The sequence below is a fragment of the Kaistia adipata DSM 17808 genome (assembly GCF_000423225.1).
Lineage (GTDB): Bacteria > Pseudomonadota > Alphaproteobacteria > Rhizobiales > Kaistiaceae > Kaistia > Kaistia adipata.
The window spans coordinates 134,217-190,152 of sequence record NZ_KE383991.1; the positions used below are offsets into that span (position 1 = coordinate 134,217).

At 68.4% G+C, this 55,936-nt stretch carries 54 protein-coding genes and 2 tRNA genes (1 of these 56 running past the window's edge); 37 read left to right on the top strand and 19 right to left on the bottom strand.

The genetic code is table 11. The features are described 5' to 3' along the window. Nucleotides 1–2,890, bottom strand: a 2,890-nt coding sequence (locus G539_RS27320) for a beta strand repeat-containing protein (RefSeq protein ID WP_169516649.1), incomplete at its 3' end; no start/stop codon positions are given. Nucleotides 2,891–3,392: 502 nt separating this feature from the next. Between G539_RS27320 and G539_RS0113510 the strand changes: the two genes are divergently transcribed. Together G539_RS0113510 and G539_RS0113515 are read left to right on the top strand one after the other, a co-directional pair. Further along, a complete protein-coding gene (locus G539_RS0113510; RefSeq protein ID WP_029075670.1) occupies nt 3,393–3,647 on the top strand; it encodes a hypothetical protein in 255 nt (84 codons plus the stop codon). Nucleotides 3,648–4,047: 400 nt separating this feature from the next. After that, nucleotides 4,048–5,400 carry an MFS transporter gene (locus tag G539_RS0113515; protein ID WP_029075671.1) on the top strand — a complete coding sequence of 451 codons (1,353 nt, stop codon included), beginning with the start codon at nt 4,048–4,050 and terminating at the stop codon, nt 5,398–5,400. A gap of 83 nt (nt 5,401–5,483) precedes the next feature. Here G539_RS0113515 and G539_RS0113520 read toward each other — a convergent pair whose 3' ends face one another. After that, nucleotides 5,484–6,416 carry a ring-cleaving dioxygenase gene (locus G539_RS0113520; RefSeq protein ID WP_029075672.1) on the bottom strand — a complete coding sequence of 311 codons (933 nt, stop codon included), beginning with the start codon at nt 6,414–6,416 and terminating at the stop codon, nt 5,484–5,486. Between the two features lie 162 nt (nt 6,417–6,578). Between G539_RS0113520 and G539_RS0113525 the strand changes: the two genes are divergently transcribed. Then, nucleotides 6,579–6,911: an excalibur calcium-binding domain-containing protein gene (locus tag G539_RS0113525; protein ID WP_029075673.1), complete on the top strand. Its 333-nt coding sequence runs from the start codon at nt 6,579–6,581 to the stop codon at nt 6,909–6,911. A gap of 39 nt (nt 6,912–6,950) precedes the next feature. Here the strand turns inward: G539_RS0113525 and guaD are convergent, their stop codons facing one another. Together guaD and G539_RS0113535 are read right to left on the bottom strand one after the other, a co-directional pair. Next, the gene (gene guaD / locus G539_RS0113530) at nt 6,951–8,300 is read right to left on the bottom strand and encodes a guanine deaminase (protein WP_029075674.1); all 1,350 of its coding nucleotides are present in this window, start codon (nt 8,298–8,300) and stop codon (nt 6,951–6,953) included. A gap of 293 nt (nt 8,301–8,593) precedes the next feature. Beyond that, nucleotides 8,594–8,668, bottom strand: a tRNA-Gln gene (locus G539_RS0113535). A gap of 184 nt (nt 8,669–8,852) precedes the next feature. On the opposite strand from G539_RS0113535, the gene G539_RS0113540 reads away from it, so the two are divergent. The 3 genes from G539_RS0113540 to mgtA all read left to right on the top strand — a co-directional run bounded on the left by G539_RS0113540 (nt 8,853) and on the right by mgtA (nt 12,104). After that, nucleotides 8,853–8,929 (top strand) — tRNA-Pro (locus G539_RS0113540). Nucleotides 8,930–9,294: 365 nt separating this feature from the next. Then, nucleotides 9,295–9,507 (top strand): ChaB family protein, encoded by a 213-nt coding sequence (locus G539_RS0113545; protein WP_029075675.1) that lies wholly within the window; start codon nt 9,295–9,297, stop codon nt 9,505–9,507. Then, nucleotides 9,492–12,104: a magnesium-translocating P-type ATPase gene (gene mgtA / locus G539_RS24780; RefSeq protein WP_084639991.1), complete on the top strand. Its 2,613-nt coding sequence runs from the start codon at nt 9,492–9,494 to the stop codon at nt 12,102–12,104. The genes G539_RS0113545 and mgtA overlap by 16 nt, the downstream gene beginning before the upstream one ends. A 30-nt stretch (nt 12,105–12,134) precedes the next feature. On the opposite strand, the gene G539_RS0113555 is transcribed toward mgtA, so the two are convergent. Continuing rightward, nucleotides 12,135–13,130 (bottom strand): sensor domain-containing diguanylate cyclase, encoded by a 996-nt coding sequence (locus tag G539_RS0113555; RefSeq protein ID WP_029075676.1) that lies wholly within the window; start codon nt 13,128–13,130, stop codon nt 12,135–12,137. Nucleotides 13,131–13,470: 340 nt separating this feature from the next. After that, nucleotides 13,471–15,141, bottom strand: coding sequence for an arylsulfatase (locus G539_RS0113560; RefSeq protein WP_084639993.1), 1,671 nt, complete (start codon nt 15,139–15,141; stop codon nt 13,471–13,473). A 476-nt stretch (nt 15,142–15,617) separates the two neighbouring features. Between G539_RS0113560 and G539_RS0113570 the strand changes: the two genes are divergently transcribed. After that, on the top strand, nt 15,618–16,058 hold the full coding sequence (locus G539_RS0113570; RefSeq protein WP_029075678.1) for a YqaA family protein: 441 nt from the start codon (nt 15,618–15,620) through the stop codon (nt 16,056–16,058). 227 nt (nt 16,059–16,285) lie between these two features. After that, on the top strand, nt 16,286–16,546 hold the full coding sequence (locus G539_RS0113575) for a hypothetical protein (RefSeq protein WP_156911973.1): 261 nt from the start codon (nt 16,286–16,288) through the stop codon (nt 16,544–16,546). Between the two features lie 136 nt (nt 16,547–16,682). On the opposite strand, the gene G539_RS0113580 is transcribed toward G539_RS0113575, so the two are convergent. Continuing rightward, entirely contained in the window at nt 16,683–17,834 is a 1,152-nt protein-coding gene (locus G539_RS0113580; protein WP_029075680.1) for an MFS transporter, read from the bottom strand. A gap of 288 nt (nt 17,835–18,122) precedes the next feature. On the opposite strand from G539_RS0113580, the gene G539_RS24785 reads away from it, so the two are divergent. From G539_RS24785 to G539_RS24790, 4 genes are all read left to right on the top strand, one after another. Beyond that, the gene (locus tag G539_RS24785; protein WP_035831367.1) at nt 18,123–18,506 is read left to right on the top strand and encodes a hypothetical protein; all 384 of its coding nucleotides are present in this window, start codon (nt 18,123–18,125) and stop codon (nt 18,504–18,506) included. 114 nt (nt 18,507–18,620) lie between these two features. After that, complete coding sequence (locus G539_RS0113590; protein WP_029075681.1) at nt 18,621–19,181, top strand: sigma-70 family RNA polymerase sigma factor; 561 nt, start codon at nt 18,621–18,623, stop codon at nt 19,179–19,181. Beyond that, entirely contained in the window at nt 19,178–19,855 is a 678-nt protein-coding gene (locus tag G539_RS0113595; protein WP_029075682.1) for a zf-HC2 domain-containing protein, read from the top strand. Before G539_RS0113590 ends, G539_RS0113595 begins: the two co-directional genes overlap by 4 nt. A gap of 52 nt (nt 19,856–19,907) precedes the next feature. After that, entirely contained in the window at nt 19,908–21,437 is a 1,530-nt protein-coding gene (locus G539_RS24790) for a S8 family serine peptidase (protein WP_051231378.1), read from the top strand. A 195-nt stretch (nt 21,438–21,632) separates the two neighbouring features. On the opposite strand, the gene G539_RS0113605 is transcribed toward G539_RS24790, so the two are convergent. After that, nucleotides 21,633–23,921: a heavy metal translocating P-type ATPase gene (locus G539_RS0113605; protein ID WP_029075683.1), complete on the bottom strand. Its 2,289-nt coding sequence runs from the start codon at nt 23,919–23,921 to the stop codon at nt 21,633–21,635. 97 nt (nt 23,922–24,018) lie between these two features. Between G539_RS0113605 and G539_RS0113610 the strand changes: the two genes are divergently transcribed. Continuing rightward, on the top strand, nt 24,019–24,444 hold the full coding sequence (locus G539_RS0113610; RefSeq protein WP_029075684.1) for a MerR family transcriptional regulator: 426 nt from the start codon (nt 24,019–24,021) through the stop codon (nt 24,442–24,444). Nucleotides 24,445–24,558: 114 nt separating this feature from the next. Here the strand turns inward: G539_RS0113610 and G539_RS0113615 are convergent, their stop codons facing one another. Next, complete coding sequence (locus tag G539_RS0113615) at nt 24,559–25,485, bottom strand: SMP-30/gluconolactonase/LRE family protein (protein WP_029075685.1); 927 nt, start codon at nt 25,483–25,485, stop codon at nt 24,559–24,561. Between the two features lie 190 nt (nt 25,486–25,675). On the opposite strand from G539_RS0113615, the gene wrbA reads away from it, so the two are divergent. Continuing rightward, nucleotides 25,676–26,293 carry an NAD(P)H:quinone oxidoreductase type IV gene (gene wrbA / locus G539_RS0113620; protein ID WP_029075686.1) on the top strand — a complete coding sequence of 206 codons (618 nt, stop codon included), beginning with the start codon at nt 25,676–25,678 and terminating at the stop codon, nt 26,291–26,293. Between the two features lie 133 nt (nt 26,294–26,426). After that, nucleotides 26,427–27,338, top strand: a complete 912-nt coding sequence (locus G539_RS0113625; protein ID WP_029075687.1) for an MBL fold metallo-hydrolase — start codon at nt 26,427–26,429, stop codon at nt 27,336–27,338. A gap of 13 nt (nt 27,339–27,351) precedes the next feature. Here G539_RS0113625 and G539_RS24795 read toward each other — a convergent pair whose 3' ends face one another. Next, on the bottom strand, nt 27,352–28,176 hold the full coding sequence (locus tag G539_RS24795; RefSeq protein WP_051231379.1) for a DUF1499 domain-containing protein: 825 nt from the start codon (nt 28,174–28,176) through the stop codon (nt 27,352–27,354). A 244-nt stretch (nt 28,177–28,420) separates the two neighbouring features. Between G539_RS24795 and G539_RS0113635 the strand changes: the two genes are divergently transcribed. Next, nucleotides 28,421–28,606, top strand: a complete 186-nt coding sequence (locus G539_RS0113635; protein ID WP_029075688.1) for a hypothetical protein — start codon at nt 28,421–28,423, stop codon at nt 28,604–28,606. Nucleotides 28,607–28,751: 145 nt separating this feature from the next. On the opposite strand, the gene G539_RS0113640 is transcribed toward G539_RS0113635, so the two are convergent. After that, the gene (locus G539_RS0113640) at nt 28,752–29,372 is read right to left on the bottom strand and encodes a LysE/ArgO family amino acid transporter (protein ID WP_029075689.1); all 621 of its coding nucleotides are present in this window, start codon (nt 29,370–29,372) and stop codon (nt 28,752–28,754) included. 162 nt (nt 29,373–29,534) lie between these two features. Beyond that, nucleotides 29,535–30,281, bottom strand: coding sequence for an SOS response-associated peptidase (locus tag G539_RS0113645; RefSeq protein ID WP_029075690.1), 747 nt, complete (start codon nt 30,279–30,281; stop codon nt 29,535–29,537). A 141-nt stretch (nt 30,282–30,422) separates the two neighbouring features. Between G539_RS0113645 and G539_RS0113650 the strand changes: the two genes are divergently transcribed. The 6 genes from G539_RS0113650 to G539_RS0113675 all read left to right on the top strand — a co-directional run bounded on the left by G539_RS0113650 (nt 30,423) and on the right by G539_RS0113675 (nt 33,434). Beyond that, complete coding sequence (locus G539_RS0113650; RefSeq protein WP_029075691.1) at nt 30,423–30,812, top strand: hypothetical protein; 390 nt, start codon at nt 30,423–30,425, stop codon at nt 30,810–30,812. Continuing rightward, nucleotides 30,787–31,224: an NUDIX hydrolase gene (locus G539_RS0113655; RefSeq protein WP_029075692.1), complete on the top strand. Its 438-nt coding sequence runs from the start codon at nt 30,787–30,789 to the stop codon at nt 31,222–31,224. Before G539_RS0113650 ends, G539_RS0113655 begins: the two co-directional genes overlap by 26 nt. A 75-nt stretch (nt 31,225–31,299) precedes the next feature. Further along, entirely contained in the window at nt 31,300–31,734 is a 435-nt protein-coding gene (locus G539_RS0113660) for a TIGR02301 family protein (RefSeq protein WP_051231380.1), read from the top strand. 155 nt (nt 31,735–31,889) lie between these two features. Next, a complete protein-coding gene (locus G539_RS0113665) occupies nt 31,890–32,138 on the top strand; it encodes a hypothetical protein (protein WP_029075694.1) in 249 nt (82 codons plus the stop codon). Nucleotides 32,139–32,271: 133 nt separating this feature from the next. Further along, nucleotides 32,272–32,952 carry a hypothetical protein gene (locus G539_RS0113670; RefSeq protein WP_029075695.1) on the top strand — a complete coding sequence of 227 codons (681 nt, stop codon included), beginning with the start codon at nt 32,272–32,274 and terminating at the stop codon, nt 32,950–32,952. A 68-nt stretch (nt 32,953–33,020) separates the two neighbouring features. Beyond that, entirely contained in the window at nt 33,021–33,434 is a 414-nt protein-coding gene (locus tag G539_RS0113675; protein ID WP_029075696.1) for a VOC family protein, read from the top strand. Nucleotides 33,435–33,449: 15 nt separating this feature from the next. Here the strand turns inward: G539_RS0113675 and G539_RS0113680 are convergent, their stop codons facing one another. Then, the gene (locus tag G539_RS0113680) at nt 33,450–34,784 is read right to left on the bottom strand and encodes a dihydroorotase (protein ID WP_029075697.1); all 1,335 of its coding nucleotides are present in this window, start codon (nt 34,782–34,784) and stop codon (nt 33,450–33,452) included. 116 nt (nt 34,785–34,900) lie between these two features. Here G539_RS0113680 and ygfZ point away from each other — a divergent pair, with 116 nt between their 5' ends. The 6 genes from ygfZ (at nt 34,901) to G539_RS27595 (ending at nt 41,997) form a co-directional block, all read left to right on the top strand. Then, nucleotides 34,901–35,791: a CAF17-like 4Fe-4S cluster assembly/insertion protein YgfZ gene (gene ygfZ, locus G539_RS0113685; protein WP_029075698.1), complete on the top strand. Its 891-nt coding sequence runs from the start codon at nt 34,901–34,903 to the stop codon at nt 35,789–35,791. After that, entirely contained in the window at nt 35,788–36,411 is a 624-nt protein-coding gene (locus G539_RS0113690; protein WP_029075699.1) for an HD domain-containing protein, read from the top strand. The genes ygfZ and G539_RS0113690 overlap by 4 nt, the downstream gene beginning before the upstream one ends. Nucleotides 36,412–36,494: 83 nt before the next feature. Further along, nucleotides 36,495–37,016: a tyrosine phosphatase family protein gene (locus tag G539_RS0113695; RefSeq protein ID WP_029075700.1), complete on the top strand. Its 522-nt coding sequence runs from the start codon at nt 36,495–36,497 to the stop codon at nt 37,014–37,016. Nucleotides 37,017–37,153: 137 nt separating this feature from the next. After that, a complete protein-coding gene (locus G539_RS0113700) occupies nt 37,154–37,720 on the top strand; it encodes a GNAT family N-acetyltransferase (RefSeq protein ID WP_029075701.1) in 567 nt (188 codons plus the stop codon). Between the two features lie 137 nt (nt 37,721–37,857). Beyond that, nucleotides 37,858–40,524: a pyruvate, phosphate dikinase gene (gene ppdK / locus G539_RS0113705; RefSeq protein ID WP_029075702.1), complete on the top strand. Its 2,667-nt coding sequence runs from the start codon at nt 37,858–37,860 to the stop codon at nt 40,522–40,524. Nucleotides 40,525–40,698: 174 nt separating this feature from the next. Beyond that, nucleotides 40,699–41,997 (top strand): cell wall hydrolase, encoded by a 1,299-nt coding sequence (locus G539_RS27595; RefSeq protein ID WP_051231382.1) that lies wholly within the window; start codon nt 40,699–40,701, stop codon nt 41,995–41,997. A gap of 505 nt (nt 41,998–42,502) precedes the next feature. Here G539_RS27595 and acuI read toward each other — a convergent pair. Next, complete coding sequence (gene acuI, locus G539_RS0113720) at nt 42,503–43,492, bottom strand: acrylyl-CoA reductase (NADPH) (protein WP_029075703.1); 990 nt, start codon at nt 43,490–43,492, stop codon at nt 42,503–42,505. Between the two features lie 279 nt (nt 43,493–43,771). Here acuI and G539_RS0113725 point away from each other — a divergent pair, with 279 nt between their 5' ends. The 5 genes from G539_RS0113725 (at nt 43,772) to G539_RS0113745 (ending at nt 48,716) form a co-directional block, all read left to right on the top strand. Continuing rightward, nucleotides 43,772–44,656 (top strand): glycine--tRNA ligase subunit alpha, encoded by an 885-nt coding sequence (locus G539_RS0113725; protein WP_035831368.1) that lies wholly within the window; start codon nt 43,772–43,774, stop codon nt 44,654–44,656. Between the two features lie 107 nt (nt 44,657–44,763). Continuing rightward, a complete protein-coding gene (locus G539_RS0113730) occupies nt 44,764–45,156 on the top strand; it encodes an endonuclease domain-containing protein (RefSeq protein WP_051231752.1) in 393 nt (130 codons plus the stop codon). Nucleotides 45,157–45,171: 15 nt separating this feature from the next. Continuing rightward, a complete protein-coding gene (gene glyS, locus G539_RS0113735; protein ID WP_029075706.1) occupies nt 45,172–47,382 on the top strand; it encodes a glycine--tRNA ligase subunit beta in 2,211 nt (736 codons plus the stop codon). 228 nt (nt 47,383–47,610) lie between these two features. Further along, complete coding sequence (locus tag G539_RS27090; protein WP_156911974.1) at nt 47,611–48,090, top strand: hypothetical protein; 480 nt, start codon at nt 47,611–47,613, stop codon at nt 48,088–48,090. A 206-nt stretch (nt 48,091–48,296) separates the two neighbouring features. Beyond that, nucleotides 48,297–48,716 carry a hypothetical protein gene (locus tag G539_RS0113745; protein WP_029075708.1) on the top strand — a complete coding sequence of 140 codons (420 nt, stop codon included), beginning with the start codon at nt 48,297–48,299 and terminating at the stop codon, nt 48,714–48,716. A 45-nt stretch (nt 48,717–48,761) separates the two neighbouring features. Here the strand turns inward: G539_RS0113745 and G539_RS0113750 are convergent, their stop codons facing one another. The 4 genes from G539_RS0113750 to G539_RS0113765 all read right to left on the bottom strand — a co-directional run bounded on the left by G539_RS0113750 (nt 48,762) and on the right by G539_RS0113765 (nt 50,967). Continuing rightward, on the bottom strand, nt 48,762–48,950 hold the full coding sequence (locus G539_RS0113750; protein WP_029075709.1) for a hypothetical protein: 189 nt from the start codon (nt 48,948–48,950) through the stop codon (nt 48,762–48,764). 65 nt (nt 48,951–49,015) lie between these two features. Next, the gene (locus tag G539_RS0113755; protein WP_035831705.1) at nt 49,016–49,888 is read right to left on the bottom strand and encodes a S49 family peptidase; all 873 of its coding nucleotides are present in this window, start codon (nt 49,886–49,888) and stop codon (nt 49,016–49,018) included. Between the two features lie 14 nt (nt 49,889–49,902). After that, a complete protein-coding gene (locus tag G539_RS0113760; RefSeq protein WP_029075711.1) occupies nt 49,903–50,733 on the bottom strand; it encodes a tRNA1(Val) (adenine(37)-N6)-methyltransferase in 831 nt (276 codons plus the stop codon). Nucleotides 50,734–50,736: 3 nt separating this feature from the next. Next, nucleotides 50,737–50,967: a putative signal transducing protein gene (locus G539_RS0113765; RefSeq protein WP_029075712.1), complete on the bottom strand. Its 231-nt coding sequence runs from the start codon at nt 50,965–50,967 to the stop codon at nt 50,737–50,739. Between the two features lie 228 nt (nt 50,968–51,195). Here G539_RS0113765 and G539_RS0113770 point away from each other — a divergent pair, with 228 nt between their 5' ends. The 4 genes from G539_RS0113770 (at nt 51,196) to moaB (ending at nt 55,853) form a co-directional block, all read left to right on the top strand. Further along, on the top strand, nt 51,196–52,215 hold the full coding sequence (locus G539_RS0113770; RefSeq protein WP_029075713.1) for a polyprenyl synthetase family protein: 1,020 nt from the start codon (nt 51,196–51,198) through the stop codon (nt 52,213–52,215). Nucleotides 52,216–52,341: 126 nt separating this feature from the next. Further along, on the top strand, nt 52,342–54,312 hold the full coding sequence (locus G539_RS24805; RefSeq protein ID WP_051231383.1) for a tetratricopeptide repeat protein: 1,971 nt from the start codon (nt 52,342–52,344) through the stop codon (nt 54,310–54,312). Beyond that, nucleotides 54,309–55,229, top strand: a complete 921-nt coding sequence (locus tag G539_RS0113780) for a 4-(cytidine 5'-diphospho)-2-C-methyl-D-erythritol kinase (protein ID WP_029075714.1) — start codon at nt 54,309–54,311, stop codon at nt 55,227–55,229. The genes G539_RS24805 and G539_RS0113780 overlap by 4 nt, the downstream gene beginning before the upstream one ends. Nucleotides 55,230–55,298: 69 nt before the next feature. After that, nucleotides 55,299–55,853: a molybdenum cofactor biosynthesis protein B gene (gene moaB, locus G539_RS0113785; protein ID WP_029075715.1), complete on the top strand. Its 555-nt coding sequence runs from the start codon at nt 55,299–55,301 to the stop codon at nt 55,851–55,853. On the opposite strand, the gene G539_RS0113790 is transcribed toward moaB, so the two are convergent. Then, nucleotides 55,854–55,936: the end of a glycosyltransferase gene (locus tag G539_RS0113790; RefSeq protein WP_029075716.1), read on the bottom strand. It continues 508 nt past the right edge of the window; the window shows 83 of its 591 coding nt (coding positions 509–591); its start codon lies beyond the right edge, outside the window; the stop codon is at nt 55,854–55,856.

The window sequence follows — 55,936 nt, forward strand, 5'->3', positions numbered from 1 at the left end:
CCGTCGCGCCCGTCCCGGTGAAGGTGTTGCTGTTGTCGACGATGTTGTGCCCCCTGCCGCTCGCCAGCGTGAACACCGAGGCGTCGCCGACCTGGAACAGTCCGGTGTTGTCAATGAGGTTGTTGCCGGCCTTGGTGCCGAGCGTGACGACGGCCACGTCGTCAATCGTGACGGCGCCGCTGTTCCAAACCGTGTTGTCGCCAGCTTCGGTACCGAGCGTGAGCACGGCGGTGCCGGTGGCCTGGATCGTATCGCTATTGCCGACGATATTGCTGCCTTCGCCGTTCGCCAGCGTGAAGGCGAGATTTTCGCCATGGATCTTGCCGGCATTGAAGAGGCCGTTCGCCCCCTTGCCGGTTCCGAGCGTGAAGGTCGTCAGGCCCGTGGCGTTGATGACACCGGAGCTCCCGTTCGTGACGGCGTTGATGCCTTCATCCGTCCACTGGGCGAAATTGGTGGAGCCGCCGAGGGTCATCAGCCCCTGGTTCGAGATCTGATTGCCGCCGATGTCGGCAATCTGCGAGATCAGCGTGATGCCCGAAGTCTGGATCGTCGCGCCGGTCGCGTTGTTGATGATGTTGGCGCCTTCGCCCTCGGTAGCGAGAACGCTGACGCCGGACGTGGTCCAGGTGCCGCCCGTCTGGTTGGTAAGGGTGTTGGGCCCATTATCGCCGGTGGTGTAGGCGATCACCGACCCGATGACGTCGCCGGTGTTGTTAAGCGTCAGATGGCCGCCCGCCGAGGCGATCGCGATGGTAGCGGGGTTGGAACCATCGCCACGGATGGTGCCGCCATTCGTGATGGTGTTGCCACTGTCGGAATAGGCAACGATGACCGGCGCGATGCCGCCACCGATGATATCGCTGCCAAGATTGTTGATGTTGACCTTGGACCCGGCATCGGTGGCCACGGCAGCAATCGCCGTCATGCTGCCTCGAACTTCCGACCCGGTGCCAAGCGTGATCTGCGTGGGAGCGGCTCCTGCAACGTCAAGCGTCGCGATGCCGACCAACGGGACGGTGCCGCCGGGGGCCGCCACGCCGATCTGGCTATTGTCGCCGACATTGACGACGACCGCGCCCGATCCCAGGCTGACGCCCATCAAACCGACCAGATCGGCTTCGACGGTGCTGTTGTTGCCAACCGAGACGACAGCATTGCCGGAGCCCAGGGCGAGGGAGAACTCGCCGATCAAGGGCGGGTCGATCTTGGCATTGTCCTTCAGGCTGACGGTCGCATCGCCAGCGCCAGTGGAGATGGCGGCGCCACCGAACAGCCCGTCGGCAACACTGACGTCGCCATGCAGGTTGACCGTGGCGGGGCCGCCAAGGGCGATGCCGACGACGCCACCGCCGATATCGACGCCGCTGAGATCGACGCCGGTCGCGGTTCCGAGAATCGCCCCGATGTCGACGCCCGGGATGAGGCCGGAAAGGCTGATCCCGGCCCCGCCGGCGTCAATGGCGCCGGCATCGATGGTCACGCTGCCGCCGGCCGCCGCGAAGACACCCGTACCGGCCGTCGCGTCCACGTCGCCATAGGTGAACGTACCATCGCCATTGTCCACGCCGCCGAGGACGACGTTGCCGGCCAGCGCAAGAGCTATTACGCCGTTCTGACCGCCGCCGATGCCGCCGCCATTCTCGATGTTGACGTCCTTGAGCAGTGACAGGACGTTGATGGCGTCTGTACCGCCGCCGATCGAGCCGTCGACCGCGTTGGCGATATCGATCTGGCCGCTCGCCGAGCCCACGATGCCGCTGCCCGTGGTTCCCAGAATCGAGCTGTCGGCACCATTCTGGATCGTGACATTCCCAACCACAGGAATGGGCAAGCCGGAACTGGTCGTCCCCAGTTTGATCCCGTTGACACCACCGACGATCTTGCCAGTGAGCGGGCCGGCAGCATCGTTCTCGACCTTCAGGTCCCCGGTAAGGAACGCGGAGATGCCGTTCTGGCCGCCATTGATGATGCCGCCCGTGTTGCTCACCGTGGCATTGCCGACCAGGGGCACCGGCGTGGTCGTGCCAGAGATCTGGACCTCTCTTCCGATCCGGATACCATCGCCCGCCGTACCGGAGATGATGCCATTGGTGACAACGGAAGCGGTATTCTCGACCTTCAGGTCGCCCGTGACGAACGCGGAAATACCGTTTTGGCCACCGCTGATGATGCCGTTCGCGTTGGTCACCGTGGCATTGCCGACCGAAGGCAGCGGCGTGGTCGTACCGGAGATGACGAACTCGCGTCCGATCTGGACGCCGTCGCCATTCGTGCCCTCGACGAGGCCACCCTTGTTGTCGATCTTCAGTTCGCCGGTGGCGAAGACTGAAATGCCGTTCTGACTGCCCTTGATGTGCCCCTGTCCATTGGGACCCACGGTATTGGTTACCGTGACATTGCCAATGGACGGCAGTGGAGTGGTAGCACCAGCAATGACGGCCTGAGTTCCGATGCGAATACCGTCGCCCGCTGTACCCGTGATCTTGCCGCTATTGCTTATCGCTATATTGCCGGTGACAGTCGATACGACACCGTTGCTTCCGCCGTTGACAGTCGATCCCTGTGCGACAGTGAGATTAAGTCCCCTTAAGATATCCGCCGTAACACCGTTGCCGGATGCATTGACGGTAGCCGTATTGGAGACGGTGCCGATCTTCAATTCATAAGGGCCTGAACCTATGGCCAAGGGGTTGACGGTCACGGCACCTCTCGTGCCCGTTACTGTCCCGTCGTCACCGATACAATTCACCGGGCTCGACCCCAGCCACAGGCACGCCGCCATCGCCTGCTGCGGCGTCATCACGGCCATTCCGGCGAGCAGCACCGCGCCCGACGCCGAGCTCAGCAGCGTGGCCTTGCGGCCAGCGTTCCATTTCGAAGTCGACATCCAGTCCCCCGGGTCATCCAAGCCATTGCCGGCGGCAGCCCTCGAGCCGCCAGGCGGATTCACATGGCTGAGATATGAGCCGGAGGCCGGTGGCAGAGTCCAGACACCACCCTTATTAGTTGTATTTCACAACCTGAGGGACTCTAAATTTCCTTTCCATTCGGAAATTACAACCAGAAGACACAATCGCAAGAATTTATCTCGAATTTTGAATTACCTGCGCGGAAAGCAGTTCGTATACCGAACAATTAAACGCATCGCGTGCACAACATAATCTCCTCGATTCCTGGTTGTGCAACGATATGAAAATTCCCGCCCTGTTGCCGCAATGGCACAGGGCCGAACGACAAAAAACCGCCCGGCCCGCCCGCCGCGCCCGAATCATCCGGGGAAACGCCACGCCAGCGCGGTCGTGCGCCCCGGCCCGGCGCGGACGACAATGGGTCGACAGATCCGGCAAATCATGGGATCAAGCCGCGCCCATCCAAGGAGAGAACGGCGAATGGAACCCAACACCAAGGCGCTGATCGACGAGATCAATCACGCCATGCGCAACATCGATGCCGGCATGACGGCGATCATGGCCTTCGTCGCCTCGATCCCCGGCGCCAAGGATGTCGACATCGACGCCGTCAAGGCGCGCCTGAACGTGCCAAGCAACCTCAAGGCCGGCACCCGCCAGCCGCCGCCGAACATCGTCGTCGCCGAGATCCTCGACCGGCTGAAGCGGATGGCCGACAAGCAGCCCGACGCCTGACCGGCTCCTGACCAGCTCTTGGCGCGCGGAAGCTCCGCGCGCCGTTCCCGCCGCCGCGATCGCGCGCCCCGCCCGACCCGCCCCTGCCGTGACGGCAGGATCAGACCGCCGCCCGCACAGTATCCGATCGCGCCGCGCGCCCATGCTGCAGACGGGATGCAGCCCTCTACTGCCACGCTCCAAGATTGCAGCGGCCGCGCAACTTTCGCACAAAAAGCGATATGCGCACGACAGAATGCGTGCACATGGCGCCAAGCTCGGCTATACGCAGCGGCGATACTGCCAATGTCTGCGATACGACCGATCCGGGCTCCGCCGCGTCACGCGGCGCCTCATGACCTTGCGGCATGAAGAATTCGCCCCCCGGACCGGGCACGCCGGACCTCGTGGAGCCCATTTCATGTCCTCAACTGCCACCGCGGCAGGCGCCCCTGCCGCACCCGCCAATTCACGCTCGCGGGTCATCCTCGCGAGCCTGATCGGCACCACGATCGAATTCTACGATTTCTACGTCTACGCCACCGCGGCCGTGCTGGTGTTCCCGCACCTGTTCTTCCCGGCCGGCAACGAGACCACCGCGCTCCTGAACTCCTTCGCCATCTTCGGCGCCGCCATGGTGGCGCGGCCGATCGGCGCCATCTTCTTCGGCCATCTCGGCGACAAGCGCGGCCGCAAGATCACCCTGGTCGGGGCGCTGCTCACCATGGGCATCGCCACCTTCCTGATCGGCCTGCTGCCGACCTATGCGATGGTCGGCTGGCTGGCGCCCGGCCTGCTCGTCATCCTGCGCCTTGCCCAGGGCTTCGCGCTCGGCGGCGAATGGAGCGGCGCGGCGCTGGTCGCGACCGAGAACGCGCCGCCCGGAAAACGCGCCATCTTCGGCACCTTCCCGCAGCTCGGCGCGCCGATCGGCTTCATCATCGCCAACGGCCTGTTCCTGATCATCGCGGCGCTGCTGCCGTCCGAGGATCCGTCGCGGCCGTCGACCGCCTTCCTCGAATGGGGCTGGCGCATCCCGTTCCTGTTCTCGATCGTCATGGTCGCCGTCGGCCTCTGGGTCCGCCTGAACCTGGTCGAGAGCGCCGCCTTCGAGAAGACGGTCGAGACCGGCAAGGTCCAGAAGGTGCCACTCGCGGCCGCCTTCAAGCTGCACTGGCGCGAGCTGATCCTCGGCACGTTCTACATGCTGGCGACCTATGTGCTGTTCTACCTGATGACGACGTTCTCGCTCAGCTACGGCCGCGCCGCCGTCGACGCCGCGCTGCCCGGCCTCGGCTACGACTACCGCACCTTCGTCATGATGATGATCGTCGGCGTCGTCTTCTTCGGCATCTTCACGCTCGCCTCCGGCCCCTGGGCCGACCGCTGGGGCCGCCGCAAGACGCTGATCTGGATCACGCTCGCCATCATCCTGTTCGGCCTCGTCTGGGTGCCGATGCTGTCGGCCGGCACGTTCGGCGTCATGGCATGGCTGATCCTCGGCTTCACGCTGATGGGCATGACCTTCGGCCCGATGGGCGCGCTGCTGCCGGAACTGTTCCCGGCCAATGTCCGCTATACCGGCTCGGGCATCTCCTACAACGTGTCGTCGATCCTCGGCGCCGCGGTCGCGCCCTTCGTCGCCGTGGCGCTCTGGAGCTATGGCGGCGGCAGCCCGTTCTGGGTCGGCATCTACCTGTCGTCGATGGCCGCGCTGACGCTGATCGCGCTCATCCTCGGCAAGGAAACCAAGGACGTCGACATCGACGCGTGAGCCGAACAGACCGGATAGCCAAAAGAAAAGCCCGCGCGGAGCGATCCGCGCGGGCTTCGTCTTTCATGGAAGCTAGTCCGGCTTCAGGCGAGCGGCGGCAGGCGCGCCTCGATCGCGGCGCGGCGCGGCTGCAGGAAGGCCGGCAGCTTCAGCGCCTGGCCGAGGCCCTCGGGCGTTTCGTCGACGGCAAAGCCCGGTCCGTCGGTCGCGATCTCGAACAGCACGCCGTTCGGCTCGCGGAAATAGACCGAGCGGAAATAGTCGCGGTTCTTTTGGGCCGTGGTGCGCAGGCCATGGTTTTCGGCGAGCTTGCGCACCATCGCCGCCTGCTCGGCGTCGTCGGCCGCGCGGAAGGCAACGTGGTGCACCGTGCCGGCGCCGAGATGGCCGCGCGGAAAACCGCTTGCGACACGCAGGTCGATCATCGCGCCGAGCTTGGCGTCGCCCGTGCGGTAGCGCGTCGTCGTGCCCTCGCGCCCGACCTCCACGAAGCCAAGGACATCGGAGAGGATGCCGCCGGTCGGCTCGCCCTGCTCGAGCAGCAGCGTGACGGCGTGGAAGCCGCGGATGGCATAGTCCGGCGGGATCGTGCCCATCGCCCAGGCCGGCTCCTGCTCGGCGCCGGCGACGCCGACCAGCGCGAGGCGCATGCCGTCGGGATCGCGGAATTCGAGGATGCTGTCGCCGAAGCGCCGCGTCGGCGCGTCGTGCAGCACGCCCTTTTCCAGGAGGCGCTGCGTCCAGTAGGCGATCGCCCCCTCGGGCACGCGGAAGGCGGTCTCGAAGGTCTCGCCGGCGCCGAGCCGGCCGGGCGCCGCCTGCTCCCACGGAAAGAAGGTCAGGATGGTGCCGGGATGGCCGGCCTCGTCGCCATAGTAGAAATGATAGGTATTGGGGTCGTCGAAATTGACCGTGCGCTTGACGAGGCGGAGCCCGAGCACCTCCGTGTAGAAGGCGAGATTGCGCCGCGCTGGGCCGGCGATGGCCGTGACGTGGTGAATGCCGTGGTGGTGCATGCCGATCTCCGGTGACGAACGGCGCGCGAAGCGGCGCCGCCGCCCTAAGATAGGCGTGGGCTGGCAGGGAAACCACCGCGATCGGGAGACACCTGCGGTACCTGTCCAAATCCGATCGCTCGACTTATGGTTGCCGAAGCCCGCCGGATCGAGCCTGCCCGCATGCCCCCTTCCGCTTCGCGCCGCCTCCTCGTACTCGTCACGCTCAGCCTCGCCTTCGCGGCTCCAGCCGCGGCCCATCCCGGCGGCCTCGATGCCGAGGGCTGCCACACCAACCGCAAGACCGGCGAATATCACTGCCATCGCGGCGGATCGGCGCCTCGCGCCAGACGCTCGGCGCCGGTGGCGTCGCCGGCGCAGCCCCTCCTCGCGCCCGACCGCCCCTATCGCAACTGTTCCGAGGCCCGCGCCGCCGGCGCCGCGCCGGTCCTTGCGGGCACGCCCGGATATGGCGCCCATCTCGACCGCGACGGAGACGGCATCGGCTGCGAATGACGGCGGATGGCGCGGAGGCCTCCGCCCGTTCGGATCGCGTCAACCGGCCCCTGCCCTGTCGTAGCGCAGCTCGCCGGCGATATAGGTCGCCTGCACGGCGCGGTCGTCGCCCATCGTCATCTGCACGAACAGGGCCTCCATGAAGTCCTGCACGAACTCCATCCGGTAGCGGATGATCGGCGTCGACTTCATGTCGAGCACGACGATGTCGGCCTCCATGCCCGGCGCGATGCTGCCGACCTTGTCGTCGATATACATGGCGTTGGCGGTGCCGCGCGTCGCGAGATAATAGGCGTGGCCGGCCGTCAGCGCGTAGTGGTTCAGCTGCGCCGCCTTGTAGGCCTCGTTCAGGGTGGCGAGGATCGAGAACGACGTGCCGGCGCCGAGATCCGTGCCGAGGCCGACGCGGACGGGGCGCTCCCGGCGCAGCGCGCGCCCGATGTCGAAGGCGCCGCTGCCGAGGAAGAAGTTCGAGGTCGGGCAATGCGCGATCGCCGATCCGGTGGCGTGCAGGCACTGCATCTCGCCATCGTCGAGATGCACGCCATGGCCGAAGATGGCGCGCGGGCGGCAGAGCCGGTGGTGGTCGTAGACGTCGAGATAGCCGGAGCGGTCCGGGAACAGCTCCTTCACCCAGGCGACCTCGCTGGTGTTTTCCGAGACATGGGTCTGGAGATAGCAATCCGGATATTCGCTCCACAGTTCGCCGGCGGAGGCGAGCTGGTCGGGCGTGCTGGTCGGGGCGAAGCGCGGCGTGATCGCGTACATCAGACGGCCGCGGCCGTGCCAGGCGTTGATCAGCCGCTTGCTGTCGTCATAGCCCGACTGCGTCGTGTCGAGCAGGTAGTCGGGCGCGTTGCGGTTCATCAGAACCTTGCCGGCGGCGAGCCGCATGCCGAGCCGCTCCGCTTCCTCGAACAGGGCGTCGACGGATTGCGGGTAGACGGTGCAATAGACGCAGCTGGTCGTGACGCCATTGCGCAGGCATTCCTGGAGGAACACTTTCGCGACGCTGGTTGCAAAGGCCTTGTCGACGAACCTGCCCTCGGTCGGGAAGGTGTAGGTGTTCAGCCAGTCGAGCAACTGCGCGCCGTGGGCGCCGATCATCGGCGTCTGCGGAAAATGCACGTGGCTGTCGATGAAGCCGGCCGAGATCAGCGCATCCGGACCGTAGTCGCGGACCGGCACTCCGGCGGGGAGCTCAGGCAGGATCGCGTCGGCGGGACCGAAATGGGTGACCCTGCCATCGCCGAAAGCGACGATCGCGTCGCTCTCATGCACCATGGTGTGCTCGAGCCCGAGCCTGAAGGGATCGCCGGTGAAGGTGAGCACGGGCCCGCGAATGGCCGCGGTCGGCACCGCTCCCGCCGCCGATGGATTGCCTGCCATTCCGTCCCCGCCTCCCGGCCCGATCCTGAACTCCGCCTTCCGATCCCCGACGAAGCGTGCCGATCATCACGGCGCCGAGGCTTTTTGGAAAGGACCGAACTGGATCCCCAACAGAAAGGAACCGGGCGCGGCCCGCCAGGGCGCCCCGCCGCCGCCCTCCTCCGCCCGCCTCCGCCGCGAGGCGCCGCGGCCAGACGGGAAGCCGGAACGGACCGATCCCGGACATCAGCCGCCCGAAGCCGCGCCTCGGCACCGGGACACAAGTCTTTGCGATGAAAGGGAAATTGGCTGACTGGCTGGGGCGGGAGGATTCGAACCTCCGAATGGCGGTACCAAAAACCGCTGCCTTACCACTTGGCGACGCCCCAGCGGGCGGACCCGAAGATCCGCAGCGACCGTCCTATAGACGGTTGGACGCGCCCTCGCAACGGGGCAGCGCGCCCGTCAACAACCCGCTGCCGAAACCGTCATCCACAGGGTCGTGATTTCTCTCGCAACTCTCCGCTTGCAGGCTCCGAATCCACTGTCTATAACCCGGCTCATCGCTGGTCACGGAGTGTAGCGCAGCCTGGTAGCGCACCTCGTTCGGGACGAGGGGGTCGCAGGTTCAAATCCTGCCACTCCGACCACCGATCTCCCCCGAAATCACATCATCCGCCAAGATGATACAGCGCCAGACGCGGTTCTCGCGCGGTGGATTTCGCAAGAATTTCCCCTCCGATTTCTCCCTGCCTCGCCTGAAGCGAAACGGGCCCGCCTCCCCCTGAAAGCGCCATCCGCCGGATCGAGCCGCAACCGGCCACCCGCGACTCCGAAACCGGGATGATCGGGCAATCGCATAGTCAGGCCGACAGACCAGATCGGCGCCGGGACCGAATGCGGACCGCGTGGCGCATCCGGCGAAGCGCCCCCTCCTGCCACGGCCGGCCGCCTGCTCTCGCCAGCGACGCAACGGAATGCCAAGATGGCGGCCGGATCTGGATGGAGACGCTCCATGCCCTATGCCGAGCTGAAGGACCTGCCGGACGCCGTCCGCCTGCATCTGCCGATCCATGGCCAGGAGATCTACCGCGCCGCCTTCAACAGCGCCTGGACGGAATATGCCGACCGCGGCGAGGATGAGCGGGAGGAGATCGCCCATCGCGTCGCCTGGGCCGCCGTCAAGCACAAATACCGCAAGGCGGGCACGACATGGATCGCGCGCTGAAGCCGAAGCCGCGACTCCCGCCGGAGTCGCATCCGGACAGCGCGCCGCCCTTCTGGCTGGAGCCGACCGAGACGCTGCTGCGGGGGCTTTCGTCGCGCCCCGAGGGCCTGACGACGCCGGAAGCCGAGGACCGGCTGCGCCGCTTCGGGCCCAATCTCGTCGCCGCCGGCCCGCATTCCGGCCTGCTCGCCAAGCTCGGCCGCCGCCTCGCCGAGCCGCTGATCGCGATCCTGCTGATCGCGGCGGCGATCTCCGGCGCCACCGGCGACTGGCAGAGCTTCCTCATCATCGCCGTCATCGTCTTCCTGTCGATCGGGCTGGACATCGCCCAGGAAAGACAGGCCGAGAAGACCATCGAGGCGCTCCGGCGCTCCGTCGCGGTGACGGCGTCGGTGCGCCGGGATGGCCAAGTCGCGGAGCGGCGCGTGCAGGAGATCGTTCCCGGCGACGTGGTGGAGCTGCGCGGCGGCGAGCTGGTGCCGGCCGACGGGGTCCTGCTCAGCGGCCAGGGCGTCCTGGCCAATGAGAGCATCCTGACCGGCGAGCCCTATTCGGTCGAGAAGCGCCCCGGCGCGGCCGAAGGCCCGGCGCTGTCCGACGCGTCCAACGCCCTGTTCGGCGGGACGAGCCTCGTCGGAGGCGAGGCCGTCCTGCTGGTCACGGCGACCGGCGCGGCCACCCGCTTCGGCGCCATCTCCAGCTCGCTGCAGGAGAAGGAGCCGCCGACCGCCTTCGAGCGCGGCGTCCATTCGCTCGGCATGCTGATCCTGCGCCTGACCGGCTTCCTGGTCCTGTTCGTGCTGTTGACGCAGATGACCCGGCACGGCCTCTCGCTCGAGAGCTTCCTGTTCGCGGTGGCCCTCGCCGTCGGCCTGACGCCGGAACTGTTGCCGATGATCATGACGGTCACCCTCGCGCGCGGGGCGGCGCGCATGGCCGGCCGCAAGGTGGTAGTGAAGCGCCTCAGCGCCATCCACGACCTCGGCGCGATGGACGTGCTCTGCACCGACAAGACCGGCACGCTCACCGAGGCCCGGATCGCCCATGTCGGCAGCTTCGGCCCGGACGGCGCGGACAGCCCGCGCGTCACCGAACGGATCCGCCTCAACAGCCAGTTCGTGTCCGGCCTGCACAACAATCTCGACGATGCGATCCTGGCGACGCCCGCCGCCGGCGCGGCGGAGGGATGGCAGCGCATCGACGACATCCCGTTCGACTTCGACCGGCGGCGCGCCTCCGTCCTGCTCGAGCACGCCGGCGCGCGCGAGCTCATCGTCAAGGGCGCGCCGGAGGCGCTGCTGGCGCTCTGCGCGCAGGTCGAGCGGGCCGATGACGGCACGGCCCCGCTGGACGCGGCGGAGCGCGCCCGCATCACCGCCTGGATCGAACAGCAGGGCCGCCAGGGCCTGCGCCTTCTCGGCGTCGCCCACCGCCCGATGCCGGCCGACGGCTCGAAGATCACCCTCGCCGACGAGAACGACCTGGTCTTCGACGGCTGCGCCGCCTTCATGGATCCGCCGAAGGCCTCGGCGACGGAGGCGGTCGCCCGCCTGGTCGCGGCCGGCGTCCGGGTCAAGATCATCTCGGGCGACGCGGCGCCCGTCGTGCAGCACCTGGTCGAGACGCTGCGGCTGCCGACGCGGGGCATCCTGACCGGCGAGGAGATCGCCGGCCTGACGGAGGCGGCCCTCGCCGACCGCGTCGAGAGGACCGACCTGTTCGCGCGCGTCGCCCCCGACCAGAAGAGCCGCATCGTGCACGCGCTGCGCCGGCGCAAGCACACCGTCGGCTTCATCGGCGACGGCATCAACGATGCGCCCGCCATCCACGCCGCCGATGTCGGCCTCTCGGTCGATGGCGGAACGGATGTCGCCCGCGAGGCCGCCGACATCATCTTGATGGCGCCGGATCTGGGCGTGCTGGCGGACGGGGTCGCGGAGGGAAGGCGCACCTACGCCAACATCATGAAATATGTCCGGATGGGAACCAGCTCGAACTTCGGCAACATGCTGTCGATGGCGCTCGCCTCGCTCGCGCTGCCCTTCCTGCCGCTGGCGCCGCTGCAGGTCCTGCTCAACAACCTGATCTACGACCTGTCGGAGATCGGCATCCCCTTCGACACCGCGGACGAGGCCGCCCTCGCCAGGCCGCATCTGTGGGACATGCGCGAGGTCCTGCGCTTCACGCTGATCATGGGGCCGCTGTCGTCCCTGTTCGACTTCGCCACCTTCGGCATGCTGCTCTGGGTCTTCGCCAGCGACGTCGAGACCTTCCGGACCGCCTGGTTCGTCGAGTCGATCGCCACCCAGATCCTCGTCATCTTCGTCATCCGCACCGCCCGGCCCGCCTGGGCCAGCCGTCCGCATCGGCTGCTGGTGGCGAGCTCGCTCGGCGCGCTGGCGGCCGCGCTTCTGATCGCCCTGACGCCGATCGGCCGCTTCGCCGGCTTCGTGCCGCTGGGGCTGCCGCTGCTGTCGGCGATCGTGCTGGTCGTCGTGCTGTATCTGGCTTCGGCCGAGGGCCTGAAGCGGATCGCCATGCGGCCGACGCGCCCGGCCGGGCATCGGCGCTGGACGGACGCGCACGCCCGCCGGTGACGCCCGCCCGGTGTGCGACGTGAAGTAGACCTAGGCGGCCGAGTCCGCGAAGACCACCCGGTCGCGGCCGAGCTTCTTGGCCTCGTAAAGGGCCTTGTCGACCCGCGCATAGAGATCGTCGAAGGTCCGGGAGCAGCCGACGACGCAAATGGCGCCGACGCTGGCCGTCACCGAGACGGGCCCCTGCGCCGTCAGGACCGGCGTGCTTCGCAAGGTGCGCAGCAGCCGGTTCAGCAGGGCCCGGAAGCTGGCCGCGTCGATCTCGTTGGCGGCGATGAAGAACTCCTCGCCGCCAAAGCGCGCGACCAGATCCTGCTCGCGGCAGGTCATGTGCAGCAGCTCGCTGACATGGACGAGAACCCGGTCGCCGACCTCGTGCCCGAAATTGTCGTTGATCGACTTGAAGTGATCCAGGTCAATCAGCGCCACGCCGAGCCCCTTCGTTTCCACGCTCCCCTCGCGCACGTCGAGGAACTTGGAGAAGGCCCGGCGGTTGAGGGCGCCCGTCAGCGGATCGCGGTCCGCGGCCTCGCGCAGCTGATCGGCCTGACGGTGCACATGCATCAGCGTGGCGATCAGCCGGGCCATCGCCTCGAGCTCCTCCGTCTCCCGCCAGCAGAACGCCTCGAGCCGCGAGCGGCCGACATTGAGCGTGCCCAGACAATGCTCGCCGATCGCCAGCGGCGCGTCGAGGCAGGAGAGGATCCCATGCTCGGCCAGGATCCTGCAGTCGAAATCCTGCGCGTGCGCCAGGTCGTTGCAGAACTCCGCTTGCCGGCTCACGAACACCCGCCCCACCATCGTCCCCTCGATCGGGACGCGCATGTCGATTGGCAGGGCCTCGTTTCCCTCCAGCGCGATGAGTTTCAGATGCGTCGTTCCATCGGCCAGCGTGATCGAGGCCCGGTCCGCCTGGAAGATGGTCCGGATCCATCGCGCCACGACCTGCGGGATCTCGGTGGCCGAACGGGTCGCCGCGATTTCGTGGACGAACCGGACCGGCAGGCAGACGGTGTTCGCGTCCATCTCCTCTCCCTTCCCCAGCTGGAGAGAACTGGAAGCCATGTCATTTTCGCAATACGGCATGCAATATTAAATTTTTGCCAACAATTTTGAAACACTAGACCGTAACGAGAAGTTTCGCGACCGAACATTCTCCGATCCGGCCATTATTGTTCACGACGAACACCACCGCAGGCGGAGGGATGACGCTTCGGCAACTCTGGCGCGAGGCCCTTGCCGCCGCTTTCGACGCGACAGGGCTCCGCCTCATCTCGAAGGCGCGCGATGCGAGGATCCGAGTTGATGCCGGACCTGCCGGATCGCTCGACTCCCCGCATCCCGCCTCGATCCGCGCGCGGACCCGCTATTGCTGCGCCTTGGTCATGAATTCCTCGACGACGTTGGACATGTCGAAGGACGTGCCGCCCTGTACCGGCGGATATTCGGCCAAGGTCTGCAGATGCTGCTGCATGAGAACGCCCATCGGCTGAATCAGCCAGGAGACCTTCTGGAGCAGGTGGCCGTAGGAATCCGACGTATCGAAGCTCTCGAACGGGTCCATGCGGATATTGAAGACCAGCGGAACCGTCCTGGGCAGGACATCGGCGTAATAGTCTTCCTTGGTCGAGAAATGGAACTTCCACGGCCCCATGCGGACGGCGGTCAGCTTGCTTTCATAGTAATGAAAGATGTGATCCCTCTGGGAAGCCGGAGCGTCGCCCTTCCAGTAGGGAAGATTGTTGACGCCGTCGATATACTGCTTCTTCTCCTTGAGCATCTGCGCGTTGACATCGTCCACGCCGGCCGCCGCCGCGAGCGAAGTGAACATGTCCTGATGCGCCTGGATACCATTCAGCACCTTGCCCTTCGGCAGTACCGCAGGCCAGCGCAGCATGGAGATCACGCGAACGCCGCCTTCATAGGTCGTCATCTTCTCGCCACGGAAGGGCGTCGTGCCGCCATAGGGCCATGAGGAATGCTCCGGCCCGTTGTCGGTCGAGTACCAGATGATCGTATCCTCGGCGAGGCCCTGGCTGTCGAGCCAGTCGAGCACCAGCCCGATATCATGATCGTGCTGCAGCATGCCCGAACCATGGAAATCGGCTTCGGACGTATAGTCCTCCGCCGCATATCGCCACTCGTCGTTGAGGCGCGTGTAGAGGTGCATCCGGCTCGTGTTCAGCCAGACGAAGAACGGTTCGTTCGCCTGCTTGGCCGCCCCCATGAAATCGAGGGCCTTGGGAATGACCTCGCCGGCATCAAAGTTCTTCATGCGCTCCTGGGTGAGCGGTCCGGTGTCCTCGATGGTCTGCTTGCCGACGCGGCCGAAGCGGGGATCGGTGGTCGGATCGTCCTTGTCGGTGGCCCGGCTATGCAGCACGCCCCGCGTGCCGAAGCGCTGCTCATAGGCCTCGAGACTGCCGGAGAACTCCTTGCCGAAGCGCTGGTAGTCCCGCTGCTCGGATTCCTCCTGCGTGTTGAGGTGATAGAGGTTGCCGAAGAACTCATCGAAGCCATGCACGGTCGGCAGATGTTCGTTGCGATCGCCAAGATGGTTCTTGCCGAACTGGCCCGTGCGATAGCCGGCCGACTTCATCACCTCGGCCAGGCAAGGCGACGCCGCCTGCAGCCCGAGCGCCGATCCCGGCTGCCCGACCGTCGTCATGCCCGAACGGATCGGATACTGGCCCGTGATGAAGGCGGCGCGGCCAGCGGTACAGCTCGGCTGCGCATAGTGGTCGACAAAGCGGATGCCGTCATTGCCGATCCGGTCGATGTTGGGCGTCGTGTAGCCCATCGTGCCCATGCCGTAGGCGGAGACATTCTGCCATCCGATGTCGTCACCCCAGATGATGAGAATATTCGGCCGGCGGCCGGTGGCGGCCTGCTGGGCCTTGGCTTGCTCGAGCGCTGCGAGAGGCCCCAGCGCCGCGGAGGCCGCGAGCACGCTGGAGGTCAGGAGCAGGTTCCGACGTGTCAGCCCGTCATGGGGCTCCGTGACGTCCTTGGTACGCGTCGACAAAACTTCACTCATCGATCCGTCCCTTTCCACTTTTCTGACGAATGACGCACTCGACAAGAACCTGCAGAACTCAGCACAGCAGTTTGAAACGGTCGATCTTGATCTCCAGGTCTCGCCCAGCGCTTCAACGCTACCGCTAGCCGAAAGGGACCACAACCATTTACACCTGATGCAACGCGCCTTGCCTCGACGCCGACCATGCCGGCCGAGGTCCTCGCAGGCAGCCTTGCCCGGCGCGCGCGCCGGCGATTCCGCCCTCCCGAACGGGCGCGGTTCCGGGCCGGCCGACGAGAGCGTGATCGTGTCCCGCCGGCGGGACGACGGTCAGGCCCGCCATCCAATTTCGGACGATGGACAGCCGCCATCCGGCACGGAAGGCGTGGAGAAGCCGGCTTTCGCCCGGACGCGGCCCAATCGGCCGCTATAGTGCTGACGACCGGATCGCATCGCCCCCTCGGGCGACGAACAGACCGCCTGGAGACAGATAGATCACCGCTCTCGCCGCCTATGCCGGGCTGTTCCTCGCCGCGCTCGCCGCCGCCACCATCCTGCCGATGCAGTCGGAGGCGGCGCTGGTGGCGCTGCTCGTCGGCGGCTATTCCCCGTTCTGGCTGCTCGTCGTGGCGAGCGCCGGCAACATCCTCGGCTCGCTGGTCAACTGGTTCCTCGGTCGCGGCATCGCGCATTATCGCGACCGGCGCTGGTTTCCGGTGAAGCCCGAGGCGTTGGCGCGGGCCGAGGGCTGGTATCGCCGCTACGGGAAATGGTCGCTGCTGCTGAGCTGGGCGCCGGTGATCGGCGACCCGCTGACGGTCGTCGCCGGCGTCCTGCGCGAGCCTTTGCCCGTGTTCCTGCTGCTGGTCGCCATCGCCAAGATCGGCCGCTATCTGGTGCTGGCCGCCCTGACGCTGCACTGGATGGGAGGCTGAACGTCGGCCTGGAAAGCCGGCCGGCCACGGCCAGGTTATCCACAGCCCGCCGGCGCTCACGCGCTTGTGCTTCGTGATCCCCGTCGCCAGCGGCGAAGATCAGCCTGACGCGCGCCGCCCCCCCCCGGCTGTTGCCTACCGCCAGATCTGCGTTCCGGCGCGCGTCTCAGCCTTCCCATGCATCCAAACGGGCCCCTGCGCGTTGGGTATCGAGGAGGATTTAGACAATGGCAATTCAATCTGCGGGCTTGAGCCGCGCGTCTTTCGGATATCTGCCGGAAGGCGTCGCGGCGACCATCGGTGAAGGGCAATCTGCCCTCGCCGCGCTCAGGCAGTGGCGTGGGCTCTCCTGCAGCCAACTGAGCGAGCGCTCGGGCGTCGACCTCATCATCATCATGCTGGCCGAACGCGGCAGCGACCTGATGCCCGAGGAAAAGGAAGCGATCGCGCGCGTCCTCTCCGTCGACCCGGACATGATGGGCGTCTAGGGCCGCCCTGGCCTCTCACCGGGGCATTCCCAGCGATAGGGTCCGGAGCGACAACACGAACCCGACCGAGCGCCTCCGTTCCCGCCTTGCGAAGCGGGGCGGCGGGTCGGTCCCGTCGGCCTCCGCCCGCCTGACGTCAGACGCGCAGCCAGCGGCTGCTCGCCGCGACGCCGACCAGCAACAGCGCGATCAGGATGAACGCGCCGGTCAGACTCCAGGCATGCGCCACGAGGCCGATCGCCGCCGGGCCGACGAGAATGCCGGCATAGCCGAGCGTCGTGACGGCGGGAATGGCGATGTGCTCCGGCATCACGTTCTGCCGGCCGATGGCGCTGTAGAGCACCGGCACGACGTTGGAGCAGCCGGCGCCGACCAGGGCGAAGCCGAGCAGGCCAGCCTCCCAGGACGGCGCGAAGGTCGCGAGCAGCAGGCCCGCCGCGGCGCACAGCCCACCGAACACGACGATCCGGCCACGACCGACATGATGGACGATCCAGTCGCCCGCCAGCCGGCCGATCGTCATGGTGACGGCGAAGGCGGTGTAGCCGAGGCCGGCATGGGTCGGGTCGATGTCGCGGATGGTGACCAGGAACACCGCGCTCCAGTCCAGCATCGCGCCCTCGGTCAGGAACACGATGAAGCAGAGCACGCCGATGAACAGCACGACGCCATGCGGCACGGCGAAGGCCGGGCCGCCGCTGCTGCTGCCATAGGGAAGCAAGCCCGGGGCCGCGAGCAGCAGCGCGACGAGGACGAGCGCCACGACGACCAGCGCCGCGACGAAGGGCGAGGCGCCGAGCGCCAGCAGGCCGCTTACGCCGCCGGCGCCGACAATGCCACCGACGCTGAACAGGCCATGGAAGCCGGACATCATCGTGCGGCCTGAGGCGCGCTCGACGATCACCGCCTGGATGTTGATGACGCAATCGACGAGGCCGACGCCGGCGCCGAAGAGCAGCAGCGCCGGCACCAGGGCCGCGAAGCTCGACAGCGCGCCGAGCAGCGGCAGCGCGATCGAGAGCAGCAGCGCGCCGGCGATCACCATCGCGCGGCAGCCGAAGCGGGCCGCGAGCGCGCCGGAGAGCGGCATCGAGACGATCGAGCCGGCGCCGAGGCAGAGCAGCAGCAGGCCGAGCGCGCCGTCGTCGAGGCCGGCGCGCGCCTTGGCGAACGGCACCAGCGGCGCCCAGGCGGCCATGCCGAAGCCGGCGATGAAGAAGGCGATCCGGGTCGAAAGCTGCTCGGTCGCGCCGGGCGCGCGCGTGGCGGAGATGTCGGAGGAAGCCATCGGGACCTGTGCGGCTGGGCTGTTGGCGGAAAGATAGCGCGCTTGCCGGCGGGATTGCCGACGCGGTGGAACCGGGCGCGCCGTCGCAGACGATGGAGATCCTGACGCCAAGGTCAAGCCCGGCGGCGCACGGAAAGCCGGGATGCCGCGAGGAATGGCGGAAATCCGCCCTTTCGAAAAAAGTTCAAAAAAAGCGACGCGGCGCGTGAACCTTTTCCCGCGTCGCCGCGACCAATGGTCATCGGGGCCGCAGAGGGCGGCTCCCAGGGTTCCAGAGGGAGATCCAAGATGACCATTCTCAAGACCATCCGCACCACCGCCGCCGTCGCCGCGCTCGCCGTCGCGACCCTCGCCGCCGCCTCGCTGGTCTCCGCCACCAGCGCCAGCGCCAAGCCGGGCTTCGGCGGCCCCGGCGGCTTCAGCAACGGCCATGGCGGCGGCGGTGGCGGGCATGGCGGCGGCGGTCACGGCGGTGGCCACGGCGGCGGGCACGGTCACGGCGGCTACGGCCATGGCGGCTGGGGCAAGGGTTGGGGCAATGGCTGGGGCGGCGGCATCTATATCGGCATCCCCGTCTACGCCGGCGCCGCCCAGGAATGCTACAAGGTTCGCAAGCGGGTCTTCGTGCCGGGTGTCGGCAAGGTCTGGAAGCGGGTCGTGGTCTGCGACTGAGCGACGAGCCGGGACAGGCCGGGCGGGACACCGTCCGGCCTCCCCGCCGGAGTTGACCGGGAGCGGGCGAAAGCCCACGCTCCGCCGGTCGGGGCGGGATGGACGGGGCCTTCCATGAGCGGCACGGACGACGAAGCGCTTCTCGCGCGGATCGCCAAAGGCGACCAGACGGCGATGCGGTCGCTGTTCGCCGCCCATCAGCTGCGCGTCCATCGCTTCGTGCTGCGGCTGGTCCGCCGCGAGGATGTCGCCGAGGACGTCGTCACCGAGGTATTCCTCGATGTCTGGCGCCAGGCGGCGAAGTTCGAGGGGCGCGCCAGCGTCTCGACCTGGCTGCTCTCGATCGCCCGCTTCAAGGCCTACTCGGCGCTTCGCCGCCGCACCGAGGCGCCGCTCGACGAGGAATTCGCCGAGACGATCGAGGATCAGGACGACACGCCGGAGGTTTCGCTGCAGAAGACGGACAAGGCCGGGGTGCTGCGCGCCTGCATCGGCCGGCTGTCGCTGGAGCACCGCGAGGTGATCGACCTCGTCTACTACCAGGAAAAGTCGATCGAGGACGTCAGCCGCATCGTCGGCATACCGGAGAATACGGTGAAGACCCGCGTGTTCCACGCCCGCAAGCGGCTGTCGGAACTCTGCCGGGACGCCGGACTGGACAGAGGTTGGCCATGACAACGCCCACAATCGACGAACCCGGACGGATCGAGGCGCTGCTGCCGTGGTATGCGGCCGGCACCCTCTCCGCGGAAGAGCGGCTCGAGGTCGAGGCGGCGCTGGCCGAGGACCCGCTGCTGCGGGCCCAGCTCGAACGCATCGAGGAAGAGCGGATGGCGACGATCGCCGACGCCGAGGCAATGCCCCTGCCCTCGCGCCAGATGGCCGACCGGCTGTTCGCCGAGATCGCCGCCACGGCGCCGGTGCAGAGGCCGTCCTGGAGCGAGCGGCTGCTCGCCCCGCTCGGCAACTGGCTCGCCGCGCTGACCGCCCCGCAGCTCGGCATGGGGGCGGCGGCCGCGGCCATCGCGCTGCTCGTGCTCGGCGGCGTCGTCGGCGGCACGATCGGCGGCCGCGGGGTAACGGGAGGTTACCAGACCGCTTCCGGCCCCGAAGCTGTTAACCCCTCCGGCGCCTTCCTGCTCGTCGCCTTCGAGCCCGACGCAAAGGCGGCCGACATCGAGACGCTGGTCGGCTCGCTCAACGCCGCCATCGTCGACGGCCCCCGCGCCGGCGGCCTCTACAAACTCCGGATCGGCGAGGAAAGCCTGAGCGCGGAGGAGCGCGAGATGGTGCAGCAGAAGCTCGCCGCCGCGAAGGGCGTGGTGAAGCTGGTCATAGCCGCCCCCTGAGGGGCGGTTCACACTGACATCCATTGCAACGGTTTTCGCCGGGAGCGACGCCATGACGACGCGCCGTATCGGACTGATTTCCCTCGCTTTCGCGGTGCTGGCGACGACGCCGCTGCCGCAGGCGGTGGCCCAGCAGCGCCTCCTGGTGGCGCAATCCATGCCGCAGTCCTCGGACGGCGACGACGACTGGCGCCGCCGCCAAAAGCGGCCGCGTCCCGAGCAACCCGACCGGCCGCAACGGCCGCAGCGACCGCGCTACCCCGATGTCGTCGGCCCGGTCATCCTGCTGGCACCCGTCATCCTGCAGGGTAGCGAGCGCGAGGTGGCACCGCCGCCCGGCGTCGAGCGCCCGCAGCCGCGCAAGCCCCGCCAGCAGGCCGCCCGCCCCGCCAAGCCGAACAAGACCGCCAGGAAGCCAGCCCAGAGGAAGCCTGCTCCGGCGAAGCGCGCCCCTGTCCAGGCCGTCGCGGCCGCCGCCCCGCATGTCGCCGGCGAGGTGCTGTTCACGACCAGCTCGCCGGAATCGACCGAGGCGATCTTGAAGCGCCACCGCCTGACCCGGATCGAGAGCGTCGATCTGGAGCTGACCGGCACGACGATCACCCGCGCCCGCGTCCGGAAAGGCTCCAGCGCGGCGCGGACATTGCGCGCGCTCCGGGCCGAAAAGACCATCGTTTCCAGCGAGTTGAACCACCTGTTCACCCTGCAGGCCGAGCCGGATGCGGCCTCGAAGCGCGACCTCGCCAGCGTGCAATATGCGCCGACGAAGCTGCGCCTCGCCGAAGCGCACGCGGTCACGGAGGGGCAGTCCGTCCTCGTCGCGATCATCGATTCCGGCATCGACGGCAGCCATCCCGAGCTTGCTGGCTCGCTCGATCCGGCCAGCCCGACCCGGACGATCGGTCCGCACGGCACGGCGATCGCCGGCGTCATCGCCGCGCATCAGCGCCTCGTCAGCGCGGCGCCGAAGGTCCGCATCCTCGGCTTCGACAGCTTCACCGGCCGCGACGGCGTCCCCGCCAACGGCGCCACCCTCGACATCCTGAAGAGCCTGGACAAGGCCGCAAAGGCAGGCGCCCGCATCGTCAATCTGAGCTTCGCCGGTCCCGAGGATGCCATGCTTTCCGCCGGCCTCGCCGCCGCGCGCGAGCGGGGTATCGTGCTGATCGCCGCGGCAGGCAACAACGGCCCGAAGGCGGCACCCGCCTATCCGGCCGCGCACCCGGCCGTGATCGCGGTCACCGCCACCGATCCGGCCGACGCGATCTACAAATCGGCCAATCGCGGCGGCTATGTCGCGCTCGCGGCCCCCGGCGTCGACATCCTGGCGGCGGCGCCGAAGGGCGAATACACCCAGCTTTCCGGCACGTCGTTCGCGGCCGCCCAGGTCAGCGGCGTCGCGGCGCTGCTGCTCGAACGCGCGCCGAAACTGACGCCGGACGCCATGCGCGCCATCCTGACCGAGACGGCGCGCGACCTCGGCAAGCCCGGCCGCGACGACGTCTTCGGCGCCGGCCTCGTCGATGCGGCGGCGGCGATCGAAGCCGTAACCGCCGCGACCGCCAGCGCGGCGCTGCAGTAGCGTCAGGCCAACGTCGCCTTCATCCCCCGCTCCTCCGTCATCCCTGCGCAAGCAGGGATCCATCGGCGGGATGGGCCTCGGCCAACCCTGCGCAACAGAGGACTGGCCCATACGTGGATCCCTGCTTGCGCAGGGATGACGGCCGCCTCTCGGCCCGTTGGAGCCCTGCACAGCCGTCCGGGAGAGGCTCCGCCCCTACCCCTTCTTCGGGACCAGCAGCGTCAGCGCGTTGATCGTCACCAGCACCGTGGCGCCGGTGTCGGCCAGGATCGCCGGCCAGAGGCCGGTGATGCCGAGGATCGTCGTCACCAGGAAGACCGCCTTGAGCCCGAGCGCGATGACGATGTTCTGATGGATGTTGCGCATCGTCCGCCGCGCCAGCCGGACCAGCCGGGCGACGTCGGCGACATTGTTGTTGAGGATCGCCGCGTCGGCCGTCTCCAGCGCCACGTCGGTGCCGCCGCCCATGGCGATGCCGACATCGGCGGCGGCGAGCGCCGGCGCGTCGTTGATGCCGTCGCCGACCTTCGCCACCTTGGCGCCGCCGGCCTGCAGCTCGCGGATGATGCGCTGCTTGTCCTGCGGCAGCAGCTCGGCCCGGACCTCGATGCCGAGATCGTCGCCGACCGCCTTCGCCGCGCGGGCGTTGTCGCCGGTCAGCATGACCGGCGCGACGTCGAGCGATTTTAGCGCGGCCAGGCCATCCCGCGCATCGGCGCGCGGACCGTCGCGCATGGCGATGACACCGACGATCGCGTCGTTGACGAGCAGGACCGAGACGCTCTTGCCCTCGCCGCCCAGCGCGGCGATCGCCGCGTCCTGATCGGCGGTGAGCGGCGTGATCGCGGCCGCGGCCGCCGCCGAGGCCAGCATCAGGCTGTCCGCGCCGACCTTGCCGGTCATGCCCTTGCCGGCGACGGCGGCGATCTCCTGCGCCGAGCCCGGTGCCACGGCCATGTCCGCCGCCTTCGCCAGGATGGCCTGGGCGAGCGGATGGTTGGAGCCGACCTCGAGCGCGGCGGCGAGGCCGATCACCTCCGCCTCGGACCGGCCATAGCCGATGATGTCGCTGACGACGGGACGACCGAGTGTCAGCGTGCCGGTCTTGTCGAAGGCGGCATGATGGATGCCGGCGAGCGTTTCGAGCACGGCGCCGCCCTTCATCAGCAAGCCCTGCCGCGCGCCCGAGGCGAGGCCGGCTGCGATCGCCGCGGGCGTCGAGATGACGAGCGCGCAGGGGCAGCCGATCAGCAGGATGGCGAGGCCCTTGTAGACCCATTCGCTCCAGCTCGCGCCAACGACGAGCGGCGGCAGGATCGCCACCAGCGCGCCGACGACGAGCACGGCCGGCGTGTACCAACGCGAGAAGCGGTCGATGAAGCGTTCGGTCGGCGCCTTCGCCTCCTGCGCCTCCTCGACCAGGCGGACGATGCGGGCAATCGTGTTGTCGGCGGCGATGGCGGTCACCTCGACGCGGATGAGGCCATCGGTGTTGATCGTGCCGGCGAAGACGGAATCACCGACGCCCTTGCGCTTCGGCACGCTCTCGCCGGTGACCGGCGCCTCGTCGATCGCGCTTTCGCCTTCGAGAATCCGGCCGTCGGCGGCGATGCGATCGCCGGGGCGGATCTGCAGGATCGCGCCCACCGCGAGAGCGGATGCCGGGACTTCGCGGATGCCGCCGGCTTCCTCGACGCGGGCCGTCTCCGGCAGCAGGTTGGAAAGCGCGCGAATGCTGGTGCGCGCCCGGCGCGCCGCCACGCCCTCGAGCAATTCGCCGATCAGGAACAGGAACACGACCATCGCCGCCTCCTCGGCCGCGCCGATGATGACGGCGCCGATCGCGGCGATCGTCATCAGCGTCTCGATCGAGAACGGCGTGCCATAGCGCGCGGCCATGAAGGCGCGGCGGGCGATCGGAATCAGTCCGACCAGCATGGCGACGGCGAAGGTGGTCGCCCGGATCTCGGGAACGACATAGGCGACAAGGAAGGCTGCGACGATCGCGGCGCCGGCCGCGAGCGTCAGGCGCGCCTTCTTCGTCTGCCACCAGGCGCCATCGTCCTCGCCGACGTCATGCCCATGCAGGTCGAGCGGAGGCGCCGCCGTCGCCGCGACGGCGGGCGCCTGGCCGTGGCCGTGGCTGTGTTCATGAGCATCATGGTCATGATCAAGATCGTGGTCATGGGCCCCGTGACCATGGTCGTGACCGCCGCAGCAGGCATCGTGGTCGTGGTCATTCTGGGCCGGGGCCGGCGCGGCACGGCCGGCGAGCGGCGCGATGCCGTAGCCGAGCTTGGCGACGATCTTCTGGATCGGGTCCGCCGGATCGACCGCCTCGCCCCGCCGCACGGTCATCGTGCCGGCCGACACCGAAACCGAGACGTCCTCGACGCCGTCGATGCGCCGGACGGCGGTGTCGATCTTCTGCGCGCAGGAGGCGCAGTCCATGCCCGTGATGCGGTAGCGGTCCTGAATTCCCATGGTCTCTCTCGAATTCAGCCTGGTGGTGCAAGGCTCTTGTGTGGTTCGAAAACGACCCTACATCCTCTAGTGACTAGAGGATCAAGAGGTGAATTCGATGAGCAGTTCGGTTCCGATCGGCACGGTTTCCCGCGAGACGGGCATCAAGGTGCCCACCATCCGCTACTATGAGGAAGTCGGGCTGCTGCCCTCGCCGGCCCGCACCGACAGCAACCGGCGCAGCTATGACGCCGCCGCCGTCCAGCGCCTGCGCTTCATCCGCCATGCCCGCGAGCTCGGCTTCGAGGTCGAGGCGATCCGGCAGTTGCTGACGCTCTCCGACCAGCCGGACCGCTCCTGCGCCGAGGTCGACGGCATCGCCCGCAGTCATCTGAAGGAAATCGACGAGAAGATCGCCCGGCTGACGGCGCTCCGCCAGGAGGTGCAGCGCATGGTCGACGAGGGCGCGCACGGCCGCGTCGCCGAATGCCGCGTCATCGAGGTGCTCGGCGACCACACGGCCTGCCTGCACGACGCGCATTGAGGATTGGACGACTTGGTGCGTTGCTGACGGATCGGTTTGCCGCGCGTCGATTACCGCAACACTCGCAACGGAATGCGGACCCCGGGCGAGCCCGGGATCCGCACTGGAACAGACCTACTTCGCCGCCGGCCGCTTGGCCGCCTGGGTGTTCAGGTAAACGGCGTAGAGGCTCGTCGTGCCGCAGATATAGAGGCGGTTGCGCTTGCGGGCGCCGAACTCGACGTTAGCCACCACCTCGGGGATCTTGATCTTGCCGAGAAGCGTGCCGTCCGGCGCATAGCAGTTCACGCCGTCGCCGGCCGAGCTCCAGAGGTTGCCGCTGGCGTCGACGCGGAAGCCGTCGAACAGGCCGAAATCGCAGGTGGCGAAATGCCGGCCCGCGCCGACCGACTTGCCATCCGCCGCGACCGGATAGGCGCGGATGTCGGGCGAGCAGTCGGCCACGTGGGTCGCGCCGGTGTCGGCGACGTAGAGGATCGACTCGTCAGGCGAGAAGGCGAGTCCGTTCGGGCGCACCATGTCGGTGATCACCGCCGTGACGGCGCCGGTGGCCGGATCGATGCGGTAGACGTTGCAGGCGCCGATCTCGCTCTCCGCCCTGTCGCCCTCATATTCGCCGTCGATGCCGTAGCTCGGATCGGTGAACCAGATCGAGCCGTCCGACTTGACGACGGCGTCGTTCGGCGAGTTGAGCTTCTTGCCGTTGAAACTGTCGGCGAGAACCTTGCGCGAGCCGTCATGCTCGATGCGGGTCACCGCGCGGCCGCGATGCTCGCAGGCGACGAGCCGCCCCTCGAGATCGACCGTGTGGCCGTTCTGGTTGTTGCAGGGAGAAGCGAAAACCGACACCGAGCCGTCCGTCTCGTCATAGCGCATCAGCCGATCGTTCGGGATGTCCGACCAGATCAGGTACTTGCCGGCCGGGAAATAGGCAGGGCCCTCCGCCCAGCGGCAGCCCTCGGCCAGCTTCTCGACATGCACGTTGCCCATGGCCAGGCGACGGAAGCGATCGTCATAGACAACGTAATCCTTGGTGAGCATGTCCCCTCCTCGAATTGCTCAGGTCATCGGATGACCACGGAGCATAGGCCAACGAACCTTTGTCGCAAGGCCTCGCCGCCGAAGCGCCCGGCTCAGCGGCACATAGACAGACTGTTCACCGAACGCCGTCTTTCAAAAAATGCTCAGGCCGCCGAATTATGATGCAGTGCAAATGAAGGAAAGCCTCATCATGACCAAGGTCCTCGTTCTCTACTATTCCGCCTATGGCCACATCGAGAAGATGGCCGAGGCCGTCGCCGAGGGCGCCCGCTCCACCGGCGCCAAGGTCGACATCAAGCGCGTGCCCGAGCTGGTGCCCGAAGACGTCGCCAGGGCCTCCTACTACAAGATGGACCAGGCCGCCCCGATCGCCACGCCCGCCGACCTCGTCAACTACGACGCGATCATCGTCGGCGCCGGCACGCGCTTCGGCACGGTCGCCTCGCAGATGCGCAATTTCTGGGACCAGACCGGCGGTCTGTGGGCCCAGGGCAAGCTGGTCGGCAAGGTCGGCTCGATGTTCACCTCCTCGGCGACGCAGCATGGCGGCCAGGAATCGACCATCCTCGGCTTCATCCCGACCCTCCTGCATCACGGCCTCGCCTATGTCGGCCTGCCCTACGCCTTCCAGGGTCAGATGGGCGTCGAAGCGGTGAAGGGCGGCTCGCCCTACGGCGCCTCGACCATCACCGATGGCGACGGCAGCCGCCAGCCTTCGGCCGTCGAGCTCGACGCCGCCCGCTATCAGGGCGCCCATGTCGCTGCGATCGCCGCCAAGGTTGCCGCCAAGGTCGCCGAGCCGGCCTGAAGCTAGCCGCGCCCTCTCCTTCAGACGCGGCGCACTGGAGACGCCCCGGCCCCGTGCCGGGGCGTTTTCGTCCGCAACCGAATCGTCGGGGTCGCTGCTTGAACCCCGGCCCCGATCCCGCTAGCTCATGCGCATGAGCTCCATCACATTCGAGCGCGAGTTCGATCCCGCGCATGGCCGCGCCGTTCCGATCGGCGACAATGTCCGGCGCCTGACGGCGCCGAATGGCGGGCCGTTCACCCAGCACGGCACGAACAGCTACATCATCGGCCGCGGCCGCGTCGCGGTCATCGACCCCGGACCGGACGATCCCGCCCATATCGAGGCCATTCTCCGCGCCACGACGGGCGAGGAAATCAGCCACATCGTCATCACCCATACCCACCGCGACCATTCGCCCGGTGCGGCGCTGCTCAAGGCCGAAACCGGCGCGACCCTGCTCGGCGAGGGACCGCATCGCCTCGCCCGCCCCCTGGCGCTCGGCGAGATCCATATGCTCGATGCCAGCGGCGACACGGACTTCGTGCCGGACAAGCGCCTCGTCGACGGCGAGCGGATCGAGGGCGACGGATGGGCGCTGACCGCGATCGCCACGCCCGGCCATGCCGCCAACCATCTCGCCTTCGCGCTCGACGACAGCCCGCTGCTCTTCTCCGGCGACCATGTGATGAAGTGGGCGACGACCATCGTCGCGCCGCCGGACGGCGCCATGGCCGACTACATGGCCTCGCTCGACCGCCTGGCCGAACGGCCGGAGACGATCTACCTGCCCGGCCACGGGGAGCCGGTCGAGGACGCGCCCGGCTTCGTGCGCGCGCTCAAGGCGCATCGGCGGATGCGGGAAGCGGCGATCGTGGAGCGCATCGCGCGCGGCGACCGCCGGATCCCCGAGATCGTCAGCGCCATCTATCGCGATACGCCAAGGGCGCTGCATGGCGCGGCGGCGCTTTCCGTCCTCGCCCATATCGAGGACCTCGTCGTTCGGGAAAGACTGCGCGCGCCAGAGGGCGTCACGCTCACCGGGCGGTTCGAGCCCGTCGCCTGACGATCCGGCCCAGTCAGCGCGAGCGCGGCGACGCCGGCGGCAGCGGCGGCAGGTCGGTCTCCGGTTCCGTCGCCTCATCGGGCTCCGTCACGCCCTGCAGCGCGAGATCGAGATCGGCGAAGAAGGCGCGGATCCGCCGCACATTGTCGCCGAGGTCGTGCGCGCCGATGCGGCCGGCGGAACGCATGTCGACCAGCGTCCCGTCATCGTCGGAGATGATGCGGATCGAGACGTCGACCGGCAGGGCGAGCACCAGCGTCTTGGCGACGGCCTCGATGCCGGCATCCGCGACCTCGAGATCCGGCCCGTTGGCGGCCGCGATCTTCCATCCACGAGCCTCGACCAGCTTCATCGCCGCCGTGAAGGCGCGCTCCGGCGTCACCGGATAATGCCGGGCGACGATGTCCGGATAGGTCCGCTGCTGCGCTTCCATGTCCGCCGCGTCGGGCGCCGGATGCGCCTGGATGCCGGGCGCCGTGAAGGCGGGGGGATCGATCGGGTCGGTGGAAACGTCGGAAAGCCGCGGCAGCCGCAGCATCTCGGCCATGACGAAGGCCGGCATGGCGAGAATGACAAGCGCCAGCAGGGAGCCCGCCAGCGCGGGGCCAAAACCGCGAACGCCCTCGACCCAGATGTCGCGCATGGCGAGGCCGCCCATCACCAGCGCCAGCAGCGCGAGCCCCCAGGCGATGGCGATCGCGACGAAGAGCGGAATGACGTCGATCCACTCGTAGCGATGCAGCACGCCCGCGACGATCAGGATCGGAATCGGCAACAGGGAGAGGCGCAGCGACCAGTTGGCCGTGCCGGCCTCGCGCTCGAAGGGACGCGCCGTCATGCCGTCACACCGACCCGCCAGGCAGGTTTGACGGATGCGAATTCCGTGGCCGCATGTGCGCGCATTCCCACCTGTTCCTCACCTGCAACAAGCCCACACGAAAATTGACAATGACATCCGCATCTTAACGGGTTGGTAAACCACGAATCCGCCATACTTGAATCTCATATGCGCATCCCCGGCGGCCAGCAGGCGCAAGATCAGTACGGCCTCCGGAGGAAATGCTCAGGAATTCGAGACTATCATGACCCAGGAAAAGCACCCGCCCTTCCGCTCCAAGGCTCAACGCGAGCAGGAGCAGGACCTGCAGGCCAAGTACGGCGAACTCGGCAACCCCGAGATCGTCGCTGCCATCCTGCAGAAGAAGAAGCTCGAGCAGCAGCTCCAGCCGCAGATGCAGGCCGCGCTGACGCCGAACGAGCGGGACTGACACGCAAGATCGGGCATCGCTCGCCGGCCGCCGTGGCCAGCGTCAGACGATGCTTGCCGTCCCACCCCCGGGGGACGTCACGCCGCGCCAAGGCGCGGCAGGCGGCGTGTGAACACGTTCCGCCCCTCCTCGCGCCTGTCGCGCGTCACCCCCACGCCTGCCAGAGCAGCGACGCCGCGATCGACAGCATGACCAGGCCGATCAGGACATCGAGAATCTGCCAGGCGACCGGCCGCGCGAACAGCGGCGCCAGCAGCCGTGCGCCAAAGCCGAGCGTATAGAACCAGACACCGGACGCCAGCATGGCGCCGAGCCCGAACGCGACCCGAGCCTCGCCCGCGTGGCGGCCGGAAAGCGAGCCGAGCAGCACCACCGTATCCAGATAGACATGCGGATTGAGGAAGGTCAGCGCGGCCACCATCGCCAGCGCCGGCCCGAGCCGTATCTCGGCCCCTCCCACGGCGGACAGCGCGTTCGAGCGGAAGGCCCGGCGCATCGCCATCACGCCATAGCTGATCAGGAAGGCGGCGCCCGCCAGCGTCACCCAAAAGAGCACCGTCGGCGCCGCTTGAACGACCGAACCGAGGCCGCCGGCGCCGGCGGCGATCAGGAGCGCGTCCGAGAGGAAGCAGAAGGTCGCGATCGGAAACACGTGGCTGCGCGCCAGGCCCTGGCGAAGCACGAAGGCGTTCTGCGCGCCGATGGCGACGATGAGGCTGGCGCCGAGGAGGAAGCCCTCCACGGCCGGCCGCAGGAGTTCGGACATGTTGTGGATCCGTCTGGACTAGGCGAGGAACCGGCGGATGGGCGCGGAGCCGATCGGGCCAGATCTAGGCGAGCCAGCCCGACGCGTCACCCGGAAAATGCGAGCCAGCCCGCGCCTGCGGCAATCCGAGGCGCTCCCGCCCGGTATTCGCGGATATGGACGCTAGAACAGCTTCAACTGGTCGTCGCCAGGCTTCGGCTTGGCCTTTTCGGCGACGGAGCGAGGCGGCGCCGCGCTCTCGACGACGGCGCGCAGCTGGATCGCGGCATTGTCGTTTCGGAAATTGTTCACCCCCGGCCCGACCGGAATGGGCTCGAACGTGCCGTCCGGCGGCGGCAGCAGCAGCCGCGACGCGCCCTCGCCCCGCCCGGCATCCAGCCCGAGCCAGAGATCGTACTGATCCGGCTGCACCACCACCGGCATGCGCTCATGGATCGGCGCGAGCTCGCGATTGGCGGCCGTGGTCAGGATCGTGGCGGTGTCGATGACATTGCCCTTATCGTCGGCCCATTCGTCCCAGAGACCGGCAAAGGCGATGACGCCCCCCTTGGCCGGCTGCAGATAGAAGGGCTGCTTCCTGCCGTCGGCGCCCTTCTGCCACTCATAGAAGCCGGTGGCGGGAATCAGGCAGCGGCGATGCCGGAACGCGCCCCGGAAGGCCGGCTTCTCGGCGGCGGTCTCGGAGCGGGCGTTGAACAGCAGTGGCAGGGCGGAGAGGTCCTTGGTCCAGGACGGGATCAGCCCCCAGCGCACCAGGGCCGGCCGGCGCTCGCCCCGCTCGGCCCGGACGACCAGGATCGGCTGGGTCGGCGCGATGTTGTAGCGCGGCGGAAACCACTCGATGCGGATCATCGAGAACTCGGCCTCGACGTCCTCCTTCGGCACCGCCAGCGCGTAGCGTCCACACATCCGATTTCTCCGACAGCGGCCATCGCGGCCATTTGGTAAAGACTTCGTAAGGAAGCGCCGCTAACGATCTGCATCCTATCATCTTCTTCGCTGCGCTTCTGCGGCGGCCAACCATGCCGTCGCGGACCCAGGAGACGTTTCATGCCGTTCGAGCCGGCGTCGCCGGAAAGCAATTACCTGAATCACGCCGAGGATTTGGCGATGCTTCTTGAGAGTTTGCCGCATCGGCTCGATCTCGTCGACGGCGTGCTCGCCTGGCGGCCGGCGCAGCGCGGCCCCGTGCTCGGGCGGGCGACCGATCATCGCAGCCGGGTCGCGCTCGACACGCTGGTGCGGCGGCTCGACCGGCAGGCCGCGGCGGCGCAGGATGCCGTCCGCGAAACCGTCAAGGCCGGCAAGCTCGACCTGCTCTGGACCATCGCCGCCGTCACGGAAAAAGAGCTGCGCCCGGCCATCGCCGCGACCCGCGCGGCCCTATCCGCCAGCAGCGGCGAGAAGGAAGACCATGCCTCCCTCGCCCGCACAGCCTGACGCCCCGCCTCCTGTCGGGCCGGTTCTCGGCGTCAGCGTCGCGGTCTGGCGCGATGGCAAGGTGCTGCTGGTCCAGCGCGGGCACGCCCCCTGGCGCGGCGCCTGGTCGCTGCCGGGCGGACGCGTCGAGCGCGGCGAAAGGCTGGCCGAGGCAGCGGCGCGCGAACTCGCCGAGGAGACGGGACTGACTCTCGGCACGCCGCGGCTCGTCGAGGCGCTGGATGCGATCGACCGTGCGGCGGACGGGACGGTGCGGGGGCACTACGTCATCATCGTCTTCACCGCCACGGCCGAAGGCACGCCCGAAGCCGCCTCGGACGCAGGCGCCGTCGGATGGTTCGCGCTCGACCAGATCGACGCGCTCACGACGACGCCCGACCTGAAGCGCATCCTCGCGCTGTCGGAGCGCTGAGACCTTGCAGGCCGGAACGCGGCGAAGGATGATCCGCCGGCACGCGGCAGGCCCAACGGGCGGAGACATCGGGACTTGAGCATCAGGAGAGCGATCCGAACAGCCGGACGGGTGGTGCGGCCGGCCCTGCTCGCGCTCGCGCTCGCCGGCGCGCTGGCGCCCTTCCCTGTCCAGGCGCAGGGGACGCCGCCTCCGGCCGCCCCCGCCGACCCGCCCTATGAGCAGCAATTGCAGCGGCTGGCCGAGATCCTCGGCGCGCTGCACTATCTCCGCCCGCTCTGCGGCGCCGAGGAGCCGGCAGTCTGGCGCGACCAGATGGACCAGCTGCTGGCGGCCGAGGAACCGACCCCGGATCGCCGGGCCCGGCTCGTCTCGCAGTTCAACCACGGCTTCTCCAGCTTCGCTTCCGTCTATCGCAGCTGCACGCCGGCGGCGCTCGCCGCGGTCGACCGCTACATGGCCGAAGGCACCCGACTGACGCGCGACATCACCGCGCGCTACGGCCGCTGAATCGCCTCGCGCCATGTTAACCAAACCGGTCGAATTGTTATCGGCACGTTAACCCCTTCTTCAGGATCCGGGCCCGGGCGCCGCCCGACGTGCTACGTTGAGGTCAGGGCGATTCGTTTTTCTCGCCCGGAGTGATGCGCAAGACAGGCGGCCCCATGGAACACGAACCGGACGAGATCGAGATTGCGGAACAGAAACGCGCCGCGCTCGCCTATCTGACCGAGGCCTGGGACGAGGCGATCGCCGAGGGCATCGAGCCCGACATCCTGGCCCATGCCGCGCTCTTCGCCGCCCTCTCCGACCTGATCGACACCTATGGCGAGGACGCCGTCGCCGATCTCGCCGTCTCGCTGCCGGACCGAATCCGCCGCGGCGAGTTCACGCTCCAGCGCACCATCCAGTAGGCCGCCACCACCGCCTTCCCCCGTCGGCCGCGACTTGCGGCACATGTGCCGCACCGGCGTTCTTTTGACCGCCGGCGCTTGGCCCTGCCCGACCGCTCCGCTATGACTGGCTGACGATTCTCGGGAGGCAGGCATGCTCACGCGGTGGACGATGGCTGGGGTTGCGGTCGCGATGACGGCGCTCGGCGCGACAGGCGCCCACGCGCTCGCCAGCGGCGAGAGCAAACCGGTCCAGACCCAGCGCATCGTCATTCCGCCGGACCCGGTCGACGAGGACGGCGCGACCGCCTCCGATCCGACCGATGCCGCCGCCGCGCCGGCGACGATCACGCCGGACGAGCCGCTGCCGACGATCGAATACGACGTCTCCAAGCTGCCCGAGCCCGTCCGCAAGCTGCGTGAAAAGCTGCTCGAGGCGGCGAAGACCGGCGACATCGAGAAGCTGAGGCCGATCATCGACGCCAATGGCTCGCCGCCCAATCTCGGCGCCGATTCGAGCCAGGAGCAGGACCCGATCGCCTTCCTGAAGTCGCAGTCGGGCGATGCCGAGGGCCGCGAGGTGCTGGCGATCCTGAGCGAGGTCCTCGACGCCGGCTATGTCCATGTCGACATCGGCACGCCGCAGGAAAGCTACGTCTGGCCGTATTTCGCGCGCTACCCGATCAACGATCTGACGCCGCCGCAGATGGTCGAGCTGTTCCGCATCCTCACCTCCTCCGACTATGACGAGATGAAGAGCTTCGGCGCCTATCTGTTCTACCGCGTCGGCATCGCCCCGGACGGCACCTGGACCAATTTCGAGGTCGGCGACTGACCGCCGGCGCTTGACGCCTTCACGCGTTCATGATTTGTTCTCGTCATTCCCAATGGAGAGACGAGATCATGACGGGTATGCAGTTTCATCGCGGCCGGTTGATCGATCACATCCAGCTTGTGGTCGAGGACTACGAGGCCAGCCGCCGCTTCTATGAAGCGGTACTTGGCGTGCTCGGCGTTCCGGTCCTTGCCGGCAACGGCTATTTCTTCGCGGATGATTTCTGCGTCAGCAGCGGCGCGCCGCCGACCGGCCGCTGCCACCTCGCCTTCCAGGCGAAGGACCAGGCGACGGTCGATGCCTTCTACGCCGCAGGCCTCGCAGCCGGTGGCCGCGACAATGGCGCACCGGGTCCGCGCGATTATCATCCGAATTACTACGCGGCGTTCCTGCTCGATCCGGCTGGCAACAACATCGAGGCGGTCAACCACGGCCCGGCGACGCGGAGCGCGGCCTCCGTCGTGATCGAGGCCGCGCCCTGAATTGTCGTGAGGCGCTCAGCCGCGCGGCAGCGCCTCGACGAAGGTCATCGGCTCGCCCGTCGAGGGCTCGGTCAGCTCGCCTTCCCACATGACGCGGCGGCCGCGCACGATCGTGCCGACCGGCCAGCCGATGACGCGCTTGCCGTCATAGGGCGTCCAGGCGGCGCGCGAGGCGATCCACTTGTTGGTGATCGTCTCGCGGCGCTTCATGTCGACGATGGTCAGGTCCGCGTCGTAGCCGACGGCGATGCGGCCCTTGCGGGCGATGCCGAAGATGCGGGACGGGCCGGCCGAGGTCAGGTCGACCAGCCGCTCCAGCGTCAGGCGGCCGGCATTGACGTGGTCGAGCATGATCGGCACCAGCGTCTGCACCCCGGTCATGCCGGAGGGCGAAGCCGGATAGGGCTTGGCCTTTTCTTCCAGCGTGTGCGGCGCGTGGTCGGAGCCGAGCACGTCGATGATGCCCTGCGAGATGCCCTTCCAGATGCCGTCACGGTGGCGCTTGTCGCGCACCGGCGGGTTCATCTGCAGCAGCGTGCCGAGCTTCGCATAGTCGTCGGCGGAGAGCGTCAGGTGGTGCGGCGTCGCCTCGGCCGTGGCGACGTCCTTGTGCAGCGCCAGATAGTCGATCTCCTCGGCGGTCGAGATGTGCAGCACGTGGATGCGCGCGCCGGTGCGGCGGGCGATCGCGACCAGCCGCTCGGTCGCCTGCATGGCGGCGATCTCGTCGCGCCAGATCGGATGCGAGGACGGGTCGCCCTCGACGCGCAGGGGCTTGCGCGCCTCGAGCCGCATCTCATCCTCGGAATGGAAGGCGGCGCGGCGGCGGGTCTTCGAGAGAATCGCGGCGATGCCCTCGTCGTCGGCCACCAGCAGGTTGCCGGTCGAGGAACCGATGAAGACCTTGATGCCGGCGGCGCCCGGCAGGCGCTCCAGCTCGGGGATGTCGTTGACGTTCTCGCGCGTGCCGCCGACCCAGAAGGCGAAATCGCAATGCATGCGGTGCTTGCCGCGGGCGATCTTGTCGGCCAGCGCCTCGGCGGACGTGGTCGTCGGATTGGTGTTCGGCATCTCGAAGACGCCGGTCACGCCACCGAGCACGGCGGCGCGCGATCCTGTCTCGAGATCTTCCTTCTGCTCGGCGCCCGGCTCGCGGAAATGCACCTGGGTATCGACGACACCTGGCAATATGTGCAGCCCGGTGCAGTCGATCACCTTGCCGGCACGGCGCGGGTCGATGTCGCCGATCGCGGCGATTCGCCCGTCGCGCACCGCGACGTCATGGGTTCCGACGCCGTCCTGATTGACGACCGTTCCGTTCCTGAAGAGATATTCGTAGGTTTCCGACATGGCCGCCCTCCCCATTCAAAACCTGATCCGTCAAACTCGGAAGACGGATTGCGCGCAACCGATTAAGGAAGGCGGAACAACTTCACAAGCGCATCCTCTGCATGGGAACCATGTCTATGCGTAATGGGTCATTTGCTCGCCTCGGCGATCGCGGCGTCGTTTTCATCGGCGGCCCGGAGGCCGAGACCTTCCTCCAGAACATCGTCACGACCGACATGACGGGCGTCGACGCGAAGGGCTCCGGCTTCGGCGCCCTGCTCTCGCCCCAGGGCAAGATCCTGTTCGAATTCATCGTGTTGCGCGGCACCGACGGCTATCTGTTCGACCTGCCGCGCGCGCTGGTCGCCGATTTCCTGAAGCGGATGACGCTCTACCGCCTGCGCGCCAAGGTCGAGATCGCCGACCGCAGCGAATCGAACGCCGTCTATGCCTTCTGGGGCGCCGACACCCCACCCGCGATCGACGGCGTCGTCGCCGCCGACCCGCGCCTCGCGGCGCTCGGCTATCGCGCGGTCGTCCCGGCCGATGCAGCGCTGGACGTCGCCGGTTATGACGCGGCGACGGAAGCCGACTACCACGCCTGGCGCACCGGCCTGACGGTTCCCGAGGGCGGCCGCGACTATCCGTTCGGCGACGCCTTCCCGCACGATGTCGACATGGACGATCTCGGCGGACTCGATTTCCGCAAGGGCTGCTATGTCGGCCAGGAGATCGTCTCGCGCATGGAGCATCGCGGCACGGCGCGCCGTCGCGCCGTCGCGGTCCGGGGCGAAGCGGCCCTGCCCCCGTCCGGCACGCCGATCGAGGCAGACGGCAAGCCGCTCGGCACGCTCGGCGGCTCGAACGCGGAAGCCGGCATCGGCCTGATCCGGCTCGACAGGGCCAAGCGCGCGCTCGACCTCGGCCATGCCGTGACCGCCGGCGGCGTGCCGCTCACCATCACCCTGCCCGCCTTCGCCCGCTTCGGCTGGCCGGCCGGCGTCGACGAGGGGGACGGCACCGCATGAGCTCGCGCCCGGCCAAGCCGCGCGTCTGGCAGCGTATGCTGTCCGGCCGGCGCCTCGACCTCGCCGACCCGTCGCCCTTCGACATCGAGATCAGCGACATCGCCCACGGCCTCGCCCGCGTCGCGCGCTGGAACGGCCAGACCGAGGGCGCGCATGCCTTCTCGGTCGCCCAGCATTCGGTGCTGGTCGAGCAGATCGCCACCATGGCGAAGCCGTCGCTGACGCGCGCCGAGCGACTGGCCGCGCTGCTGCACGACGCGCCGGAATATGTCGTCGGCGACATGATCTCGCCGTTCAAGGCGCTGGTCGGCGGCGAGTACAAGATCGTCGAGGCGCGGCTGCAGGCGGCGATCCACCTGCGATTCGGGCTGCCGGCGGACCGGCCGGCGGCGCTGACCGACTCGATCAAGGCGGCCGACCGCGTCGCCGCCTTCTTCGAGGCGACGGGGCTGGCCGGCTTCACCGACGCCGAAGCGGCGAAGTTCTTCGGCCGGCCGCGCGGCATAAGGCGGGAGCAGCTGGCGCTGGAGCCCTGGACGACGGCGGAAGCGGAACAGGCGTTCCTGCGGCGTTTCGAGGCCCTGCACGACACGGCCGCCGCCGGCAGCATTTCGGCGTGACCCGGACGGCGCGAACCACTACATAAGCGTCCCGGGCCCGCGACCGGCCGTCCGGCACACCGACAGGTGCAAGGAGAACAACAATGTCCCGCATTCACGTCTGCTCGCTCTCCCGCATCGGCGCCACCGTCGCGCAGACCGGAGCCAGCCATCTGGTGACGCTGATCAACGCCGGCACCCCGGTCGAGCGCCCGCTGGCGATTCCCGAGGAACGGCACCTCTTCCTCGCCTTCAACGACATCCTCGAGCCGATGGAAGGCATGACGCCGCCGGCCGAGGAGCACGTGACCGCCCTGCTCGACTTCGTCGAGGGCTGGAAGCCCGAGAAGCCGATCGTCATCCATTGCTTCGCCGGCATCAGCCGCTCGACCGCCGCCGCCTTCATCACCGTCTGCGCGCTGCGCCCGGAGCGCGACGAGGCCGAGATCGCCGCGCTGATCCGCTCCGGCTCGCCGTCCGCGACGCCGAACCTGCGCCTCGTCCGCCTCGCCGACGAGGTACTCGGCCGGCGCGGCCGCATGGTTGGCGCGATCGAGGCGATCGGCCGCGGCCGCGACGCCTTCGAGGGCCACCCCTTCTCGCTCGATCTCGACCTGACGCGCTGATCCGCCGGAGCTTCCTTTGGCAAGGCGGACCGGGAGCCGACTTCCTTGAAGCCCTTCCCGTCGAGGGAGGTTCAAGGCAGGCCGACCGGTTCCGACAGCCCGCCATGCTTCATGCCCCTATCCGAGACCCCGACCGCATGACACAGGATACCCTGCCCCTCCCTCTCACGACCGAACGCTTGATCCTTCGGCCGTTCGTGGCGGCGGATTTCGACGCCTATGCCGCCTACCATTCCCTGCCCGAGGTCTATCGCTATCTCTATGCGGCGGTACCGGTCGGCGAGGCCCTGCGCCGGCAGTTCGAGGACGGGCTCGCCGCCCCTTTTGAAGCCGATGGCGATGCCTTCCGGCTGGCGGTCGTTCGGATGGATACCGCGACCGTCATCGGCGAAACCTATCTGAAGATGGCGAGCCAGGCGGCGCTGCAGGGCGAGATCGGATACCTCTTCCATCCCCACGCGGCCGGAAAGGGCTATGCCACCGAAGCGGTCGGAGCGACGATCGATTTCGGCTTCTCCCACTTGGGCTTCCACCGCATTTTCGCCCGGCTGGACACCGCCAATCAGGGGTCCATCGGCGTGGTCGAGCGGCTCGGCCTGAGGCGCGAGGCCCATCTGGTGCAGAATGATCGCTTTGATGGCGTCTGGGGCGACGAATACAATTATGCCGTGCTGGCCTCGGAATGGGCCGGACGACGCGCCTAGGGCGAATCCGCCGCGCCAATCGCCGCAGCGACCGCGCACACGGATGTTTCAATATTTTCGTGTTGCAGCGCACTAAGAGCTTGATCTAGCTAGATGACGCGCCGGCTGCCGCCGGTGGTTGCGGGAGCTGCGCTCGAATGGCGAAATGGGTCTACACCTTTGGTGGCGGAAGCGCCGAGGGTGACGGCGCGTTGAAGGATATTCTCGGGGCCAAGGGAGCGGGCCTCGCCGAGATGAGCGCGCTTGGCCTGCCCGTGCCGCCCGGCTTCACCATCTCGACCGAGATCTGCCGCCATTTCCTCGCCGGCAACGACGCGTTTCCGCCGGATCTCGATCGCCAGGTCGCCAAGGCGCTCGACGGCATCGCCGCCGTCGCCGGCCACCGTTTCGGCGATCCCGAGCATCCGCTGCTGGTCTCCGTCCGCTCCGGCGCGGCCATCTCCATGCCCGGCATGATGGACACCGTCCTCAATCTCGGACTGAACGACGAGACGGTGGAGGGGCTGGCGCAGATTTCCGACGACCGCCGCTTCGCCTTCGACAGCTATCGCCGCTTCATCCAGATGTATGGCGACGTCGTGCTCGGCCTCGACCATTCGGTGTTCGAGGAGCGGCTGGAGGACTACAAGCTCGAACGCGGCTACACGCTCGACAGCGACCTCGACGCCGACGACTGGCAGGCGGTCTGCGACGGCTTCAAGGCGCTGGTGCTGGAGGAGCTCGAAGCACCCTTCCCGCAGGCGCCGCACGACCAGCTCTGGGGCGCCATCGGCGCCGTCATCCGTTCCTGGAACAATCCTCGCGCGAAAGCCTATCGCCGCATCAACAACCTGCCCGAGGGCGGCGGCACCGCCGTCACCGTGCAGGCCATGGTGTTCGGCAATCTCGGCGAGACGTCGGCGACCGGCGTCGCCTTCACGCGCCATCCCTCGACCGGCGAGAACATCCTCTGGGGCGAATACCTGCCGAACGCGCAGGGCGAGGACGTCGTCTCGGGCATGCGCACGCCGCAGGACCTGACCGAGACCGCGCGCCGCGAGACCGGCTCCGAGGCGCCGTCGCTGGAAGCGGCGATGCCGGAGGTCTATGCCGAGTTCCGCGCCGTCTGCGCGGCGCTGGAGCTGCATCACCACGACGTGCTCGACCTCGAATTCACGATCGAGCGCGGCCGGCTCTGGATGCTGCAGGCGCGCCCCGCCAAGCGCACCATCCATGCGGCGCTCAAGACTGCCGTCGACATGGCGCATGAGGGCCTGATCACCCGCGCCGAGGCGGTGGCGCGGATCGAGCCGCGCATGCTCGAGCAATTGCTGCATCCGACGATCGACGCCGACTCCGGCAGCGACATCTTCGCCCGCGGCTTGCCGGCCTCGCCGGGCGCCGCGAGCGGCACGGTCGTGTTCACCTCGGAAGAGGCCGAGATCGCCCGCACGCAGGGCCGCAAGGTCATCCTGGTCCGGGTCGAGACTAGCCCGGAGGACGTGCACGGCATGCACGCGGCGCGCGGCATCCTGACGACGCGCGGCGGCATGACCAGCCACGCCGCCGTGGTGGCGCGCGGCATGGGCAAGCCCTGCGTCTGCGGCGCCGGCACGATCCGCGTCGACTTCCACGCCGGCACCATGTCATCAGGCGGCCGCACCATCCGGCGCGGCGACATGATCACCATCGACGGCGGCACCGGCCAGGTTCTGGTCGGCGCCGTGCCGCTGCGCGAACCGGAGCTCTCCGGCGCCTTCGCCGAGCTGATGGAATGGGCCGACACGTTCCGCCGGCTCCGGATCCGCACCAATGTCGACACCCCCGCCGATGCGCGCGCCGCGCGCGGCTTCGGCGCCGAGGGAATCGGCCTCTGCCGGACGGAGCACATGTTCTTCGACGCGCGGCGCATCGTCGCCGTGCGCGAGATGATCCTGGCCGAGACCGACGCCGCCCGCGCCGAGGCGCTGGCCAAGCTCCTGCCGATGCAGCGCAGCGACTTTGCGTCGCTGTTCGAGATCATGTCCGGCCTGCCGGTGACGATCCGCCTGCTCGATCCGCCGCTGCACGAATTCCTGCCCAAGGGCGAGGCGGAGATCGCCGAGCTCGCCGCGGTGATGGGCATTCCGCCGGCGAAGATCCGCGCCAGCACGCATGCGCTCGAGGAAGCCAACCCGATGCTCGGCCATCGCGGCGCCCGCCTCGCCATCTCGTTCCCCGAGATCATCGCCATGCAGGCACGCGCCATCCTGGAGGCGGCGCTCGACGTCGGCGACCAGACCGGCGTCGCCGTCGATCTCGAGATCATGGTGCCGCTGATCGCCTCCAAGGCCGAGCTCGACCTCGTCAACGGCTACATCCGCGCCGCCGAGGCGCTGGTGAAGAAGGTGCATGGCCGCGCCCCGCCCTACCAGCTCGGCACGATGATCGAGCTGCCGCGCGCCGCGCTCGCCGCCGGCGAGCTCGCCCGCGAGGCGACCTTCTTCTCGTTCGGCACCAACGACCTGACGCAGACCACCTTCGGCATCTCGCGCGACGACGCCGCGACCTACCTCAACACCTACCTGGCGCGCGGCATCCTGCCGAACGATCCCTTCGCCTCGATCGACCGCGAGGGCGTGGGCGAACTGATCCGCATCGCCTGCGCGCGCGGCCGCGCGACGCGGCCGGATCTCAAGCTCGGCGTCTGCGGCGAGCATGGCGGCGACCCCGCCTCGATCCATTTTTTCGCCGAAATTAACCTTGATTACGTCTCCTGTTCGCCCTTCAGGGTGCCTGTCGCCCGCCTGGCGGCCGCTCAGGCCGCCTTACGAAACAGAGACTGAGCCAATTCCCCTCCCCGATCTTCGCGCCGCCAAGGGCGCCTTCGTGCCCGTTAACCGAGTTTCAAGGTTAATGCCGCAGAATTCAGCCACGTGACCGGCAAACCACACCGGTCGCTCCTGTTCCGTGCGCGTGGAGTTGCGTACCTCATGGCTGGACTCGAACGGCATTCGGGAATGACGTCCCGCGCCCATCTCGGACGCGACCCGCGGCTCGCCGTGCGTCCGCGCCGGCCTCGCGCCACGTTCAAGCGCCTGGCGCTGCTGTCCTCCATCCTCGCCGGCGGCCTCGTCGCCCTCTCCTCGACCACGATCGCGCTGCAGGACGTCGCCAGCACCTATGGCAAGGACCTGCCGGTGCAGCAGCGCTGGCTGGCGCGGCTCGTGCCGACGAAGACCGGCGAAGCGTATCTTCCGAGCTTCTCGACGCCGCCGACCACGGCGGTCCTCGCCGAAGCGGCGAGCGACGGCGTCATCGTCGAGCCGCGGCTCCAGGTGGTGGCGAGCGGCCCGGTTTCGGCGCCCACCTTCACGCCGCCTTCCGTCAATCGCGGCGGCAAGCAGGACATCACCGTCGCGCTGCGCAAGCCGCTGCCGGTGCGCACGGCGACCGCCGCCGATCACTTCAAGGCCGGCCTGCTCAAGTCGCAGGATCTCGCCAGCGCCTTCAGCAACGCCGACGCGGTGCCGAAGACCGGCTTCACGCTCGCCAAGGACCTCGACAAGGCCGATGGCGCGCTGCGCTACGCCTCGGTCGACGGGGCCAAGGGCGCCAAGGATACCAAGGACGCCGTGGCGAAGCCGGTCGTGACGCTCGCCGCGATCGCGCCGATCCCCCGCCGCAACGAACTCGCCCGCGCCGCCGGCAAGGCCGACCCGAAGGGCGTCGACGCCGCCGCCGGCAGCCCGGTGGTCTCGGCCTATGCCCCCGCCGACATCGACAAGTCGATGAGCGCGCCGTTCCAGGCGCTGCTCGGCAAGCCGATGGGCGCCACCGCGATCGGCAAGGACGGCAAGCCGGACCATTGGTGGGTGATGAACAAGATCCCGACCAACGCCCGCTCGGCGACCGAGCAGAAATGCCTCGCCACCGCCATCTATTTCGAGGCGCGCGGCGAACCCATGAAGGGCGAGCTCGCCGTCGCCCAGGTCGTGATCAACCGGCTCAAGAACCCGGCCTATCCGAACACCGTCTGCGGCGTCGTCTACCAGAACAAGGACATGCGCAACGCCTGCCAGTTCTCGTTCGCCTGCGACGGCATCAAGGACCGGATCACCGACGAGACGTCGTGGAAGCGGGCCCAGACGCTGGCCAAGCGCGTCCTCAACGAGGACAATTGGTGGAACGCCGATGTCGGTTCGTCGACGCACTACCACGCGACCTATGTGCGGCCGCGCTGGGCCAAGACGATGAAGAAGATGCAGAAGCTCGGCCACCACGTCTTCTACAAGACCTATGGCGGCGGCTGGATCTGAGGGACACGGCTGAGGCTTAAAGGTCAGCCCCGGCTCTCCCGCCCGCTCAGCCGTCATCCCTGCGCAAGCAGGGATCCATGCCTCGGCGAGCCAAAGCCCTTTCTGCCCGAGACACCGTTCCATGAAACGCCGCCCGCAGATCCTGCGGACCGCCGTCCGACGCCGAAAAGCTGCATCCCGGCCTTCGCCGGGATGACGACGAGCGTGGGGCGACGATGCGTCCGGCCTGACCGCGCGGGTCGATGGACTCCGGCCCATCCAGCCCCTCGTCGTCATTCCGGCGAAAGCCGGAATCCATCCATCCGCAAGATTAGGCCTTCCAGACGAGACGCGGTCCGGCGGGCAACATGCGGGCACCGCTCCGCCACAGCTCCCGCCATTGAGAAATGGTGGATCCCGGCCTTCGCCGGGATGACGGGCGGAGCGTGGGGCGACGTCGCGCTGGGATGACGGCCGGGCGTGGGGAGACCGTGAGGAGCGGCGGGCTCCCGAAACGCCTGCCCCCCTACCCGATCTCCACCACCAGCCTGCCGCGGATCCTGCCGTCGACGATATCGCGCGCGGCGTCGATGACGTCGTCGAAGGCGATGCGCCGCGTCATCGCCGCCAGCCTGGCGCGGTCGAGGTCGCGGTCGAGGCGGTCCCAGACGGCGACGCGCACGGGCTTCGGCACATAGACGGAATCGATGCCGTAGAGCGTCACGCCGCGCAGGATGAACGGCGCGACGGTCGTCGACATCTCAAGGCCGCCGGCGAGGCCGCAGGCCGCGACCGCGCCGTCATAGCGGATCATGGAGAGGATATTGGCCAGCGTCTGGCCGCCGACGACGTCGATGGCGCCAATCCAGCGCTCGCGGGCAAGCGGCTTGCCGCTGCCCTCCAGCTCGGCCCGCGCGATGACCTCGGCAGCGCCCAGCCCCTTCAGATAGTCCGCTTCCTCCGGCCGGCCTGTCGAGGCGACGACGTGGTAGCCGAGCCCGGCCAGGAGCGCGACCGCGACGGAGCCGACGCCGCCCGCCGCGCCCGTGACCAGGATCGGCCCGCCGGACGGGCCGATGCCGTGCCGCTCCAGGGCCATCACGCACATCATCGCCGTGTAGCCGGCGGTGCCGATCGCCATGCCCTCGTCCGGCGAAAAGCCCGAAGGCAGCGAGATCAGCCAGTCGCCCTTCCAGCGCGCCCGCTCGGCCCAGGCGCCGAGATGCAGCTCGCCGACGCCCCATCCGTTCAGGAGCACGCGATCGCCGGGCTTGAACCATGCCGAAGCCGACTGTTCGACGATGCCCACCCCGTCGACGCCGGGCACCATGGGGAAGCGCCGCACCACCGGCGCGCGGCCGGTGATCGCCAGGCCGTCCTTGTAGTTGACGGTCGAGCGTTCGACGCGGACGGTGACGTCGCCCTCCATCAGGTCGGCGTCGGTCAGCGTCGCGAAGCCGGCCGACTGGGCCCCGCTCGCGTCCTTCTCGATCAGGACGGCCTTGAAGGGGGGCATGGGCATTCTCCTTGCAGTTCGGTCGAGGGTAACGACCCGACTTCCGGATCATAGGAAGCGCCGGTCGCTTCGATAAGGCCCGAGACACCGATTCGATCCATGCCGGATGGGCATTCACGCCGCCCGCGAAGGCCAGGGCCGCCGGCCGGCATCGTACAGGGCGGCTTGCTTTCTTGACCGCGCGGGCGCGGCGCGATTAGGGTGCGCGGCTTTCGCGTCGCATCACGCGCGCGTCCAAATTCTCAAGGTTTGCCGGTGTTCGACACGCTTCCTCCCCACATGCGCCCGGACCGGTCCTTCCAGGGCCTGATCCTGACGCTGCAGCGCTTCTGGGCCGACTATGGCTGCGCGATCCTGCAGCCCTACGACATGGAAGTGGGCGCCGGTACCTCGCATCCCTCGACCATGTTGCGCTCGCTCGGTCCGAAGCCGTGGAAGGCCGCCTATGTGCAGCCGTCCCGCCGGCCGAAGGACGGTCGCTATGGCGAGAACCCGAACCGGCTCCAGCACTACTACCAGTTCCAGGTCATCCTGAAGCCGAACCCGCCGAACCTGCAGGAGCTCTATCTCGACTCGCTGCGCGCCATCGGCATCGACATGGCGCTGCATGACGTGCGTTTCGTCGAGGACGACTGGGAGAACCCGACGCTCGGCGCCTGGGGCCTCGGCTGGGAGTGCTGGTGCGACGGCATGGAAGTGTCGCAGTTCACCTATTTCCAGCAGGTCGCCGGCATCGAGTGCAACCCGGTCTCGGGCGAGCTCACCTACGGTCTCGAACGCCTCGCCATGTATGTGCAGGGTGTCGAAAACGTCTACGACCTGAACTTCAACGGCCGCGAGGGCGACGAGAAGGTCACCTATGGCGACGTCTTCAAGCAGGCCGAGCAGGAATATTCGCGGCACAATTTCGAATTCGCCGACACCGACATCCTGTTCCGCCGCTTCGTCGACTGCGAGCGGGAATGCCAGGCGCTGCTGGCCGCCGGCGGCATGGTGCTGCCCGCCTATGACCAGTGCCTCAAGGCAGGCCACGCCTTCAACCTGCTCGACGCGCGCGGCGTGATCTCCGTCACCGAGCGCCAAAGCTACATCCTGCGCGTCCGCGAACTCGCCAAGGCCTGCGGCGCCGCCTGGCTCGAAACCCCGGCCGGGGGCAAGGATTGACAGCGGCCACCGGCCTCGTGCCGGCGCCCGGGATCCAGGCGGGTCCCCTCCCCCTTGTGGGGAGGGTTAGGGAGGGGGTACTTCCTCAACGGTGGGAGGTGTCGTGCATGCCCTTCTACCGCAAGCCCCTGACCGACCGTGCGCGGATCCTGCGCCGGGACATGACCGATGCCGAGCGGCAGCTCTGGGCGGGCCTGAAGCAGGCTTCGCCGGAGGGTGTCCGCTTTCGCCGGCAAGTGCCGATCGGCCGCTACATCGTCGATTTCGCCTGCCTGTCATTGCGACTGGTGGTCGAGGTCGACGGCGGCCAGCATTATTCCGACGCGGGAATGGCCCGGGATGCTGTGCGTGACGCATGGCTCCGGGCCGAGGGTTTTCGGATCCTTCGTGTTTCCAATCACGACGTGCTGACCAATCTGGAAGGCGTCGTCATCGCCATAATTTCCGGCATCCAGCCGGTACCCCCTCCCCAACCCCTCCCCACAAGGGGGCGGGGCTAGACCGGTTCAACACCTATGCCCGATCTTCTGCTTGAACTCTTCTCCGAGGAAATCCCCGCCCGCATGCAGCGCAAGGCGGCGGAGGATCTGAAGAAGCTCGTCACCGACGCGCTCGTCGAGGCCGGCCTGCACTATGACGGCGCCAAGGCCTTCTCGACGCCGCGCCGCCTGGCGCTGACCGTCACCGGCATCCCGACCCATTCGGCCGCGACCCGCGAGGATCGCAAGGGGCCGAAGGTCGGCGCGCCAGACGCCGCCATCCAGGGCTTTCTCCGCGGCGCCGGTTTGACTTCGCTCGACCAGGCGCATGTCCATTCCGATCCGAAGAAGGGCGACTTCTACGTCGCCCATATCGAGAAGCCGGGCCGCGACACCAAGGACGTGATCGCCACGGCGGTCCCCGCCATCATCCGCTCCTTCCCCTGGCCGAAGTCGATGCACTGGGGCACGGGCAAGCTGCAATGGGTGCGCCCGCTGCAGGCGATCGTCTGCACCTTCGGCCCCGAGACCGAGGAGCCTGAGGTCATCGACTTCGAGGTCGACGGCATCCGCTCGGGCAACGTCACCTATGGCCATCGCTTCATCGCGCCCGGCCCGATCCCCGTGAAGCGGTTCGACGACTATGTCGAGAAGCTGTTCAACGCCTCGGTCGTGCTCGACGCCGACCGCCGCAAGGACATCATCCTGCATGACGCCCGCGACCGCGTGTTCGCGCTCGGCCTGGAGCTGGTCGAGGACGAGGGCCTGCTGGAAGAGGTCGCCGGCCTGGTCGAATGGCCGGTCGTGCTGGTCGGCACCTTCGAGGAAGAGTTCCTCAAGATCCCGGCCGAGGTGATCCGCGCCACCATCCGCGCCAACCAGAAATGCTTCGTCGTGCGCCGACCGGGCACGACAGAGCTCGCCAACCGCTTCGTGCTCATCTCGAACATCGAGGCGAAGGACGGCGGCGCGGCGATCACCGCCGGCAATGGCCGCGTCATCCGCGCCCGCCTCTCCGACGCCAAGTTCTTCTACGACACCGACCTGAAGACCCGGCTCGAGGAGCGCCTGCCCAAGTTCGAGCAGATCGTCTTCCACGAGAAGCTCGGCACCCAGGCGGAGCGCATCCTGCGGCTGCAGAAGCTCGCCGCCGCGATCGCGCCGCTGGTCGGCGCCGACATCGAAAAGGCCCGTCGCGCCGCGCTGCTCGCCAAGACCGACCTCGTCACCGAGGTGGTCGGTGAGTTCCCCGAGGTGCAGGGCCTGATGGGCCGCTACTACGCCGCGGCGCAGGGCGAGGACGCCTCCGTCGCGACCGCGATCGAGGACCACTACAAGCCGCAGGGCCCGGGCGACCGCGTGCCGACCGACCCGGTCGCGATCGCCGTCGCGCTCGCCGACAAGCTCGACACGCTGACCGGCTTCTGGGCGATCGACGAGAAGCCGACCGGCAGCAAGGACCCCTACGCGCTGCGCCGCGCCGCATTGGGCGTCATCCGCATCGCGCTTTCGACCGGCGAGAAACTGTCACTGAACGACGCCATCGCGAAGGCGATCGCCGGCTACAACGACCAGACCGAGGCCGAGGCGCTCACCGCCTACGAGACGGCGCAGAGCACGGTCTCGACCGAGGACGTCGACGGCGAGCAGGATCTCGACAATGCGCTCGAGAGCTATGGCCGTCGGCTGCGCCGCGACCTCGACGCCAAGACGCCAGCGATCATCGCCGACCTGATCGCCTTCTTCGCCGACCGGCTGAAGGTGCAGCTGCGCGACCAGGGCGCCCGGCATGATCTCGTCGACGCCGTGTTCGCGCTTGGCGGCCAGGACGATCTGCTGCTGATCTCCCGCCGCGTCGAGGCACTTGGCCGCTTCCTCGACACCGAGGACGGCAAGAACCTGCTCGCCGGCTATCGCCGCGCCGCCAACATCCTGAAGGCCGAGGAGAAGAAGGGCGAGAGCTTCGAGGGCGCGGTCGACGCCACCCATCTGAAGCTCTCCGAGGAGCGCGCCCTCCACGTCGCCATCGCCACGGCCCGCGCCGAGGCGGAGGCCGCCGTCGCCCGCGAGGATTACGAGGGCGCGATCACGGCGCTCGCACGGCTGCGTGCTCCGGTCGACGCCTTCTTCGACAAGGTGCTGGTCAATGCCGAGGAGCCGGAGGTTCGCGTCAATCGCCTCAACCTCTTGAACGCCATCCGCAGCGCCACGCTCGCGGTGGCGGATTTCTCCAAGGTCAGCGGCTGAGCCGCTTCCCCGTCCGCGCCCGGCGCGGACGGGATCACGACGTGTCACGGGATTTTGACGCTCGCCCTGATTGATCGGAACCGGGCGAAGGCGGATGCTCTGGCTGGGCCCTCGGCATGGAGTTGATCCCGGCGCACCCCTTTTGAACAGGCGTGCGCCCAGTTTTCGGGCTGATGTTCCGATCGCTGCCGATGGTCCTCTGCGTGACTCGAGTGCTGGAGTACCATCATGGCGAATTCTCATGGATCGCTAGCGTTGGCGGCTGCGCTTTCGCTGGTCGTGACCCCCGCCCTGTCGGAGGGCTGGTCGCCTTCCGGAGGCTCCTCCGGAGCGGGGCATTCCTACGGCTCGACGACGAGCTACGGCGGGTCCTATGGCAGTGGGTCCTATGGCGGCGGATCCTATGGCGGCATGACTGGATCGAGCCAGGGAATGTCTGGCGGCGAAGGCTATGGCGGCAAGGGATATTCGGCCCAGAACGGCTGGGGCAAGGACGGGCATCAGGGCCATTGGCCCAAGCCCGGACACTGGCCGCATCACCCCAAACCCGAACCGGAGCCGACCCCAACGCCGACCCCCGTCAATCCGATCCGCACCATCCTCGGCCTCGGCGGAGGCGGCGGCAGTAGCAGCAGCATGCCGTCCTACAATTGCAGCGAATATGGCTGGGCCAACATGCCCTATCTCTGCCGGGAAGCCGGCTACTGAGACGGCGACCGGGATCACAACGCCGCGCCGGCGTGTGATCCCGATCATAGAGTGTCGCCGGGGAAAGCTCGATGGTGCCCGGGCCGTCGACCGGGGCAATTGTTCCGGAGCGAAACCCGAAACCGGGAACGCAGGAGGCGCGCGGACGACATGAGGTCGGTCCGGGGATCGCGTCGCCATCGATGGCAGCTCGGAGGAGCCCCATCATGACGACCCAGTCCTACATCGCGAACAAGTCCTATACCGGCAAGACCGGCAAACGCACGTCCTTCGCCCTCGCCGCCCTGGCGGTCGCATCCCTGTTCTTCGCCGACATCGCCCCGGCCGTGGCGCAGCAGGCCCCCGGCGGCTCGACGCGACCGTCCGATGGCCCGTCCTCCTCGACCGTTCCCGGCGGCCCGGATGGCGGCGGCGACGGCGGCATGCCGTCGGCGTCCTGCAATGATTTCGGCTATGCCAACATGCCGTCGGGCTGCCTGACGCAAGCGATGGCATGCGTCTGTCCGGACGAGATCAACATCGGCTATCGGGCGCCGTCAAGCTGCGAGGGCGTCGGGCGCAACATGCGCCGCGCGGCCGAGCGCAACTGTACCGCGCACACCGGCGCGCTGCGCCGGGTGTTCTGAGGCGGGACGCGGCTCGCCGCGCCCGTCACGAAGAGGAGCGGCCGGTCAGATCCGGTCGCTGGGGCGATAGATGCCGGTCACGGGATCCTGAACGAGCGTCGCCGTCGGCCGGTTGGCCATGGCACGCTCGGCCTCCTTCAGCCGAACCGCGACGCGTTCCTGCGTCTTCATCAGGGTCCGGGCGGCAACGACGCCCAAGGTGCCCAGAAGCGCCAACATCAGAACCTGCGGCATCATCCTATCCCTTCCCTTCGAGCCATCGGGCTCGCCCGCTCCGCCCGCCATCCGGCGCGACGCGCCTAGAGGCCGAAACGGCTCCAGAGCGCGCGCTCCTCCAGCGTGGAGAGCGCGCCCTCCATCATATTGGCCGCAATCGCGGCGGAGGCAAGGCCGCCGGCCCCACCGCCGCCGAACCGCGCCAACACGCCGCGCTTCGGCGCGATCAGCGCCATCCGCATCGTGTCGCCGAAACGGCCGCGCAGATAGGAGCGCAGATCGCCGATGCGGTCGACCAGGCCCAGCTCCAGGCCGCGCGTACCCGACCAGAAGGCGCCCGAAAACAGCGTCGGATCATCGGCGAGCCGCTCGCCGCGGCGCGAGCGAACCAGCTCGATGAACATGTCGTGCACGTCGCGCTGCAGCGACTTCAGGTGCTGGATGTCGCTTTCCTTCTCCGGCTTGAACGGGTCGAGCATCGCCTTGCTCTCGCCGGCCGTGTAGACGCGGCGCTCGACGCCGATCTTCTCGATCAGCTTCTCGAAGCCGAAGCCGGCCGAGACGACGCCGATCGAGCCGACGATCGAGCTCTGGTCGGCGATCACGACGTCGCCAGCGAGCGCGATCATGTAACCGCCCGACGCGGCGACGTCCTCGACGGCGACGACGACCTCCTTCTTGTGCTCCTCGGCGAGCGCACGGATGCGCTTAAAGATCTGGTGCGACTGCACCGGCGAGCCGCCGGGGGAGTTGATCAGGATCGCCACCACCGGCGCCCGCTTCATCGCGAAGGCGCGGGCAAGCTGCGGCGCGACGCCGCCGAGCGTCATGCCGGTACGCAGCGGCGAGACGGCGCCGATGACGCCGGACAGGCGGACGACCGGGACGACGATCCGATCCCGGCGGAAGCGCTCCGGCAGCAGCTTCGCGGCCCACTGCTTCCAATCCTGCGACATGGCGGCCAAGGCGTTCAGCTCCGTTCGGGTTCGGTCTCGCCCCAATTGGGATCGGACCAGGAAGGATGGACATCCCCGAGCGACGCGCCGTCGCGCAGGATGGCGGCCGGCCCCGGCAGGAAGGCCGGGCCGGCCTCGCCATGCAGGACCAGCCCGGGCAGCAGGCGGAACGGGCCGCGGCTGCCCTTGACCCCGCGCACCAGCACGCGGACGGCTGGGTCGCCGGCGCGCGGATGCAGCGGCAGCACGGCGAGCCCGCCGAAGCGGCCGTCACAGGCGGCAAGCACGTCCGGCAGGCGGTCGGCCGGCAGGATGGCGGCGAGCGTGCCGCGCGGCCTGACGAGCGCCGACGCGGCGCGGAACCAGGCGTCGAGACCACCCGCCTCCAGCACATGGGCCCTTGCCCGGAGATCGTCCGGCGAGGCGCGCACGCGGCCGCGATCGTGGAAGGGCGGGTTCATCAGCGCATGGTCGAAGCTGGCCGGCGCGAGCCCGGCTGCCTTGCGGGCAGCCTCGGTGAGGAGATCGAGGCAGGCCACCTCGACGCGGCCGGCGAAGGCCGCGTTGACGGGCCGGCCCAGCGCCTGGCGCGCGCAGGCGACGAGTTCTCTCTCGCGTTCGACCAGGACGACGGAGACGCCGGGCGCCCGCGCGGCCAGCGAAAGACCGGCCACGCCGGCTCCGGCGCCGAGATCGGCCACCCGGCCCCGTGCATTCCGCCCGATCGCCGCGGCGAGAATCACCGCGTCGAGGCCCGAACGGTGATGACCGCGCGCCGGCTGCACCGCCTCGACGCGTCCGCCCAGGAAGGCGTCGACCGTCGTCTCGGACACGGCGACGAGCATCGGCTAGGCTCCCTCCGGCCGCAATTCGCCGCCGACACCCGCGTCGATCAGCAATTGCCGCGCCTCGGCGATGTCCTCCTCGACGACGAGGATGCGGCGCGGCAACACGCCCAGCGAGCCTTCCATGACGCTCATGTTCTGGTCGACGACGAGATGCTCGATCCCGGCATCCTTGAGCAGGGCCTCGACGAAGGAAATCATGACCATGTCATTGGTGCGGATGAGCTCTTCCATGTCCCCTCGGGGGTTGCCGCCGACACTGGCGCTTGACAGCAAACGTAAGGTGCGCGGCCTCCGGCAGCAATGGCGCGAACAATCCCTGCGGGTTATTCGCCGCACCGCAGCAAGAAAGTGTCCGATCCTGTCGCTTCCTGCCCGTTCTGAGCCATCGTGTCACTTGTTCCCCGCCCCCCGTCCCCCTATTGTCGCCCGCGAAACAGAGGCGAACCGGGAGCGTTGCCCGTGGGATTGGTAGTTCCGCTCGACGAGAGCAAGAAGAAGGGCGCAGCCCGGATCGAACCTCTCGTCGCGCTTGTATCGGCCGACATGGAACGGGTGAACCAGATCATCCTGTCCAAGGCCGGGTCCGATGTGGAGATGATCCCCGAGGTCGCCCAGCATCTGATTTCCTCGGGCGGCAAGAGGCTGCGGCCCATGCTCACCCTCGCCGCGGCGCGCATGTCCGGCTACGAGGGCGACGGCCATGTGAAGCTGGCCGCCAGCGTCGAGTTCATGCACACGGCGACACTGCTGCACGACGATGTCGTCGACGAGAGCGAATTGCGGCGCGGCAAGCTGGCGGCGCGGATGCTCTGGGGCAACCAGGCCAGCGTTCTGGTCGGCGATTTCCTGCTCGGCCAGGCCTTCCGCATGATGGTCGAGGTCGGCTCGCTCGACGCGCTCGACGTGCTTTCCACGGCGGCGACCGTCATCGCCGAGGGCGAGGTGATGCAGCTCGCCGCCGCCAAGAACATGGCGACATCGGAGGACGAGTACCTCGCCGTCATCAAGGCCAAGACGGCGGCGCTCTTCGCCGCTGCGGCCGAAGTCGGCCCGATCATCGCCGACAATGACCCGGTGCGTCGCACGGCCTTCGCCACCTATGGCACCGATCTCGGCCTCGCCTTCCAGCTGATCGACGACGCGCTCGACTATGGCGGCAACTCGGCCGACCTCGGCAAGAAGGTCGGCGACGATTTCCGCGAGGGCAAGATCACGCTCCCCGTGGTGCTCGCCTACCGGCGCGGCACCGAGGCGGAACGCGACTTCTGGAAGCGCGTGCTCGAAAAGGGCGACATCCGCGACGGCGACCTGGAGAAGGCGATCGCCATCCTGCGCTCGCACAAGACGATCGAGGAAACCATCGAGCGGGCCCGCCAGTTCGGCGAAACGGCGCGCGCGGCGCTCGACGTGTTCCCCGACAGCGACTGGAAGGCCGCCCTCGTCGAGGTCATCGATTTCTGCATCGAGCGGGCGCACTAGGCCGCGCCTGCCGTAGCGGCCGGTGCCGACCCACATGCTTGCGAGGTGGTCCTAAAAGCGCCATCCTCTTTGCCCAGCCTCGGGGTCGAGGTTCTATACCAACCGTCGGTATCAGACAGGATTTCGATGCACCGCACGCTGACATCGCTCGTCCGACCGCTTCGCACCGCTGCGGTCTGCTTCGCCCTTCTGGCCAGCACCAGCCTGATCGCGAGCGCCGCCGCGCAAGCCGAGACGTCGATCTCGGACCTGCTCGACGACGCCATGCCGACGCTGACCGGCAGCTATCTGGCGGCGCTCAGCGCCACCACTTCGCAGGACTACGATTCGGCCGTCGTCTTCTTCGAGGAGGCGCTGAGCCAGGATCCCGAAAACCTGATCCTGCTCGACCGCACCTTCATGCTGCTCCTCGCCAATGGCGACGTCGAGCGGGCGATCCCGCTCGCCGAGGAGCTGGTCAAGCTCAACGGCGACAACCGCGTCGGCCGCATGGCGCTCGGCGTCAAGGCGCTGAAGGCGAAGCAATATGCCGAAGCCGGCAAGCAGTTCGCCCAGGGCGACAAGGGTCCGCTCGGCAACATCTCGTCCGGCCTGCTCTCCGCCTGGGCGGCCGAGGGCCAGGGCCAGACGGACGCGGCGCTGAAGATCGTCGAAACGCTGCAGGGCCCCGAGTGGTACAGCGTCTTCAAGAACTTCAACAGCGCGCTGATCAACGCCCATGCCGGCCGCACCGATGCCGCGCTGGAAGCCATCACCAAGGCCTATGAGGCCGAGACCGGGTCGATGCGCATCGCCGAGGCCTATGCCCGGCTGATGGCGCGCGCCGGCAAGGTCGACGAGGCCAAGGCCGCGCTCGAAGGCTTCACCAAGAACAGCGTCGGACACCCCGTCATCGCCGCGCTTCTGGCGGAGATCAAGGCCGGCAAGAAGCCCGCGCCGCTCATCCGCACGGCCCAGGACGGCGCGGCGGAAGTGCTCTATGGCCTCGGCTCCGCGCTCGGCACGGAAAGCGGCGGCGCCGACGTCGCCACGCTCTATCTGCGGCTTGCGCTCTACCTGCAGCCGAAGAACGAGCTGGTGCTGATGGCGCTCGGCGACCTGACGCAGAACGCGCAGCGCTTCGAGCGCTCGATCCCGATCTTCGACCAGGTGGCGAAGAGCTCGCCGCTGCGGCGCAATGCCGAGCTGCAGATCGCGCTCAGCTACGACGCGCTCGGCAAGCATGACGACGCTTCCAAGCGGCTGAAGCGCCTGATCGCCGCCAACCCGCGCGACATCGACGCGCTGACGACGCTCGCCACCATCCACCGCACCGGCAAGCGCTATGGCGAATCCGCCGCGATGTATACGCGGGCGATCAACGCGATCAACGACGACAATGCCCGCAACTGGCTGATCTATTTCTTCCGCGGCATCGCCTATGAGCGCGACAAGCAGTGGGACAAGGCCGAGCCGGACTTCCTGAAGGCGCTCGAGATCCAGCCGGAAGAGCCGCAGGTGCTCAACTATCTCGGCTATAGCTGGATCGACCGGGGCATGAACCTCGACCGCGCCACGGATATGATCAAGAAGGCGGTCGAGCTCAAGCCGAACGACGGCTACATCGTCGACAGCCTCGGCTGGGCCTACTACAAGCAGGGCAAGTACGAGCAGGCCGTCGGCCAGCTCGAGCGCGCCATCTCGCTCAAGGCCGACGACGCGACGATCAACGACCATCTCGGCGACGCCTACTGGAAAGTCGGGCGCAAGCTCGAGGCGACGTTCCAGTGGGCGCATGCGCGCGACCTCAACCCCGAGCCGGCCGACAAGGAGCGCATCCTCGCCAAGCTGGCGCACGGCCTCGACAAGGTCGAGCAGACGCAGGTCGCCTCGGCCGCCACGGGAACGGTGAGCGACGGCACGCCGGTCGTGCCAGCCCAGGGCGAGCCGTTCACGGTCGGCGCCGGCGACACGCTCTGGAAGATCGCGCTCAAGGTCTATGGCGACGGCGAGCTCTATGGCCGCCTGATCGAGGCCAACCGCGACAAGCTCGGCAATCCCGACAATCTGCGCCCGGGCATGATCCTCCACATCCCGAAGCTCGAAACGGCGCAGTGACCGGACAAGTCGCCAAGGCACGGGGGGCCGATTCCGGCCCCCTTCCCGTCTCGGAATTCGCCCCGGCGAAGGTCAATCTCGCCCTGCATGTGACCGGGCGCCGCGCCGACGGCTACCACACGCTCGACAGCCTCGTCGTCTTCGCCGCGATCGGCGACACGGTCGAGGCCGTGCCGGCGCCGGGGGCGGCGTCGCCTTCCCTCTCCATCACCGGGCCGTTCGCCGCCGGCCTCGACGCCGAGCCCGACAATCTCGTGCTGCGCGCGGCCGAGGCCTATGCGGCTCGGGGCGGCGCGATCGCCGGCTTCGACCTCCGCCTCGACAAGCGACTGCCGGTCGCCTCCGGCATCGGCGGCGGCTCGGCCGACGCGGCGGCGACCTTGCGCCTGCTCGCCCGGATCGCGCCCCTGCCCCGTCCGGCCGCCGATCCGTGCGCGACGATCGCGCCGAGGCTCGGCGCCGACGTGCCGATGTGCCTCCGCTCGACGCCGCTCCGCGCGAGGGGCATCGGCGAGCAGTTGCAGCCGGTCACCGGCCTGCCGTGGCTGCCGATGGTTCTCGTCAATCCGCGCGTCGCGGTCTCGACGCCGGCCGTGTTCAAGGCGCTGGTGCGGCGCGACAATCCCGGCCTCGCCGATATGCCGGTGGCCTTCGCCGACGCGGCCGCGCTGGCACGGTGGTTAGAAACAACGCGCAACGATCTCGAGGCGCCGGCGACGGCGCTGATCCCGGCGATCGCCGAGGCGCGCGCCGGCCTGGCTGCCGCGCCAGGCTGCCTGCTGGCCCGGATGTCCGGCTCGGGCGCCACGGTGTTCGGCCTCTTTCCGGACGATGCCAGCGCCGCGCGGGCGGCAACGGCCCTCGTGGCCGCGCATCCCGGCTGGTGGGTGGCGGCGACGCACGCGCCCGGCAGCTGACGCCGCTTCCCCGCCGTCGCCTCGCGGTCTATGTCTCGGTCATGATCGCCCGCTGACGAGGAGACCGCCATGGCCGCCATCGATGAGACCCTGCCCTTCATCCCGGTCCGCTTCGCCGTGCTGACCGTGTCCGATACGCGCTCGCTCGAGGAGGACCGCTCCGGCCAGACGCTGGTCGAGCGGATCGAGAAGGCCGGCCATGTCCTGGCCGAGCGCGCGATCGTGCCCGACGACATCGACGAGATCCGGGCCATCGTCTCCTGCTGGATCGAGGATGAGAGCATCGACGCCGTGATCACCACGGGCGGCACCGGCTTCACCGGCCGCGACGTCACGCCCGAGGCGCTGGAGCCGCTGTTCGAGAAGCGCATGGACGGATTTTCTTCCGTCTTCCACCGGCTGAGCTACGAGAAGATCGGCACCGCGACGATCCAGTCGCGCGCCACCGCCGGCGTCGCCAACGCCACCTTCGTCTTCGCGGTTCCCGGGTCGCCCGGCGCCTGCAAGGACGCCTGGGACGGCATCCTCAGCCACCAGTTCGATTATCGCAGCCGGCCGTGCAACTTCGTCGAGATCATGCCGAGGCTGGACGAGCACCTGAAGCGCGGCAAGCTGAAGGCCTGATCAGGCAGGCGCGCCGCGCGAAATGGCGCGGGCGCGCAGGAAGGAGAGCCGGCCGCGGCCGATGCGGCGGCCGAGATCGCTTT

Bases quoted from the DNA above. Each gene is read 5' to 3' on its own strand.
- G539_RS0113510 (WP_029075670.1), top strand. From the start codon at position 3,393: ATGGAACCCAACACCAAGGCGCTGATCGACGAGATCAATCACGCCATG.
- G539_RS0113515 (WP_029075671.1), top strand. From the start codon at position 4,048: ATGTCCTCAACTGCCACCGCGGCAGGCGCCCCTGCCGCACCCGCCAAT.
- G539_RS0113520 (WP_029075672.1), bottom strand. From the start codon at position 6,416: ATGCACCACCACGGCATTCACCACGTCACGGCCATCGCCGGCCCAGCG.
- G539_RS0113525 (WP_029075673.1), top strand. From the start codon at position 6,579: ATGCCCCCTTCCGCTTCGCGCCGCCTCCTCGTACTCGTCACGCTCAGC.
- guaD (WP_029075674.1), bottom strand. From the start codon at position 8,300: ATGGCAGGCAATCCATCGGCGGCGGGAGCGGTGCCGACCGCGGCCATT.
- G539_RS0113545 (WP_029075675.1), top strand. From the start codon at position 9,295: ATGCCCTATGCCGAGCTGAAGGACCTGCCGGACGCCGTCCGCCTGCAT.
- mgtA (WP_084639991.1), top strand. From the start codon at position 9,492: ATGGATCGCGCGCTGAAGCCGAAGCCGCGACTCCCGCCGGAGTCGCAT.
- G539_RS0113555 (WP_029075676.1), bottom strand. From the start codon at position 13,130: ATGGACGCGAACACCGTCTGCCTGCCGGTCCGGTTCGTCCACGAAATC.
- G539_RS0113560 (WP_084639993.1), bottom strand. From the start codon at position 15,141: ATGAGTGAAGTTTTGTCGACGCGTACCAAGGACGTCACGGAGCCCCAT.
- G539_RS0113575 (WP_156911973.1), top strand. From the start codon at position 16,286: ATGGCAATTCAATCTGCGGGCTTGAGCCGCGCGTCTTTCGGATATCTG.
- G539_RS0113580 (WP_029075680.1), bottom strand. From the start codon at position 17,834: ATGGCTTCCTCCGACATCTCCGCCACGCGCGCGCCCGGCGCGACCGAG.
- G539_RS24785 (WP_035831367.1), top strand. From the start codon at position 18,123: ATGACCATTCTCAAGACCATCCGCACCACCGCCGCCGTCGCCGCGCTC.
- G539_RS0113590 (WP_029075681.1), top strand. From the start codon at position 18,621: ATGAGCGGCACGGACGACGAAGCGCTTCTCGCGCGGATCGCCAAAGGC.
- G539_RS0113595 (WP_029075682.1), top strand. From the start codon at position 19,178: ATGACAACGCCCACAATCGACGAACCCGGACGGATCGAGGCGCTGCTG.
- G539_RS24790 (WP_051231378.1), top strand. From the start codon at position 19,908: ATGACGACGCGCCGTATCGGACTGATTTCCCTCGCTTTCGCGGTGCTG.
- G539_RS0113605 (WP_029075683.1), bottom strand. From the start codon at position 23,921: ATGGGAATTCAGGACCGCTACCGCATCACGGGCATGGACTGCGCCTCC.
- G539_RS0113610 (WP_029075684.1), top strand. From the start codon at position 24,019: ATGAGCAGTTCGGTTCCGATCGGCACGGTTTCCCGCGAGACGGGCATC.
- G539_RS0113615 (WP_029075685.1), bottom strand. From the start codon at position 25,485: ATGCTCACCAAGGATTACGTTGTCTATGACGATCGCTTCCGTCGCCTG.
- wrbA (WP_029075686.1), top strand. From the start codon at position 25,676: ATGACCAAGGTCCTCGTTCTCTACTATTCCGCCTATGGCCACATCGAG.
- G539_RS0113625 (WP_029075687.1), top strand. From the start codon at position 26,427: ATGAGCTCCATCACATTCGAGCGCGAGTTCGATCCCGCGCATGGCCGC.
- G539_RS24795 (WP_051231379.1), bottom strand. From the start codon at position 28,176: ATGACGGCGCGTCCCTTCGAGCGCGAGGCCGGCACGGCCAACTGGTCG.
- G539_RS0113635 (WP_029075688.1), top strand. From the start codon at position 28,421: ATGACCCAGGAAAAGCACCCGCCCTTCCGCTCCAAGGCTCAACGCGAG.
- G539_RS0113640 (WP_029075689.1), bottom strand. From the start codon at position 29,372: ATGTCCGAACTCCTGCGGCCGGCCGTGGAGGGCTTCCTCCTCGGCGCC.
- G539_RS0113645 (WP_029075690.1), bottom strand. From the start codon at position 30,281: ATGTGTGGACGCTACGCGCTGGCGGTGCCGAAGGAGGACGTCGAGGCC.
- G539_RS0113650 (WP_029075691.1), top strand. From the start codon at position 30,423: ATGCCGTTCGAGCCGGCGTCGCCGGAAAGCAATTACCTGAATCACGCC.
- G539_RS0113655 (WP_029075692.1), top strand. From the start codon at position 30,787: ATGCCTCCCTCGCCCGCACAGCCTGACGCCCCGCCTCCTGTCGGGCCG.
- G539_RS0113665 (WP_029075694.1), top strand. From the start codon at position 31,890: ATGGAACACGAACCGGACGAGATCGAGATTGCGGAACAGAAACGCGCC.
- G539_RS0113670 (WP_029075695.1), top strand. From the start codon at position 32,272: ATGCTCACGCGGTGGACGATGGCTGGGGTTGCGGTCGCGATGACGGCG.
- G539_RS0113675 (WP_029075696.1), top strand. From the start codon at position 33,021: ATGACGGGTATGCAGTTTCATCGCGGCCGGTTGATCGATCACATCCAG.
- G539_RS0113680 (WP_029075697.1), bottom strand. From the start codon at position 34,784: ATGTCGGAAACCTACGAATATCTCTTCAGGAACGGAACGGTCGTCAAT.
- ygfZ (WP_029075698.1), top strand. From the start codon at position 34,901: ATGCGTAATGGGTCATTTGCTCGCCTCGGCGATCGCGGCGTCGTTTTC.
- G539_RS0113690 (WP_029075699.1), top strand. From the start codon at position 35,788: ATGAGCTCGCGCCCGGCCAAGCCGCGCGTCTGGCAGCGTATGCTGTCC.
- G539_RS0113695 (WP_029075700.1), top strand. From the start codon at position 36,495: ATGTCCCGCATTCACGTCTGCTCGCTCTCCCGCATCGGCGCCACCGTC.
- G539_RS0113700 (WP_029075701.1), top strand. From the start codon at position 37,154: ATGACACAGGATACCCTGCCCCTCCCTCTCACGACCGAACGCTTGATC.
- ppdK (WP_029075702.1), top strand. From the start codon at position 37,858: ATGGCGAAATGGGTCTACACCTTTGGTGGCGGAAGCGCCGAGGGTGAC.
- G539_RS27595 (WP_051231382.1), top strand. From the start codon at position 40,699: ATGACGTCCCGCGCCCATCTCGGACGCGACCCGCGGCTCGCCGTGCGT.
- acuI (WP_029075703.1), bottom strand. From the start codon at position 43,492: ATGCCCCCCTTCAAGGCCGTCCTGATCGAGAAGGACGCGAGCGGGGCC.
- G539_RS0113725 (WP_035831368.1), top strand. From the start codon at position 43,772: ATGCGCCCGGACCGGTCCTTCCAGGGCCTGATCCTGACGCTGCAGCGC.
- G539_RS0113730 (WP_051231752.1), top strand. From the start codon at position 44,764: ATGCCCTTCTACCGCAAGCCCCTGACCGACCGTGCGCGGATCCTGCGC.
- glyS (WP_029075706.1), top strand. From the start codon at position 45,172: ATGCCCGATCTTCTGCTTGAACTCTTCTCCGAGGAAATCCCCGCCCGC.
- G539_RS27090 (WP_156911974.1), top strand. From the start codon at position 47,611: ATGGCGAATTCTCATGGATCGCTAGCGTTGGCGGCTGCGCTTTCGCTG.
- G539_RS0113745 (WP_029075708.1), top strand. From the start codon at position 48,297: ATGACGACCCAGTCCTACATCGCGAACAAGTCCTATACCGGCAAGACC.
- G539_RS0113750 (WP_029075709.1), bottom strand. From the start codon at position 48,950: ATGCCGCAGGTTCTGATGTTGGCGCTTCTGGGCACCTTGGGCGTCGTT.
- G539_RS0113755 (WP_035831705.1), bottom strand. From the start codon at position 49,888: ATGTCGCAGGATTGGAAGCAGTGGGCCGCGAAGCTGCTGCCGGAGCGC.
- G539_RS0113760 (WP_029075711.1), bottom strand. From the start codon at position 50,733: ATGCTCGTCGCCGTGTCCGAGACGACGGTCGACGCCTTCCTGGGCGGA.
- G539_RS0113765 (WP_029075712.1), bottom strand. From the start codon at position 50,967: ATGGAAGAGCTCATCCGCACCAATGACATGGTCATGATTTCCTTCGTC.
- G539_RS24805 (WP_051231383.1), top strand. From the start codon at position 52,342: ATGCACCGCACGCTGACATCGCTCGTCCGACCGCTTCGCACCGCTGCG.
- moaB (WP_029075715.1), top strand. From the start codon at position 55,299: ATGGCCGCCATCGATGAGACCCTGCCCTTCATCCCGGTCCGCTTCGCC.